The following is a 55,359-nucleotide window of genomic DNA, read 5'->3' as shown; positions in this document are numbered from 1 at the left end:
CGAAGGACGGCCCGGAGGCGTACATCCAGACCGGCGCGTTGGAGCCGAGCACCAGGTCGGCCAACGACCACCACAACGCCCGTGGCGCGTTCGTGCCGCCGAGCTCCTCCGGCAGGTCCAGCCGCCAGAACTCGGCCTGCATGAAGGCCTCGAACGAACGGCGGAACTCGGGCGGCAAGGTCACCGAGTGGGTGGCCGGGTCGAAGACCGGCGGATTGCGGTCGCCCGGCACGAAGCTGGGTGCGAGCTCCTCGCGGGCCAGCCGCTCGACCTCGCTGAGGATGCTCCGGGCGGTGTCGACGTCCAGGTCGGCGTAGGGCGCCTGGCCGAAGGCGCGGTCGGCGCCGAAAACCTCGAACAGGTTGAACTCGAGGTCCCGAAGGTTGCTCTTGTAGTGGGTCATCGCGTGGTGGCCCCGCTCTCAAACAGCTGTTACTGGTCAGTAACCACCACTGTATTACTCCCGGGTAGCCAACGACAAGCGCGCCGTCTGGCAAACCGAGGACAGCAACGGGGCAACTGACGGCCCACCAGTCGTCACCTGTCCGGTATACGGTCGTTTTGCCCGGTGCAAGAGGCAAAAATTGGGCAAAGCCCAAGAAGCGCCGCAGTTGCCATCGGAGGCACAGATGTCCGTCACCCGCCTGCTCAACGCACTGGTCGAACCGATCGCCAGCCGTCGCTACGTCGGCCGGCACCGGGCCCTCGGCGGCACCAACTTCCTGTTCGCGAACGCCCAGCCGGTCTGACCCGCCCGGGGCCTCGGCACCACCTGCCGTGGGCGCTCCGCCCCGGAGGGCGATCCGGCCGGTCAGCCGCCGGGCGCGCCGACTTCCCAACTCGGCACGGCCGGAGCGGGCACCACCCCGGAGCCCGAGTACTCCATCAGGACCAGGGCGATGTCGTCGTCGAGCCGCCCGTACACCCACTCGACCAACGCCGTCTCCAGCGACGCCAGGCCGTCACCGACGGTACCGTGGCCCAGCAGCCGCCAGGCCCGGTCCGCGGTGGGGAAAAAGGCACCGTCCCGACGTGCCTCGCCCAGTCCGTCGGTGAACAGCAGCAACCGGTCACCCGGCTCGAGACGTTCGACCCGGGGGCGTACCACCGGCATGAACCCGAGCGGCGGCGCCGGAGCCGGCGGTTCCAGCGGGATCACTTCGCCCCGGCGCAGCAGCAGCGGCGCCGGGTGCCCGCAGTTGACGATGGTCAGCGTTCCACCGCGCTCCTCCACCAGAGCGGCGGTGACGAAATCCTCGTCGCCCACGCTGCGCGCCACCGCCCGGTCCAGGTCGGCCACGATGGCCCGCAGATCGGCCCGCTCATAGGCGACGTGCCGGTACGAACCCAGGACGATGCTGGCCAGTCGGACCGCGTCCAGGCCTTTGCCCCGCACATCTCCGATGATCATGCGTACGCCGTACGGCGTGTCGAGCGCCTCATACAGGTCACCGCCGATGTCAGCGGCGGCGGTGGCGGAGATGTAGCGTCCCGCCACGGCGAGCGTGCCGACCTGTGGTCCGAGCGGACGCAACACCGCCTGCTGGGCTACCGACGCCAGCCGCGAAAGCTCGGCGATCTGCTGTGCCTGCCGTTCCCGGATGACCGCCACCGCCGCCGCCAGCCCGGTGGCCAGCGCGATACCGACCACGTTCACCGCGGTCGCCAGCGAGAGCATCTGACCGGTCAGTGCGAAGATGCCACCGACCAGGGTCGCCAGCACCCCGGTGGAGAGCACTACCCGCCACGTCGCGAAGGCCGCCGCGAGGAACGGGGCAGCGGCGACCAGACCGACGTAGTTGACACCGGACCCGTCCGCGATCTCCACCACGGAGACGAGCGCGAGCAGCACCAGGGCCGCGCCGAGGCCGACGCGGGAACCAGCGCTGAGTGGGCGGCGGCCGCCCATCGGGATGATGTGCATGGGTACGCGAAACAGCATGACTCATCGGTGGCGGTGGCCCAACGAAGTTGGCCTGTCGTCTGATCCGGATATAGCCACCCGGAGTATTGGACAACCACGGCACCCTGGCTATCCCCCGGGCGGGCGGTGAGCGGTTGCTCAACCTGTGGGCAAACCTGAATATGGCACATCACGCCGTTGACCAGCAGCTCGACACTGAGCGGCAACTCAGGATCGCGGTAAGTCGCCGAGAATCTCGTAGCGGACCTGGAGGTGGCCCAGGTCAAGAGCCGCAATCTTCGCGAAAGCGGCACGGGCCAGGTCGAGGCACCGCCCGTCGACGAACGGTCCACGACCGTTGATCCGAACCACCACGCTGGCACCGGTCTGCGGGTTGGTCACCGCACCTGAGTGTCGAACGGCAGGGTACGGTGCGCGGCGGTCCCCGACGGGTCGAACGACTCGCCGTTCGCGGTGGGCCTGGGCCTCGTTCTGGGTCGGGGACGGCCCGCCGGTCGGGGACGGTTTCGGCGTCGAGGCGGCTCGGTCGGCCCCACGTGCCGCCCGGGTCGACGCGGTCGAGCGGTCTGGCACAGGGGAGCCGGCCGCCGCACGGTAGCCGTAGCAGGCCGTGCCGTGTCAAGTGTGCCCGGCAGATTCACCGGCCGAGGAGCCCCGGCATACTCGGCCGGTGACCGACGCCGCAGCCGGCGACGCGCCGGACCCGATCGACCTTCGGCAGCTGCTGATCGACACCTTCGTCTGGCACGACCCCGGCCCGGCCAGCAGCCATCTGGTGAGCGACCTGTCCGGGTGGTGGCGACACCCCCGGATCCTCGCCGGGATCGGCCCGGCCCTAGCCGAGCTGGCCAGCGCCGGCCTGGCCGACGCGGACCGGCCGAGCACGGTGATGACCCCGCAGGTCACCGGGCTGCTTGTCGGCCCGCTGGTGGCGACAGCGCTCGGCGTCGGCGTCGTACCCGCGTACAAGGAGGATCCGCAGCGGACAATCGCAGACGCGACCACCTGGACCACGACGGCGCCCGACTACCGGGGCCGCACGCTGCGGCTCGGTGTCCGTGACCGGCACCTCGGCCCAGGCGACCGGGTCCTGCTGGTCGACGACTGGGTCACCAGCGGCGCGCAGCTGCGGGCCATGGCGCAGCTCGCCGCGGCTCGCGGGGCGGTCGTCGTCGGCAGCGCGGTGATCGTCGCCGACTGCCCGCCCGCCGTCGTCGACGAACTCCGGATCCGCAGCCTGATCCACAGCAAGGACCTGTGAACCGCCGGGTCGGATCGGCTACGGCGTCGCCTCGTGTCCCGGTCGGCCGACGGTACGCCGGGCCTGCTTCATCTCTGCCTCGTGGATGTGCCGGCGGCCGCCCACCAGCGCCTCCCGGGCCGCCCGCTCGACCGCCTGGAAGGTAGCGTAGTAACCGTCGTCGAACTCCTCGACGATCTGAAACGTCCAGCGGCCCGGCAGGACGTTGCGACCGATCAGCTCCGTCTCGACCCGGTCAGCCATGTGCCGGTGACCGGCCCCGCGCAGCAGCTGGACGACCCGGTCCAGGGTCGCGTCCGCGCCGCCGATCAGTTGGTGCATCGAGTAGAGGTGGCCACGGGCCCGGTGCACCGTCTCCAGGGCCTTGCTCAACTCGCCGAGCGCCGCGACCGTGGCGTCGTCCACCCCTCGAGGTCGGGCGTGTTCGGCATCCACAGCCGGCAGATCCTTCGGTTCCGACATGGAACATTCGTACCAGAGACCGGGGCGCCACAACACTGGGTCAACGATCAACGACCCATAGTAGAGTTGGAGCGATGCGCCCGCCCCCGCAGACCATCTCGGTGGTCACTCCTGTCCATCCCGCGAGCATCCCGTACCTCGCCGACGCGTACGCCTCGCTGCGGGCGCAGCGGATGCCGCCTGGCTGGCAGTGGCGCTGGCTGGTGCAGGAGGACGGGCAGACCGGTGCGGTCGCCGCCGCGCTGCCTCAGGACCGACGGATCAGCGTCGGCCACAACCGCCCTGGTGGCCCCGGCGTCACCCGCACCATGGCGCTGTCCCGCGTCGACGGGCCGCTGGTCAAGGTGCTCGACGCCGACGACCGGCTGACCTCCGACGCGCTGGCCCATGACATCGCGATCCTCACCGCCGACCCGACGGTCGGCTGGACGACGGCGGCGGCGCTCGATCTGCTGAGCGACCACAGCACGATACGGATGGCCACCGATCCACCGGGCGGCCGGTTGCCCGCCGGTACGGTCCACCGGTGCTGGCAGGAGGACGCCTACCGGCTGCCGGTGCACCCGGCGACGCTGTGCATCCGTACGGACCTGCTGCTGGCCCTGGGCGGCTGGCTGGCGCTGCCCGCCTCGGAGGACACCGGGCTACTCCTCGCCGCGAGCACGGTCAGCGACGGTCACTTCATCGACGAGCCGGGGTTGCTCTACCGGAAGTGGCCCGGGCAGGTGACCAACCAGCAGGCTCACTGGTCCCCGACGGAACGGGCCGACCGGATCCAGGTGATCGAAAGCCGGGTCGCCGCGCTGGCGCTGCTGGGTATCGGCCCGACGTCGTCCACACCGCAAGGTCGGTGATGACGCGCGGCGGTCGTTGCACGCAGTGTGCCCCCTCGGGCCGGTGGTCACCTGTTCAGCTTGATGCCGCAGGTGCATCAGGATGCACCTGCGGCATCACGTCCGCCGAGGCGGCGTGGTTCCGAGGCGGCCTCCCGTAACCTGGGCTGGCCTTGATCATCCTGGCCTACTGACACGCCAATGGCACGACCGGACAGCGCGCAGGGAACTCTCACCGCAACCACAGATCGAGTTGCCTGGCCGAGCCCTTGCCTGCGGCCGAGTACACGTGTCATCCTAGCCAGGACAGGTTTCGTCGGACAAAATGCGATGCGTGGCCAGGTACAGGTACTCGTGGGCGCAGTCCGCCGGCAAGCACAACATAGCGCAACAACGATCACGGTACGTCATCGAACACTGCGGTCAGCCGTACGCCCTCCCACCAGAACCCCCGGACCGGCCAGAACGGCTGCTGTTCCTCGGCGACGACAGGGACGGCGTCGCTCTCGAAGTCGTCGCCATCGAGTTGTTGGACGGGACGCTACGCGTGATCCACTCCATGGACATGCGACCTAAGTACAACCGGCTCTACAAGGAGGCGAAGCCATGGCGGGTGTAACGCGAACGACGAAGGACCGAACGACCTCCACGACCTCTAACAAGGCAAAGGCACCGCGCCGAGCAACCACCACCGGAGCCCGGGCGACTCGGGCAGCCAGCCGACAGACCAAGAACGGTACAGCGCTCACGTCGCAGCTGGAGAGCGAGCTGGTCGCAGAGGCAGAGGCTGGATACGACCCCGACAGTCTCGCCCCCCGCCGGGTCGGCAGACCGCCGCTCTCCAGCAGCGGCGGCGCCTCGCACAAGATCAGCATCCGAGTTGATGACCAAACCTACGAAATGATCAAAAAGGTGGCAGAGCTGACGAACCGCAGCCCCAGCGAGTTGATCCGCGAAGTACTGCAGGCCGCGTACCCACGGAAGTAGGAACCTCGCGACGATCCCGCGTACGTACAGCGCAAGCCCTGGTTGGGATGATGGCCCCGACCAGGGCTTCGTGTGTTGGAGCGGGTGACGGGAATCGAACCCGCACTGTCAGCTTGGGAAGCTGATGTTCTGCCATTGAACTACACCCGCGAGCGGACCCACTCTACCCGGTCAGCCCGGTCACTGCGCAACAGGCCCGGCCGCCAACCGAGCACAGCATGGGGTACGGCTCGACACCCGTCGACCGGGCGTCAACGGGTAGGGCGTCGACGCGTCGGCCGGTGCCACGCGGCGGGTCAGCAGGCGACCGGGGTCGGCACCGGGTGGGAGACGCTGCCGCTGGTCGGGTCGAGCCAGACCTGGACGGCTGGTTGCCGTGGCGCCGCCGCCGCGTAGTGGCCGGTGCTGCCACCGCGTTGCGCCACCATCGCCACGTCGACGGAGAACTCGAACAGTCGCCAGTCGACGTGCGGCACGGCCCCGAGATCGCTGGCGAGCCGACCCACCTTGGCCCGATCGGTGACCGGATGCGCCCGACCTGCCAGGTACGCCTCGTCGTCACTCTCCTCCGGCGGGAACGAGTGCAGCGCGTACCGGCCATCCCGCTCCAGGTCACGCCGCTTCGGCGAGTCGATGATGAAGCAGAACAGCCCGTTGTCGGTGATCACCGGGGAGACCGGGTGCACCCGGGGACCACCGTCGGCTCGGACGGTGGCGAGGTAGCCGAGGCCGGGACCGTACTGCTGCATGAGGAGTCGGATCGCCGTGGCCAGGCGGGGCTCGTCGGCTGCGAACTCGGACCAGGTTGCCATGCGATGATTCTATCGAACATGTGTACGAGGAGATAGGGGGATCGCCCGTCCAGGCCAATCCGGGTACGTACCGGCCGGACAGCCGGCCGCGCGGTCGCACCGGCCGGACGGTCGCTATCGTGTGACGATGCTTCTCTCCGACCGGGACATCGTCGCGGAGACCAAGACCGGCGGACTCTCCCTCGAGCCGTTCGAACCTTCGCTCGTCCAGCCGTCGAGCATCGATGTCCGGCTCGACCGGTATTTCCGGGTCTTCAACAACCACCTGTACACCCACATCGACCCGGCGACTCGGCAGGACGATCTGACGTCCCAGGTCGAGGTGCCCAGCGGCGACCCGTTCGTACTGCACCCCGGTGAGTTCGTCCTCGCCTCCACGCTCGAGGTCGTCTCGCTCGGCGACGGCCTGGCCGCCCGGCTGGAGGGCAAGTCGAGCCTGGGTCGGCTGGGCCTGCTGACCCACTCCACCGCCGGCTTCATCGACCCCGGCTTCTCCGGCCACGTGACGTTGGAGTTGTCCAACGTGGCCAACCTGCCGATCAAGCTCTGGCCCGGGATGAGAATCGGCCAGCTGTGCATCTTCCGGCTCTCGTCGACGTCCGAGCATCCGTACGGGTCGGCGGTCTACGGATCCCGGTACCAGGGACAGCGTGGACCCACTCCGAGCCGGTCCTGGCAGCGGTGGCGCACCTGGCCGACCAGCTAAACCGGCTGGGCTGTCGCAGCGCCGGCGCGCCCGCGGTGGGGAGGCGAAAGGCGCCCTCCCAAGCCGGGGGGAGACATGGGAGGGCGCCTTTCCGGTGGCCGGTGCTGCCGCTTGACGGGGGGGATCAGCGGCACGCGCCAGGCCATGGGGAGGAGTGAGGTCTAGCCGGGCCTGCCGTAACTGTGCACACTCGAACCGATCTTGCGCATCTGCACAGGTTCGCCCGCCTGGGGGGCGTGCACGATCCAGCCGTTACCCACGTACATGCCGACGTGGGAGAGCCCGCTGTAGTAGAAGATGAGGTCGCCGGGGCGCAACTCGTCCCGGCTGACGTTGGCGGTCACCTGGCGCTGCCGGGCGGCGTTGTGCGGCAGCGCGACGCCGGCCTGCGCCCAAGCGGCCAGGGTGAGACCCGAACAGTCGTAGCTGCCCGGTCCCGCTGAACCCCAGACGTACGGCTTGCCGATCTGCGCACAGGCGAAGGTGACCGCCTTGCCGGCCGCACCGCCGGGGTAAGTCGCCGGGCAGGGCGCGGGACGCAGCGAGCCGAGGGTGTTGGTCGAGCCGTACGCCTCCAGGCGCAGGTCCTGCAACCGGTCAACCTCGGCGTCGATCTCCTTGGCCTTCGCCGCCAGCTGAGCCTCGGTGCTGGTCAGCTCGACGATCAAATCGTCGAGCGGGGCCTTCTTCGCGGCGTACTCGTTCCTGAGGTCGACGACGGCCTGCACGTCGCGGGCCTGCCGCCGGGCGAACTGGTCCAGCAGCTCGAGCTGGTCGGCGAGGTGGGTCGGCTTGCCATTGGTCAGGATCGCGTTGAAGACCGACGGACTACCACCCTTGTACGACCGGGCGGCGAACTCGCTGACCCGGTCCATCGCCAGGTCGATCTGGATCTGCAGTGGCTTGATCTTCTTCTGTAGTTCGTCCGCCTTCTTCTTCTTGGCGGCAAGGTCCTGCCGTACGGCATTGTGCCGTTCGATCGTTGGTTCGAGCTCGGCCCAGACCTCGTCGATCTGCGACTCGATCTCGGCGACGGTGGGCTGCGCCTGCGCCGGCGCTGCTACCAGCAGCAGACCGACGCCGGTGGTGGCGGCGACCAACGCGGAGAGTACTCGGCTAGGGTCGTGCGGCGATTTTCGCCGATGGTCGCGGCTGGACCACCGGAGGTATCGCCGAGGGGCGCTCGTAGCCACCGGACTCCTTCTCCCCAGACCGCCTACCGGGTTAGCTGCCGGGTTCGGGCGGAAAGGAGACGCCCTACCGCAGGTGGCCTGCGGATTCACCCCGGAAGTGCCGTGGGTCCCCGGCTCGCCGTCAGACGGCGATTAGGCGGTGTCAGGCCGAGGTCAACCCGGTTGGTTGACGTCCTCCCGACTCGACGATCCCCAAGAGTAGAGAGCGGCGTTCTCGCTACGCAAGCGAGAACATGGACTATCTCATTGAGTACACAGACGATTGCGTATCGTACATAGGCTGCCATCGCTCAAGCGTTCGAATTTTCCCGGGCGGACCGGCCCGTTCATACCGGTCCGCCCGTACGTTCGGCCAGCCAACGCGCGCCACTCAGATTGCCTCAGCAGGCTGGCTGACCTGCCACGATCAGCCGACCCGCTTGAATCCGGCGAGCGGCATGTTGTCGATGTTCTCCATCTGCACGGGTTGACCCGCGCGGGGAGCGTGCACCATCAGGCCATTACCGATGTAGATCCCCACGTGATGCAGATCACTGAAGAAGAATACGAGATCCCCGGGTTTGGCGTTGGCACGGCTGACCGAACTGCCCTGATTCCACTGAGTTCCGGTGTAATGCGTGAGGCTGACACCGGCACTTGCCCAGGCGTACTGGGTCAGGCCGGAACAGTCGAAGGCGTTCGGCCCGGTGGCACCCCAGACGTACGGCTTACCGAGCTGTGCGCAGGCGGTGCGGACCGCGGTTCCGGCGGCTCCGCCGACCGACACCGCCGGGCACGGGCCGGAGGCACCGGATCCGCCGGTGTAGCCGGTGGACTGGTACGCGGCGTTGCGCGCCCGTTCCAGGCGTTTGATCTCGGCGTTGATGGTTTTGCGCTGCTCGGCGAGCGTCTTGTCCTGTGCCTGCTGCTTCGTGATCAACTCGTCCAGCGTCTGCCGTTCGGCGAGATAGCGGTCCCGGGTCTCCAAAACAGCGGTGATCTTTTCCTGCCGACGCTTGGAGATTCGGTCCAGCACCACGAGCTGATCCGCCAGGCTGGTCGGCGATCCGGTCCGGAGCAGGGCGTTCAGTTCGCTCGACGGCCCGGTCCGGTAGTAGCGGTTGGCAACCTCGCCGATCTCGTCCGCCGCCAAGTTGGCCTGCAGGGACAGGGGGCGGATCTTCTCGTCGAGCGCGGCCGCTTTCTTCTCGTTGGCCTTGAGCTCGCTGTGCACCTTGTTGTACTGCTCGATGACCGGTTCCAGTTTCAGCCACTGGGCGTCCAACTCGGCTTCGATCTCAGCCAGCGTCGGCTCGGCGTGGGCCGGTCCAGCCGGGAAGACCAGCGCAGTTGCGGCAAGCAACAGCGCAATTGCGATACGTTGAGGAACCCGTACACACCAATGCTCTCCGCGTCGATACCGGGACCCACTGTGACGATGGATGTGCGAATTCGCGAGCGCACGTGCCATTGGCAGCGACTCCTTCAATGGTTCGATCGCTGGGGCCTCACGGGCGGGGGTACGGAGGCCGACATCCGCAGCGGTCGGTGCATCACCTTATTGGAAAGCGCGGTGTTCGTTCAAGACCGCCTGCCGCCTCCGCTTCCCCCGCAGCTACCGCTTCTCCTGCAGTCACCGGTCTGGGCGGTTAGCGTGATGACATGGAGTCGCTCAGCCTCGCGGAGGAGCTCGTCCTGCTCAGCTATGACGGTTCCGGGGCCGCGTCCGTCGCATCCCCGGAGCTCGACTATGCCGTCGCCGGGGCGGTGTTGTGCGACCTCGCCGTCGGCGGGCAGATCTCGATTGACGCAGACGGCCGGGTGCTGGCCGGCGACGATCCCGCCGGCAGGTACGCGCCCGGCGAAGCCCCGGGTCGAGGCCACGGCCGGGAGTTCCTCGACCAGGTACGGATCAGGATCCAGGCCGAGCCTGGCCGCGCAACCCGCGACTGGGTGGTCGAGCTGTCCCACGGTGTGGTCGAGGAGGTACTCGACGGGCTGGTCGCCTCGGGGGTGCTCCGCCGGGAACGGGACCGGGTGCTCTGGGTCCTGCCCCGGACCAGGTTCGCTCCGCCGGACGGCGTCGAACCGCCCGCTGAGACGGAGACCCGGCGACGGTTGGCCGCCGCCGAGCGCGGCGCCGGACCGGTCGGACCGCGTACCGCCGCGTTGGCCTGCCTGCTGAACGCACTCGACGTGCCGGACGTCGGTGCTGCACGGCTTTCGGACGCGCGGCGCCGGCCGCCTGCGGTGCTCGGGCCGGCGGCCTGGCCGATCGCTGCGACCACCGACGTCGTCGACGGGTACCGGGCGACGGTCGCCCGCAGCGTCTTCACCGCCACCGACGTCGCGACTGGCAGCTAGCTGACCCCGGTAGGCGACGGCGCGAACCGCCGCCACAGCAACCGGACCACACTGCCGCCGACCGCCCCGATCAGCGCCCCGGTCGCGTTGTTGACCCAGTCGTAGCCGACACACTCGCGGCCGACGCCGAGCACCGCCTGGCCTACTTCGACGACGACCGGGGCCAGCACGAGCAGCCCGGTGGCCAGCACTGGCCGGTGGACCGCCAGCACCGTACAGAACGCCAGCGGTACGAACATCGCCACGTTGCCGACCCGTTCACCGAGCGAGTCGACGGTGACCAGCCCGGACCACAGCACCGCCGGATCGGTGAGCGACCGGAGGCACGCGGCGAAGACCTGGCCGTCCGGGCCGGAAACGGAGACCCCGGGGGCGAGCGGTACGCCGGACCCGGTCGGCGCCGGTGGCAGGGTGAGCGCGGCGATCGCGGCAGCGCTGACAAGCATCCCGAGCGTCGGCCAGCGCGCCCAACCGAGCCGTACGGCGAGCGGCCGGTGCACCAGCAGGCTCACGCCGGCCAGCACCGCGAGGGTGAGGAACGGCCAGGGCTGGGCGAGGAACTCGCGGGCCCAACCCAGCACCCGCTTCTCCCTACTCCTCGGCCGACGATGACGCCGACGATGCTACCGCCGGCTTGACCGACCTGAGCAGCACCGTCGCCACATCGACGACCTCGACGTTCTCGTCCGCCGCGCCACTGGACTGCTTGCCGGTGACCCCGTCGCCGAGCATGGTGTAGCAGAACGGGCAACCGACCGCGATGGTCTGGGCCCCGGTGGAGAGCGCCTCCTCGACCCGGTCGACGTTGACCCGCTTGCCGATCCGCTCTTCCATCCACATCCTCGCCCCGCCGGCACCGCAGCAGAACGAGCGTTCCGAGTTGCGCGGCATCTCCCGCAGCTGAGCCGCGTCGCCGCCCGCCTCGGCACCTGCGGTCAACGCGGCACCGAGCACCTCCCGGGGCGGGCTGAACACCCGGTTGTGCCGGCCCAGGTAGCACGGGTCGTGGTAGGTCAACCCACCGTCGACCGGGGTGACCGGGGTGAGCTTGCCGGCGGCGACCAGGTGGGCCAGCAGCTGGGTGTGGTGTACGACGTCGAAGTGGCCGCCGAGCTGGCCGTACTCGTTGCCGAGGGTGTTGAAGCAGTGCGGGCAGGTCGCGACGATCTTGCGTCTCGCCGGCTCCCGGTCGCCGAACGCCTCGTTGAGGGTCTCGACGTTCTGCTGGGCCAGCATCTGAAAGACGAACTCGTTGCCGATCCGGCGGGCCGGGTCGCCGGTGCAGGTCTCGCCCTCGCCGAGGATGGCGAAGTCGACGCCGGCTTCGTGCAGCAGGGTCGCCACCGCGCGGGTTGTCTTCTTGGCCCGGTCCTCGAACGCGCCGGCGCAGCCGACCCAGAACAGGTACTCGAAGTCGTCCACCTCGCCGACTCGGGGGACCGCGAAGTCGAGCCCCTTGGTCCAGTCCTCCCGGGTGTTCGGCGGAGCACCCCACGGGTTGCCCTTGTTCTCCAGGTTACGCAGCATCACGCCGGCCTCGCTGGGGAAGCTCGACTCGATCAGCACCTGGTAGCGGCGCATGTCGACGATGTGGTCGACGTGTTCGATGTCCACCGGGCACTGCTCCACGCAGGCCCCGCAGGTGGTGCACGACCAGAGCACGTCCGGGTCGATGACGCCGCCGTCGTCGGCGCCGCCGATCAGCGGGCGGTCGGCCTCGGCCAGCGCCAGGGCATCGACCTTGGCGAGTTGTTCGGCCGTACCCTTCTCCTCGCCGGTGAGGTCCTTGCCGCCGCCGGCGAGCAGGTAGGGCGCCTTGGCGTAGGCGTGGTCGCGCAGCGACAGCACGAGCAGTTTCGGTGACAGCGGCTTACCGGTGTTCCAGGCCGGGCACTGCGACTGGCAGCGGCCACACTCCGTACAGGTGGTGAAGTCGAGCAGGCCCTTCCAGCTGAACTGTTCGACCTGGGCGACCCCGAACTGATCGGATTCCGGGTCGGCCTCTTCGAAGTCGAGCGGCTTGCCGTCGCTCATCATCGGCCGCAGCGCGCCGAGGCCGGAGTTGGGCCGGCCGGGGTCCCGCTTGAAGTAGATGTTGAAGAAGGCGGCGAACCGGTGCCAGGCCACCCCCATGGTCAGCGTCAACGCGATGACGATCAGCCAGGTCATCGAGATGAGGATCTTGACCAGGGCGGTGATGCTGATCGCCGCTTCGGAGGCGGGCAGGACGGCACCGAGCGCGTGGCTCACCGGGGTGGCCCAGACCGGGAAGTCGAAGTGGTCGGTGGCCACCCGGAAGCCACGGATCAAGAAGCCGCAGATCAGTACGGCGAGCACGACGGCTTCGACGAAGTAGCCCTGCCACATCGTCGAGCCGGTGAACCGTGACCGGCCGCCGGTCCGGGTCGGCCGGTTCGCCAGCCGGATCCCGATGAGCACGCCGATACCCGCCATGCCGAGGATCGAGATGAGCTCGGTGACCAGCCCGTACAGCAGCCAACCGCCGATCACCGGAATGCCACCGCCGGCGTTGACCACCTCGAAGTACGCCTCCAGCACGAGGATGGAGAGCACGATGAAGGCGACCATGACGAACCAGTGGGCCGCCCCGACGACGCTCCACTTGAGCATCCGGGTGTGGCCGAGGGTCTCGCTCAGCATCACCTTCGCCCGGGTGGCCGGGTCACCGGTGCGGTGCGGGTCGGCCTTGCCGAGTCGGATGATCGAGACGAACTGCCAGACCGCCCGGCCGGCGAGCACCACCGCGACGGCGGTGACGATGGCGGCGACCACCGTGGTGACGATCTGGACCGTACCCATTCGTTGGCCTCCCGGTGTGCTGCGGACGAGCGGCATAGTGACCGGAAGGCCGGCCACGGAGCTTCAGCCTACCGCCAAGTTACCCATGGGTAATGTGACGAGCGTCGCACCGTACCGGCGACCGGTACTCGCCACCCTATGGCAGCGTCGCCGCCACGCCGGCGCCCGGCCCCCGACAAAACAGCAGGTCGGCCGGCATCCTCGTGGACACCGACCGACCTTGGGCGGCACTGGCGGGCCGACTGCGGACCGACTGTGAACCGGGTCAGCGCCAGCGGGAGAGCAGGATCAGCGAACTCACCATGGCACCGAACCCGATCGCCAGGTTCCAGTAGCCCCAGGAGGCGACCGGGTAGGCGGTCTCCGACAGGTAGTAGACGACCAGCCAGCCGATGCCGAAGACGATCAACGAGACGGCGCTGATCGGCAGCCAGATCGGACTCGGCTTGCGGGTGGCAGCCGTCTGGGTCGGGCGGACGTCGGTCGGCGGGGTGTAGACCTTCTTCTTGCGAACCTGCGACTTGGGCACGACGCTCTCCTGGTGGCTATCATCCGGCCCGGCAACCGGACGCAGCGGCGACGGTCCATGGCCAATAATGTTCAAGAGCTAGCGTAGTCAAGTTGCCGCGATCCGGCCACGGGCCGCAGCACGGTAGCAGCGACATTTGGGCACAACCAGGTCCACCAGGTGCGACAGACCGCTCAGGTGGTCCATTATGCGGACACTTGTCGATGGCTGGCAGGCGGAGAGGGGGCCGAGGTGGAGTACACCTCCGGCAGCGCGTCCTGGCGGGACGTGGTCCGGCGCGCCGTTCGCGGGCTGCTGCGTCGCCGGCGCGGCGCGGAGCAGCCCGGCTGGTCCGCCGGCGTACCGCTGATCGCGCTGCTCGCCGGCCTGCTGTTCACCACGACCGCCACCACCGCCAGCGGCACCAGCCTGCGGGAGGACCGTCGACCACAGCTCGCGCAGCTGATCGACGACCGCCGTACCCAGCTCGCCGCCGCCGAGGAACGAGCCGCCCAACTGCGCGACCAGGTCGACCAGCAGACGGAGCTGGTCGCCGGGTCGGACGAGCCGATCGCCCGGCAGCAGGCCCGGATCGACGCGAACCGGTCGGCGGCCGGCTTCACCGCGCTGGCCGGCCCGGGCGTCATCATCGAGCTCGACGACGCGCCGCGGCTGACCGACCTGCCGGACGGTGCCAGCAACGACGACCTGGTGGTGCACCAGAGCGACGTACAGGCAGTGGTCAACGCACTGTGGGCCGGCGGCGCCGAAGCGATGTCAATCATGAACGTACGGGTGTTGGCGACCAGCGCGGTACGCTGTGTCGGGAACACGCTGTTGTTGCACGGCGGGGTCTACTCGCCCCCATTTCGGATCGCCGCGATCGGTGACCCCAGCGCCCTGCAGCAGGCGCTGGCCGACTCCGAAGGGGTGCAGTTGTTCAGAGACGCCGTGACCCACTTCCAGCTGGGCTACCAGGAGACCATCGAAGCCGAGCTGACCGTGCCGGCGTTCGACGGCTCGGCAGCGCTGCGACACACCACCGTTCCGGAGTCGGCGCGATGACCCGGCCCGGGGTGCCCGACCGTCCAGGGGCGCCCGGCCATCCCGACCAACCGCACGACTCGGGCCGGCACCGCGCGTATCACACCGACGACTCGGCCACGGTGCTTCCCCGCTTCACCGGGCCGAACCCGGCACCGGCCCCGGGCCCGACACCCCCGGCGCATCAGCACCAGCCCGGCTACTCGCCCCAGCAACTGGCCCTGTACCGGCGCCCCCGACAGCCCGAGCGCGACGATGCTGCCCGCACGGCCGTCATCCCCCCCTACCCCGCCGAGCCTGCCACGTCCACCACAGTGCTGCCGGTAGTCATCAGCAGCTACCAGCCGCCGCCCAACGGAGAATCAGCGTCCGGGGCCGAGCCGGGGCCCGACCCGGGCGGCTCTGGCGCGCGCGACGGTGCCGCCCCCCGTCGCGGTGAGCGGGTGGTGAAGTTGCGACCGGAGCGCACCGACAGCGGTTACAAGAGCGTGTACTCCGAATTGACCCGACCCACCATCTGGACCGCGCTGCGCGCCACCGCTCGGGCAACCGGGGAGCTGTTGATCACCTTCGGCATCGTGGTGCTGCTCTTCGCCGGCTACGAGATCTGGGGCAAGTCGGTCATCGTCAACGCCCACCAGAACGAGCTCAGCGACCAGCTCGCCCAGCAATGGGCCGAAGTGCCCGAGCCGGTCGTCAGCGACGGGCCCACGCCCGAGCCCGAGGCGTCCCCCACCATCCAGGTGCAGGGCACCCCGGTCGCCGGGCTCTACATCCCGAAGCTGGACAAGAACTGGATCGTCGTCGAGGGCGTCGGCCAGGACGACATCCGGTACGCACCGGGTCACTACCCGGACAGCGCCGGCCCCGGGGAGATCGGCAACTTCTCGGTGGCCGGGCACCGCAACCGGGCCACCTTCTGGCGGCTGGACGAGCTGGGCGACGGCGACACGATTGTCGTCGAGGACCGGGACACCTGGCACGTGTACGCGGTCACCCGCAACCACATCGTGCTGCCGAACCAGACCGAAGTGGTCGCCGCCGTCCCCGGCGACCGCCGGGCGCAGCCGACCGAGGCGATGCTGACCCTGACCACCTGCCACCCGAAGTTCGACAACTACCAGCGGCTGATCGTGCACGCGGCGCTGGTTCGCAGCCAGCCCAAGGCCGATGGCCGACCGGCGGAACTCGGCGGCTGAGCCATGTACGCCTGGATCTGGCGCAAGCTCCCGTTCGGCACGCCCGGCAAGCTGATCGGTTCGGCGCTGCTCGCCGGGCTGACGGTCGTCCTGCTCTGGTACGTGGTCTTCCCGTGGGCGGAGCCGCTGCTGCCGTTCGACGACGTCCAGGTGACCGAGGACGGCGGCGGCACCGGTACCGACCCCGGCGACGGCGGTCCGGCCGACGGCGACGGCGACGGCGGCGACCCGGACAGTGGCGGCGCCGGCGACTACGAGCTGCCGTACGACACCGAGACGAACAACCCCGTACCCGATGTGAACGGCGACTAGAGTCAGGTGTCCGCGTGCGCGTACTGGTGATCGACAACTACGACTCGTTCGTGTTCAACCTGGTGCAGTACCTCGGCCAGCTGGGTGCCGAATGCGACGTTCGGCGCAACGCCGAGATCTCCGTCGACGAGGTCGGCCGGCTCGGCGCGGCCGGTGTGCTGCTCTCCCCCGGGCCGGGTGCGCCGGGCAGCGCCGGCATCTGCCTGGAGGTCATCGAGCGGTACGCCGGACAGCTGCCGATCCTCGGCGTCTGCCTCGGTCACCAGGCGATCGGTGCCGCGTTCGGCGGGGTCGTCGAACGTGCTCCCGAGCTGCTGCACGGCAAGACCTCGCTGGTCGAGCATCGGGGCGTCGGGGTGCTGGCCGGGCTGCCGGACCCGTTCACCGCCACCCGCTACCACTCCCTCGCCGTACGCGAGGACAGCCTGCCGGCCGAGATCGAGGTCACCGGCCGGACCGCGTCCGGGGTGGTGATGGCGATGCGGCACCGGAGCCTGCCGGTCGAGGGTGTGCAGTTCCACCCCGAGTCGGTGCTCACCGAGGGCGGCCACCTGATGCTGGCGAACTGGCTGGCCGGGTGCGGTCTGCCGCAGGCCCGGCAGCGGGCACCGCGGCTCGCCGCCGAGGTGGAGACCCGGCGGCGGGCCGCGTTCGTATCGGCCTGAGTCCAGGCCGGGCCCGGCCTGGCCTTTGGGAGCGCAGCCCGCGACTCAGTCGAACAGCCGGGAGACGGGCGCGGTGGGCAGCAGACCGCTCACTCCGCTGCCTGGGGTGCTGGAGCCGCCACCACCGCCCTCGCCGTCACCGTCGCCCGGTGGCGGGCTGGTCGTCGGGGGGGATCCGGTCGGCGACGGGCTGCCGGTCGGGTCCGGCGACGGCTCCTCCTCCTGCCGGGGCTGGGAGACAACGATTTCCACCCGGGAGTTGACCCGGTGCTCGCCGTTGTTCGGGCTCTGGCTGGTGACGATGCCGGCATCGGCCGGGTCGACTTCCTCCCCGTCGATCACCCGCGGGTCGAAGCCGCGGTTTTCAAGCGTCGCGACGGCCTGGGCTTCGGTGTAGCCGACGACGTTCGGCATGTCCCGCAGATTGTTGAGCGAGACGTGCACCTCGACCTCGCTGCCCACCTCGACCAACTCGCCGGCGCCGGGCACCTCGACCACCTGGTCCTTCGGTGCCGAGCTGTCCACCTCCTCAAAAACGGCGATCAGCTTCCGGTCGGTGAGCTGCTGCTCGGCCGCGCTGCGGGTAAAGCCCTTCATGTCGGGCACCTGGACCTTGCCTGGACCGGAGCAGACGACGAGGGCCACCTCGGAGCCCCGCTCGACGGCGCCCGGCTCCGGCGACTGCTCGACGACGGTGTTGACCGTACAGTTCGGGTCGTCGCGAGGGGTGACGTCCGCTGTCAGCTGCAGGTCGGTGAGGGTCAGCTGGGCCTGTTCGATCTGCGCGCCGATCAGGCGGGGCAGAACGACGGTGACCGGCTCGTCGGGTTGGTTCATCCAGATCAGCCCGGTGGCCAGGGCGATCACCGCGAAGACGCCCAGCGCGCTGAGCCCGGCGATGACCGCCGGCGAGGTCCGCCTCGGCGGCGGGCCGCCGACGCCGCCGGGGATCCGCTGGGTCGAGCCGGTACGCCCGGTGGCGCCCATCGCCGCGGTTTCGTCGTCGTCGCGCAGCACCGGGGTGGCCAGCACCGGCCGGCCGGAGGCGGCGCGCAGCAGGTCGGCGCGCATCTCGCCGGCGCTCTGGTAACGGTTGACCGGGTTCTTGGCCAGCGCCTTCAACACGATCGCGTCGATCGCCGGGGTGACGTCCCGGTTGATCTCGCTCGGCGCCCGCGGGTCCTCCCGGACGTGCTGGTAGGCGACGCTGACCGGGCTGTCCCCGACGAACGGCGGATGGCCGCAGAGCAGCTCGAACAGCACACAGCCGGCCGCGTAGACGTCGGATCGGGCGTCCACCGACTCGCCCCGGGCCTGCTCCGGGGAGAGGTACTGCGCGGTGCCGATCACCGCCGAGGTCTGGGTCATCGTGGTCGCGCCGCTGGCCAGCGCGCGGGCGATGCCGAAGTCCATCACCTTGACCTGGTCGGTCTGGGTGAGCATGACGTTGCCGGGCTTGATGTCCCGGTGGATGATGCCGTGCCGGTGGCTGAACTCCAGGGCGGCGCAGACGTCGGCGCAGTATTCCAGGGCCCGACGCGGGTGCAGCCGGCCCTCGGCGGCGAGCACTTCCTTGAGGGTGCGGCCGTTGACGAACTCCATGACGATGAACGGCAGCGGCTCGCCGGTGGCGGCGTACTCCTCGCCGGTGTCGTAGACCGCGACGATCGCCGGGTGGTTGAGCGAGGCGGAGTTCTGCGCCTCGCGCCGGAACCGTTCCTGGAAGGTCCGGTCCCGGGCCAGGTCGGTGCGCAGCATCTTGATCGCGACATCACGGCCGAGCCGCAGGTCACGGCCGCGGTGAACCTCGGCCATACCGCCATAGCCGAGCAACTCGCCGACTTGGTACCTGCCACCTAGCAGGCGGGCCTGCGCGGTCATCGTCCTTGTCGTCCTTCGCTCGTCTGGTCGTCATCGGATCGGACCAAGTCGGGTGCTTCCATCGACGGTACGGGTCCCACGCTGGTTTCGACGTGTCCGGCTGCCATCTGGTTCTCAGCCGTAACCAATCGCACCACGGGTTGCCCCAGAGCGGCCGAATTGCCGGCGCTGTCGATGATCTTGTAAGCGACCAGCCCGGTGCAGAGCAACACGATCAACGCTCCGAGGATGATCGCCAGGACGGTGAACACTTGCCGGTGCAGGCCACCGGACCGCTGGGGCGGGGCTGGTGGCCGGTTGTAGCCGTACGGGTTGGGTGGACGACCCGACGCGGGAAGGGGCTGCCGCGCCGGGGTGGCAGGGTGATGGTAGCCGGCCGGATACCCGGCCGGCATCATCGGCGCGGTGGCCGGCCGGTAGCCGGGTGGTCCGGGCATCGGCTGCCCCAGCGGCGGCCGCTGACCGGGCGGCACCGAATTGGGCGGCACCGAGCCGGGGTGCATCGGCCCCGGCGACATCGGCCCCGGCGACATCGGCCCGGGAGACATGGGTGCAGGGCCGGACGCCATCGGCGAGACCGGCGCCGCCGGGGTGGGCCGGGGCGCGGCCGGGTGCTGGCCGGGATGCTGCTGGCCCGGGTGCTGCTGGCCCGGGTGCTGCTGGGCGTGTGGTGGCCGGGGCGGGCCGGCGAGCGTGGTGGCGGCCTGCCGGGAGACGGCGGCCATCGTGGCGGCGCTCTGCCAGCGTGCCGAGGGATCCTTGGCGAGCGCGCGCTCGACGAAGCTGCGGACCACGGGTGGGATGTCCGACGGTAGCGCACGTGGCACTTCACGCACGTGCTTCATGGCGATTTCCAGCGGATTGTCGCCCTCGAACGGCCGCCGACCGGACAGACACTGGTAGGCGACCACGCCGAGCGCGTACACGTCGGAAGCCGGCGTCGCGACCGCGCCGGACGCCTGTTCCGGGGAGATGTAGGAGGCGGTGCCGAGCACTGAGCCGGCGGCGGTCAGCTGGCCGACGATCTCCGAGCGGGCGATGCCGAAGTCGGTCAGCACCAGCGTGCCGTTGGGTCGTACCAGCAGGTTGCCCGGCTTGACGTCGCGGTGCACGATGCCCTTCTCGTGGGCCGCGTGCAACGCGTCGGCGGCCTGGGCGACCAGCGCCATGGTGCGGGCCGGGGTGAGCCGCCCGACCCGGGACAGGGTGCGCGACAGCGCGTCGCCCTCGACGTACTCCATCACCAGGAAGGCGATGTGCTTGTCGCTGCCGTAGTCGTAGACGTCGACCACGCCGGGATGGTTGATGGTGGCCATGGTGCGGGCCTCGCCGCGGAACCGTTCGGCGAAGCCCGGCTCCTCCAGCAGCGCGGGGAGCAGGCTCTTGACCGCGACGGTACGGCCGAGCACCTCGTCGGTGCCGCGCCACACGTCGCCCATCCCGCCGCTGGCGATGCGCTCGTCGAGCCGGTAACGGCCGCCGAGCAGGACTCCGGAACTCAGCATCTCATCGCCCCTCACGCTCGGCGACAAGTGCCCGCATGATCTGGCCGGAGATCCGGGCCGCTTCCGCGCTGCCGCCGCTGCCGGCACCTTCCAGCAGTACGCAGACCGCCGAGATCGGCTCACCGTCCTCGGACGTGACGAAGCCGATGAACCACCCGTGGTCGTCGTCGCCCTCGCCGGCCTGCGCGGTGCCGGTCTTGCCGCCGACGGTGTAGCCGTCGATCCGGGCGTTGCGGCCGGTGCCGTTGCGCACCACGCTGACCATCATCTCCTGCAGGTCGGCGGCGACCGACCCGCTCACCGACTGGCGCAGCTCCCGCGGGTCCGCGGTGTAGTAGCTGCTGGTCCGGTCGGCGTGCAGCAGTTGCTGGATCACGTACGGGCGCATCTGGCTGCCGCCGTTGGCCACCGCCGCCGCGATCATCGCGCCTTCCAGCGGGGTCATCCGGACGTTGTTCTGGCCGATCGACGACTGGGCCAGCGCCGCGCCGTCCTCGCTGCCGTCCGGGTTGGTGATGTCGCCGGTCCGGCTGGCCGCGACCGGCAGGCCGTCGTCGCCGCTGGTCCGGCCGACGACCAGCTCCTCGTCCTCGAAGCCGAAGTCGCGGGCCTTGGCCTTGACCGTCTCGGCGCCGAGCTCCACACCCAGCTTGGCGAAGCCGGTGTTACACGAGTCGGTCAGGGCGGTGATCAGGGTGACCTCGTCCTGTGGGCAGATGGAGTCGACGGCGTTGCGGATGTCGGTGCCGGAGTCAGGGTGCCGGTAGACCGGGCCGGCGGAGATCGGCGTCTCGACGGTGGTGCCGTTCTCCAGGGCCGCCGCCGCGACGACGACCTTGAAGGTGGAGCCGGGCGGCAGCACCTCGCCGAGGGCCCGGTTGTTCAGCGGACGGTTCGGGTCGCTGTCCAGCTCGTTGAAGGCTTCCTGGGCCGCCCCGGTGTCGTGGCTGGCCAGCGGGTTCGGGTCGAAGCTGGGGAGCGAGACCAGGGCCTGCAGCGCGCCGGTACGCGGATCGAGCGCCACCGCCGCGCCCACGTCGACACCGACCCGGTTGTCCAGCAGCTGCCGGTACGCGGTCTCCTGCGCCCGCCGGTTGATGGTGAGCAGCACGTTCCCGCCGCCGGTCTCCTCGCCGGTGAACAGGTCCCGGACCCGGTCGGCGAAGAGCTGGTCGCTGGTGCCGGCGAGGAACTCGTTCTCAGCCTTCTCCACGCCGGTGGCGGCCAGGTTGACCGGCTTGTAGCCGATCACGTGCGCGTAGAGCTCGTTGTCCGGGTAGGTGCGCAGATACTGCAGCTCGCCGTCGGTCGGGGTGCTGGTGGCCAGGGCACGGGCGCCGGCTTCGATGTTGCCGCGTTGCCGGTCGTACTCGGCGACCTGCACCCGGCCGTTGTAGTCGCTGGTGCGGTACTCCTCGGCCTTGTAGCCCTGGACCCAGTTGAGGTTCACAAAGAGCAGGCCGAACAGCACCATGATGACCACGCCGACTCGGCGCAGCGGGGCGTTCATCGGCGGATCACCTCCGTCGGCGCGCCGTGCAACTGGGCAGGTGGTCCGGCCGGCGCGCCGGGCGGTCGGGGCTCAGCGCCCGCCACCGGCCGACGGCCAGCGTCGGAGATCCGCAGCAGCATCGCCACCAGCAGCCAGTTCGCCATCAGCGACGAGCCGCCGGCGGACAGGAACGGGGTGGTCTGACCGGTCAGCGGGATCAGCCCGCTGATCCCGCCGACGATCACGAAGACCTGCAGGGAGAGGGTGAACGCCAGGCCACCGGCGAGCAGCTTGCCGAACGAGTCGCGTACCGCCAGGCCGGCCCGCAGCCCGCGTTGCGCGACCAGCAGGTAGACGATGAGCAGCGCGGAGAGACCGAACAGGCCGATCTCCTCGCCGAGGCCGGCGAAGATGAAGTCGTTGTGCACCTCCGGCACCTTCAACGGCTGGCCGCCGCCGGGTCCGGCGCCGAACAGCCCGCCGGTGCCGAGCCCGAGCAGGCCCTGGACCAGTTGATAACCGTCGTCGTACGGGTCGGAGAACGGGTCGAGCCAGATGTTCGCCCGCTGGTAGAAGTTGGCGAACGGGCCACCGACGATGTTGCCCAGGTGGTACGCCAGGAAGGCGCCGCCGAAGAACAGCAGCAGACCGATGATCAGCCAGCTGACCCGTTCGGTGGCGACGTACAGCGTCACGACGAACATGCCGAAGTAGAGCAGCGACGTCCCGAGGTCCTTCTGGAAGACCAGGACCAGGACGCTGAGCAGCCAGACCACCAGCACCGGGCCGAGGTCCCGGCCCCGAGGAAAGTCGATCCCGAGCACCCGCCGACTGGCCAGCGACAACACTTCACGCTTGCGGACCAGGTAGTACGCGAAGAAGGACAGCAGGGCCAGCTTGGCGAACTCACCGGGCTGGATCGAGAAGCCGCCGATCAGGATCCACAGCTTGGCACCGTTGACTTCGGAGTACCGCGCCGGCAGCACCGCCGGGATCATCACCAGCACGATCCCGGCCAGCCCGAGGGTGTACGCGTACCGGGCGACGACCTGGTGATCGCGGACCAGGACTAGCAGTCCGGCGGCGAGCATCACGGCGGCCAGGGTCCAGGCCAGTTGCCGCCCCCCGGTGCCGGCGAAGATCGGATAGTCGATCCGTTCGGCGGCGGCCACCTGGGCCAGGTCGTAGCGGCGCAGGAAACCGACGCCGATGCCGTTGAGCAGGGCCACCGCCGGCAGCAGGGCCGGGTCGGCGTGCGGGGCGAAGAACCGGATGACCAGGTGCAGGCCGACGAAGACCGCGCCGACCACGGCGGTCGGCACCCAGAAGCCGGGCCGGATAGTGCCGAGCACGGCCGCTTCGGCCGCGGCCGAGTAGAGCGCGACCACGGCGAGCGCGAGGGCCAGCAGGCCGAGTTCGGCGTTTCGCCGCGTCCTGATGGGGCGGATCCGCGGCATCTCACCGGTAATGGCCGGCGGGGCGGGTCCGACTGAAGCGGTCACTGGGTTTCCTTCACCTCGCTCGCCGGCCTCAGCCGACCGTCCGGCAACCGGCCGGGTTGGTCACCGGCGGGACCGGCTCGACCGGTGGGGCGTCCGGGGAGCTCTCCGGGGCACCTGACGGGCTCGGGGTGGCGCCCGGTGACGGGCTGTTCGCCGGGCCGGTCGGTGATCCGGAGGCAAGGCCCTCGGGCGTCGCACCCGGCGAACCGGTCACGTCGGCCTCCGGTGACGGGGACAGCGTGGGTGACGGGGTCGGGGTGGGCGTCGGTGGGCAGATCGGCTTCAGGTTGGGGTTGCCCGCGTCGTCCCGGGTGAGTTCCAGCAGGTGCCGCTGCGCCTCGGCTTCGCTGCCGGCGTGGATGCCGCGCTTGACCCGGTCCTGAGCGACGGAGGTCAGGTCGTCCAGGGCGAGGTCGCTGGTCTGGTGCACGGTGGAGAGGCTGACGCCGGCCACCTCGCCCGGCATGCCCTGGAAAATCGCCAGCTGGCCCTCGCCGGTGGCGCCGACGTAGTACTGCCGCTGGGTGTAGGCCCAGCCGGCCCAGACTCCACCGCCGAGGATGCCGACCAGCACGACCAGAACGATCGCCGCGCGCAGCGGCCGGCGGCGGGGGCGCTGCGGCTCGTCGTCCGGGGCGGCAGCGGCGGCGGCCGGCTCCGGCACGGCGGCCCGGGGCGCGGACAGCGCGGAAGCCCGGGCGGCCGGGGTGGAGTCGTCGGCGGCGGTGGCCATGCCCCGGTCGCGGGCGGCGGCACCGCCGACGATCGGTGCCTGCTCGTGGATGCTCTGGTCGGTGGCGTCGGCGACGACGACGGTGATGTTGTCCGGGCCGCCGCCGCGCAGCGCCAACTGGACCAGGCGTTCGACGCACTTGCCCGGGTCGGTGTACTCGCGCAGCGTCTCGGCGATGGTGTCCGGGCTGACCACGCCGGACAGCCCGTCGCTGCAGATTAGGTAGCGGTCGCCCGCGACGACCTGGCGTACCGAGTACTCCGGGTCGATGTCCCGGCCGTCCAGCGCCCGGGTCAGCAGCGACCGTTGGGGGTGGCTGCTGGCCTCCTCGGCGCTGATCCGGCCCTCGTCGACCAGCATCTGGACGTAGGTGTCGTCCTTGGTGATCTGCGCGAACTCCCCGTTGCGCAGCAGGTACGCCCGGGAGTCGCCGATGTGCACCATGCCGATCTTGCTGCCGGAGAAGAGCGTCGCGGTCAGCGTGGTGCCCATCCCCTCCAGATGGGGGTTGGCGTCGACGGTGTCCCGGAGGTGCTGGTTGGCCAGGCCGACGGCGCCGCGTAGGGCGTCGACCATGGCGTCGCCGGGGACGTCCTCGTCGAGCGGGGCGAGTGCCCCGATGACGAGGTTGCTGGCGACGTCACCGGCGGCCATCCCGCCCATGCCGTCGGCCACGGCGAGCAGCCGCGGCCCGGCGTAGACGGAGTCCTGGTTTCCGTCACGGATCAGTCCGCGGTCACTGTGGGCGGCATAGCGCAGGGTCAGAGTCATGGCCGTAACTCAAGAGATGTGCGGCCGATTCGGATCGGCACGGCGAGGGGTACGGGGGTAGGTCCGGTGACCTTAGCGCGGTCCAGGTAGGTCCCGTTAGTGGAACCCGTGTCTTCGATGAACCACTGGCCGTCCCGGGGCATCAGCCGGGCGTGTCGCGCCGACGCGTAGTCATCGGTGATGACCAGGGTGGAGTCCTCTGCCCGACCTATCGTAATCGGAGACTCACCCAAAGTAATTTTAGTCCCGGCCAGTTGGCCAGCGGTCACTACGAGCTGATGAGCGGCCCGCCCCCGTTTGACCTTGGCCGGCCGGGCCGGTGCCGTACTGCTGCTGACCCCGCGCGGAGCCGCGACCAGGCGGCTGGACCGGGCACCGGCGAACAGATCCCGACGGATCACCCCCACCACCGTGAAGACGAAGATCCACAGCAGGACGATGAAGCCGACCCGGGCGACGGCAACGACGAATTCGGGCAAGGTTAGCCATCCACTCGGAACGTGAGCGTGGTCGTCCCGAGCTGGATCATGTCACCGGGGTTCAGGGCCACTGCGGAGACCCGCTGCCCGTTGACCATGGTCCCGTTGGTCGACCCCAGATCGGTCAGCACCACTTGAGCACCGTCGAAGTCGAGCCGGGCGTGTCGGCGGGAGATCCCCACGTCCGGCAGGCGCAGATTGGCCTGGTCACCCCGGCCGATCACGGTCGAACCCATCTGCAGCGGATAGGTCCGCCCGTCACCCGAGACCAGCCGTACGTTGCGGGTGCCGGCCGGCGAGTGCGGCGGTTGACCGTACCCCCCGCCCTGCTGGTCGTACGGCGGATAGCCGCCCTGACCACCCCCGGGCATGTCGTACCCGGGCTGCTGCACCGGCGCGACGTCGCCGCCGGTGAACACCTCGGCCGTCACCCGGAACATCCCGGTGTCGAGCCCGTCGCCCCGCTCAATCTCGACGATCACGTCGCCGTAGACCGTCCAGGCCTGCTCACCGATGAACTCCGCCTGCGACTGGGCGAGCTCCTGGGCCAGGGCCGCCGCGTACGGAGCCAGCCGACTGTGGTCGTACGGCGAGAGATCGATTACGTAGCGGTTCGGCACCAGCGTGCGCCCACCAGCCAGGATCGCCTTGTGGGCCTCAGCCTCCCGCTGCATCGCGTTGAGGATCTCCACCGGGTGCACGACACCCTTGAACACCTTGGCGAAGGCCCCTTCGACTAGGCCTTCCAGACGCTTCTCGAAGCGTTGCAGCACGCTCACCGGCTCCTCCTCGGGTTCCGAGGACATGATGGTATCCGGCCGTCGCCCGTGCCACCCGCACGCCGATCGACCACCGCTCCCGGCCTGTCCCGAACGACCGACCCGCCCCGTGCTACTCTTCGCCAGGCGTCGCGGGCGATATCAAGCTCGGGGCGACCAGGGACAGCGTAGTATGTCCCGGCACCTGCCAGCGGGTGGCCCCGACCGACACCCCCACCGGGATCGGGAAGGACCGGCCGGGTTAGTCTTCTACCGACTGTCCCGGACAGCATCCGGGGAAGTGGCGGAATGGCAGACGCGCACGGTTCAGGTCCGTGTGCCCGAAAGGGCGTGGGGGTTCAACTCCCCCCTTCCCCACCAGCAGGTCGGGCGGCACCAGCCACCCGGACCAGCTTGCAACGATCAAGAAGGCTCCGCCGGACGGCGGGGCCTTCTTCACATATCGCCCGGATATCCTGTTGACCGTTTACTCCACCCCCCAGCTCAGGAGTGTCGTGTGAGCGTCGCGTTGGTTACCGGTTCCGGCGGTCTGATCGGATCGGAGGCGGCCCGGCACTTCGCCGGCCTCGGCCTGGACGTGGTGGGCATCGACAACGACATGCGCCGCGAGTTCTTCGGCCCCGAGGCGTCCACCGCCTGGAACGTCGAGACCCTGCGGCGCGACCTCGGTGCGGCGTACGCCCATCAGGCGGTGGACATCCGCGACCGCGACGCCCTGGCGGGCCTGTTCCGGCGGTACGGCCGGGACATCGCCGTGGTGATCCACACCGCCGCGCAGCCGTCGCACGACTGGGCGGTGCGCGACCCGTTCACCGACTTCGACGTCAACGGCGGCGGCACCCTCAACGTGCTGCAGAACGTCCGGGAACACTGCCCCGAGGCACCGGTGATCCACTGCTCCACCAACAAGGTGTACGGCGACCGGCCGAACAGCCTGCCGCTGATCGAGCAGGAGACCCGGTGGGAGATCACCCCGGACCACCCGTACGCCGGCGGGATCACCGAGGACATGTCGATCGACGCCTGCCTGCACTCGGTATTCGGCGCGTCGAAGGTCGCCGCCGACATCATGGTGCAGGAGTACGGCCGCTACTTCGGCATCCGTACCGCCTGCTTCCGGGGCGGCACGCTGACCGGCCCGGCGCACTCGGCGACCGAGCTGCACGGCTTCCTCGGCTACCTGATGCGCTGCAACATGGAGCGACGCACCTACAAGATCTTCGGGTACGGCGGCAAAATGGTCCGCGACGCGATCCACAGCCACGACGTGGTCTCCGCGTTCGAGGCGTTCTTCCGCGACCCACGCCCGGCGGCGGTCTACAACCTGGGCGGCGGCCGGCACTCCAACTGCTCGCACCTGGAGGCGTTCGCCATCGCCGAGCAGATCACCGGCGAAAAGATGATCACCGAGTACCAGGAGGCGAACCGGGTCGGCGACCACCAGTGGTGGATCGGCTCGAACGCCGCTTTCCAGCGTGACTACCCTGGCTGGAAGCAGGTCTACGACGTACCGATGATCCTGCAGGAGATCTACCAGGCCAACGTCGACAAGTGGGTGCCCGGGAAATGATCGACCAGGGCAAACGCAACCTGCTCGGGGTGCTGGTCGACGCCGTCGACTACGAGACCGCCACCGAGCGGGTGGTCGACGCCGCCCGGGAGCGCCGGCCGCTGGCGTTGACCGCACTCGCCGTACACGGGGTGATGACCGGGGTCCTGGACCCGGCGCACAACGCCCGGCTCAACTCGTTCGACCTGGTCACCCCGGACGGCCAACCGGTGCGTTGGGGACTCAACCTGCTGCACGGAGCAGGGCTGAAAGACCGTGTCTATGGCCCTACCCTCACCCTGCGGGTGCTGCAGCGCTGCGCCGACGAAGGGCTGCCGGTCTACCTGTACGGATCCACCGAGGAAACGCTGGACCGGCTGGTGCCGAAGCTGGAGCAGATGTTCCCGGCGTTGAAGTTCGCCGGGGTCGAGCCGTCCAAGTTCCGCGCCGTCGGCCCCGGTGAGGACGCCGAGATCGCCGACCGGATCCGGGACTCAGGGGCCCGGCTGGTGCTGGTCGGGCTGGGCTGCCCCCGCCAGGAGGTCTTCGCGTACGCCATGCGGCCGCTGCTGGACATGCCGCTGATGGCGGTCGGCGCGGCCTTCGACTACCACGCCGGCCTGCTGCGCAAGCCGCCGTCCTGGATGCAGCGGTACGGCTTGGAGTGGCTGTGGCGGCTCGGGCTGGAACCGAAGCGGCTGTGGCGCCGGTACGTGATTCTCAACCCGGCGTACCTGGGCCGGCTGGGCGCACAGAAGCTGGGCGTCTGGCAAGCCACCCCGCCGCCGGCAGCCACCGACCGCCCCGCCTCCTTCGCCGTCTGACCGTCTGACCGCCTGGCCTGGCTGTCCCGGCTCCGGGAACCCCTGTCGCGCCCGCCGAGCTGCGTTCACGGCCCGGCGTACGGAACTGCGACCGGCGAGAGCTTGGTGCTGGTCGGCGCTGATTGGAAGAACTATGCCGCTGGCCGCGATTCTTCGGCCTGCCACCAGGCCACAGCTCTGGCGACGAAGTCGGCGACATCTACGTCGGTAGGGTCGCGTCCGAAGTGGCCCTCGATCCTGTCCTGCAAGAAGCGCGAGACGTCGTCTGCGTCTGCCCCGGCGGCCAACCTCGTCAGTAGCGGTCCGAGTAGACAGTCGTACTCGTCATCGCCCGCGTATAGCTCCCCAACGCCGAGGAGGTCCCAGTCGTTAAGCATCTGGCGCAGCGCCTTGTCCGGACCCGGAGCCGTGACCTCCCGGCATGCTCCAACAGGCTGCTCCCCATCCGCCAACCGCGATCGGGCCGCTGATCGCGCTACATGTCGATGATCGCCCACGTTTCGACGGCACGACCGGTGCCGAGGCAGCCGAGGCGGTGGCTGGCTCGCCACCCAGCCCCAATCCTGGGCCGATGCGGCAAGCGTTACAACCACTGCTCATCGATGTTGCCGGCGTACAGGTAGGCAGTGCGGTAGGCCGGCCGCGCGAACAGTTCCGCCTCGCCCGTGTACACGGCGGCCAGCAGGCCCGGTCGGTACCACCAGCCGTTCGCGATGCCGCCGACCTGTGCGACCGGTTGCATGGCGGTCAGGTCGAGCCGGTCGACGGCCGAACCGGTCAGCCGGGTGACCGTGTCCGCGATGTCCATCGCCGCATACGCCAGAGCCAGGGCTTCGACCCAGCCTTCGATGCTGCCGTGCAACGGGACCCACCGATCATCATCGCCACCGGCGATACCGAACGTCCCGTCCGGACCGATCAGGAACGAGTACGGCACAGCGGTGCGTTGCGGCCCAGCCTCGAAGAACCATCCTTGGGAAGCAGACGTGTCTTCCCACTCCGGTGCGCCCACGCTGAGCATCCGAGGGCCGGCGGCGTCCTCGGGCATGCCCGGCGCGGACGGCAGGACGAGGCCACCCAACCGGGTCTGATACCTCTCGGCGCGATCGATGACCTCGTCAGGAATCCGCGCCTCCAGCCACGCATCACGAAATTGACTCACCGGCGGCACGTCGAGCCACACCCCGTGAGCGGCAACGAACGATCGTGCCCGTCTGCTCAAATCGGACGGTGGACGACGCACACCCCACATATGCGCATGCTAACGGCACACGAAGGCAGTCGATAGGTCGGCTGGGCAACGGCAGACCGTCCTCCGGAACTGGGCTTTCACAGGTCGTCGGGCAGGATCCGGAAAGCCGCATGACTGCTCAACGGGCGGATGGCCCTAAAGTCCCGCCGGTCCAGCGTCAACACCGCGTCCGTCTCGTACTGCTCGGCAAGCACAACATTCACCGCGTCGGCGAGATCCAACCTCAGCGCCGCGTACTGCGACTGGACTGTGCGGGCCCTGCGCAGCGCGGTCGCGGTCACCTCCGGGACCAGGACCCGGAGATTCCGTTCCTGGCCCAGCAGCCAGTCCTGCACGGCGTGCGCCGCCTTGCGGTCCACGTTCCGGGTGATGATGTGCTCGATCTCCGCGAACACCAACGGTGAGATCACCGTCGCGGACGCCCCGGCGAAAGCCCTGCGCGCAGCAGCATGCTCGGGATCGTCGATGTTGAACGCGGCTACCAAGCCAGAGGTGTCACCGACAACGATCATGCAGCGCGGCCGGCCGATCCGTACTTGCGATCCGTAGCCTCCGCGACCGCTGCCCGCACGTCGTCGTCGCTCACCGGCCCTCCGAAACCGATCTCCGGTATGTCCCAGTCACCCGACCAACGACGCGCCCGCAGCGCCGCGATACGGAACGCCTCCCGGAAGTACTCCGACTCCGGACGGCCTTCCCTCGCCGCAGCCTCCTTGATGACCCTCAGGTCATCTTCGTCGACCATCACCGTCGTCTTCTTCAGCGCCATATGGTTATGGTACCTCAACCAGCAGATACGAGAGCTCCACGCGATCCGGGCCTGCTCGGCTACATGTACTGCGCGGCGGTCTGCTCGACCTCGCGGATGAAATCCTCCAGCGCGGCCTCGGTCCACTGTTCGTCCTGCAGCAGCGTCCCGAGGATCACGATTTGCGCAGAGAAGGCTACGTCCGGAGCGATATCGTCGAGTAGGTCTGCTTCGCCGAGTGCTCCTCGGATCATGCCCTCCATCGCCAGGGCGGGCAGTTCGTGACCGTCCGCGTACCGCTGACGGGTCGTGGCGACGAAGTTGGCGATCTGCTGCAGGTCGAGTGTCTCGCCGAAGCGTCGTTGCACCGCGACGAAGAAGGCAGCGGTGATGGTCTGCGGCCCTTCTCGGAGCCCTTTGTCGCCGATCTCGGCGAGGAGCCGATCGGCCGTGCCCCAGTCTCCCCGGGCCATGGCACGGATCAGGTCACTGCGGTTCTGGTCGGCGCTCACGTTTCAGGTACCTCGCTATCTGCTCGCGTGCGACGTTCACCGCACGGTTGACCGTGATGCCGGCGATCAGCCCGAGGATGAGGATATGGCCACCGGCCTCCGGCGGGTCGATCCGGACAGGATGGGTTGGAACGGCGGCGCTCGGCGTACCGGTGTGGGTCTGTGCGCCGCTCGGGCCGCGTCTACGGCGCCTGCCACCTGACGGACAGTTTCTTTAGGTTGCATAGCCAGTCGGCGATCGCGACGAACAACCAGCGTCGGCTAGGACCGCGTCATCGCGACGACCAAGAGGCCAGACAGCAGGTAGCGCGCCCCGCGCGGGTCGAGGGGATACGGCACGGCGGCCAACGCGCGCAGCAACCTCGCTTGCCCCCAACGACCGGCGCGGAGGTGCCGGTGCATCCGGTGATAACAGAAAATGCGGGAATCGGGCGTGATGTCAGCGGGCGGCGGGGCCACGAGCGTCCTGAAGCGGATAAAAATCCATGACTATCAACGTGACTTCACCCGCTGCACCCGCCTCCACAGAAGAGGCTACTCGCCACGGACCTTCCCAGCTAATGACACCCGTCGTTCGACAACGCAATCGCCCTGCTAGAGCCTCCACCCGCTGATGCGTGCAAGCGGACCAGTGTGTCGGTGAGGGTGATCCTTCCACATCTTATTGATCAGATGCAGGGCCAGTTCGGCGCCCCGGCCGGCAAGCAGATGATTACTGTGTCGGACAGCAGCGGCCTCCCGGCCGACTGCGGTCATGGCTACTCGTCCGGCTCTGCTGCCTGCAGCCAGGGTTGAGCCGGGCTGATCTCCCACTGCCGCCGCGCGATCGTCGCCAGCGACGCCGTTCCTTCAGGCGGGGATTGCGCGTCCGCCTCCAGACTTAACGCTAGGCGCACGCCCATGGACCTGCACAGGCGCTGGACGAACTCCACTGAGTAGTCCGCCGAGCCCGCCTCGAACTCGACGATGGCGTGCTCAGGCATACCCGACCGTCGGGCTAGCTCGGCCGTGCTCAGCGCCAACTGCCGACGCAGATCAGTCAGTTGGGAGATCAGGTTGGCGCGCACTCGCGCGTCCTGAAATCCCCACCGGACCTCCGAATCAACGTCCTTCGCCAGCAGCGGCCAGAGCTCCTGCCCCGGTGCGTCGCTCATCGTAGCCTCCCTTCGCCTCACTTCGGCTGGTCGTCCGGATGGTCGGTGAGGCGGGTGTGCTCCGGGTGACGCTCCGGAAGGATGACCGGCAGTAACTCGAACAGCGCCTCCACGTCGTCCGAGGTGAACGCTAGCGCCACCACCCCGGAGCCGGGCTTGACCACTTCGACGAAGCGGGCGCCGTCCTCGGCGTCGGCGAACCGGAGCAGCACTTGGTGGGTCACCGGATAGCCGGGCAGAGTGGGCAGGGAGGGGAAGGCGAACCCCGCATCCCGCGGGGCGATAACGCGTTCCTCCGCTGAGTCGCGGACGGCGGCGTGCAGCCCGTTCGACTCAAGGTCGAGCAGATAGTTGCGCAGGCGCCGCACGGCCGTCTGGTGAACCGCGTCCCGCCTGGAGCGGTTGATGCCGACGGCGAGCAGCACCGCGCTTCGGTGGTCGGGAGTGAAGTAGACGAAGCTGACCGGGTAACGTCCGGCCACCCGGAGTTCGCAGAGCCCGCCGGAGTATGCCCGGCTCTCCCCGGACAGGATGCCGCCGGTCTTCACGCGATCCAAAAGCTCCAAAAGCGCGCCACGGTCGTACGACGGCATCGCCTTGGCATCCCTTTCGACCGAATCGCCAGTACTGTCGCGGTAGACCGTCCAGGACCGGGTCATCGCTCACCCCTCACTTCATCGATACGGGTAGCGTGTCCTTGCCTCTCGACATGGACCCCGGTATACATGTCCGAATGGGAGTGGTGGTCTGGTCGCCTGACGCCGTCGAGGACCTGCACATGATCGCCCACACTTTGGCGCAGGATCTCGTGCGGCTCGCTGAAGAAGAACTCCGGGTGCCTACCACCGACACAGAGATCGAGGGCCACCTCAAGGAGCACCCGGGTGTTTGGTGGAGACGGGCGGTCCGACATTGCGATCTCCCCGATTTCCTCTCCTTCGGATCCGACCCGGCGGTTCTCCCGCCGGGTCGGTCCGAGGACTTCGTCTTGGTCTATCGCTACCTCACCCCCACCGAGCGGATCAAGCTGCGCCGACGGCACAGGGCGTTCGTTGTGCTCCGGGTTATCGGCAATGACAAGCTCGCACGGCGGCTGGCGGGACCGGGCTAGTCGATTCTTCTCTGCGGATAGTCGGGTAAGGTGAGGCCGAGTTCTTCGGCAACCTCGCTCGTTGTACGCGCGGTGTCCAGCGGGCGGTGCCCGATGAGCTGCTCCCGGCTGCCGGTCGACTCGAGGATCTGGTCGAGGAGGGCCGCCTCGATGTCGCGGTCGGCCAAAGGGGTGATCAGGGCTACGAACCTGCCGTGGCGGGTGATCACGGCGGGCCGGCCGTCCTCGTTGATCTGCCGGAGCACCTCGGCGGTCCGCTGATTGAGCTCGCGCATCGTGTAGACGCGGTCATTCGCGACGACAGGCTCCCTTGGATTGGTCATCTGAGCCTCCTCGTACCTGATTGTAGTACATTTGGCGAGCGACTTGTAGTACAAGCGACACGAGGGGGAAGAAGTGGTCGACGACCCGTACGCGGCAAGTGCGCCGGCCGCCGTGACGAATCTCCGTGAGTCCGCCAAGTGGTTGATCGCCGCCGCAGCCGCAGTCGGCGCCATCCTGGTCGGTAGCTTCCAGATCAAGGACCTCGGCGTCCTAGCCGATGCCGACACGCTGCACCAGGTCGTGGCCGTAGCCGGCGGCGGCCTCTCGCTCGGCACCGTGGTGGTACTAATCACCGCCGCTGCCCGGGTTATGGTCACGCCCCGCCCGAGCATCCGCGATCTGTCTGAGCGTGAGCTCCGGGGCCGGCGCCCCGGAGTGGGCGGCCTGGCCATCGTCGACTCCAACCAGGACGATCTCGTCCGGTCGCTGCTCGCCCTGCGGTCTTATCTGTTCGACGGCAAGAACTCGCTCCACGAGGTCTACACGGAGTACCGGGAGTCCCAGGCATCGCTGGCCCGGATGCGAGCCGGTGGCGAGTCTTCTACCGAAGACAGGCGTACGGTCGAGGCCCGCGCCGCGAACGCGCTGCAGGCGGCTAACCGCATCGAGGTCGTCGCCCACCAGATCGCCACCGGCGAACGGTTCCGAGCGCTCACCAACCGTTTGGTACTGGGCACCGCCATCTTCGCCGCCTCGCTGGTCGCGTTCACCTGGGCCACCCTCGACAGGCCCAATGCGGTGGTCGACAAGCCGACTGCAGTCACCGTGGTGGTCACCGACCGGGCTGCCGCCGGGCTCCCGCCGACCTGCTCGCTGAGCAGCCTCGACGGCGTCGCGGTGGGCGGCGATTTTGTGAAGCCGACGGTGGTCACCAGCCCGATTGCGGGTTGCGGCAGCACGGTGATCTCCGACAGCCGAGGAATCATCGCCATCCCCTCGACCACCGAGAAATGATCACGCAGACCTGCGGCCAGAGAAGCCATTCCGCAGACAACTACGCGACTGCGGCGCCGGCCACCAAGCCACCCTCCGCCAATTGTCCAGTTCGTCGGCATCCTCTACCGCTGCCTCAAGACCGCCACCAACTACGACAAGACCACCGCATGGGCAGGGGAGGACGTTGTGACTCCCCTCCGCGTATCGGGTGTGCCGGTACCCGTCGGTGAAGCCGACGTTGGAGCGCCCCGTCCGGTGCGAGCGCCTGGGCCAACTGTCGCGGAGCGTAGTCGACAGGGCGTTGTGCGATGCTTTGGGCTGTAGGTTTCGTGGGGGGCATGAGCCTTGCGCCACCAACTCGGCAGCGAGGGTTTACATCTCCGTAGCCTGCTCAGCGACGTACGTGCCCTTGCCCTGGTGGCCTTCGACCAGACCACGGTCGCGCAGCAGCCGCAGGGCGGCTTGGGCTGTGGAGACACTGACCTTGTACGTGTCGGAGAGCTGGGCGTAGGTCGGCAGCTTGTCGCCCGGCGACAGCTCACCGGACCGGATCTGTTCGGTGATGTCATCGACGACACGTAGGTAGTCGGCAGGTCGACTGGGCATTTCAAGGTACTCCTCGCTCGGCACCTCGATTTGACCATGGAACTTGGCTACCTACAAGACTGATGTTGACTTAGGTATCTAACCTACCTAACATTGCTCCTCGGAACGCCTCGCTCGGCAGCTTGGCTTTCCACCCTCCGGGTGCACCCGGCCCGGCAGCCGGGGCGGGCTGCGTCACTGAATGGAGTCAGCCCACTCCTCCCGTGAAGCAATCCGCCTCGGCTGTACTCAGCGGCCCTGTGCGCGTACTGCCGATTGAGGTTGCGCGCGCAGGGCGGGCGGCCCGACCTCCGCACCCCGTTCGGGGTCGGGCCGCCCTTCCACCCGCTCCACCGAAGACCATGCCCGATCAGCGAGCTTGAAAGGCGGTCCTGCCGTGCGCAGACTCCTCGACTTCCTCCGCGTGAAGATGCCGGCGGCTGATCGGTAGCGTGCCGGCCGACCGGTCGCCGGCGGACCCCCGGCCCGGCGACGAGTTGATCATCGACGGCAGGGCGAGTGTGCAGTTCGCGGCCGGGCGAGGCTTCCGGTTCCGGGTGACAACAGTGGACAAGCGGTGGACGTATCAGGACTGGGTCTGGTTGTCCGGGTACGTGTTGGCACCTGACGGTGAAGCCCGCGAACGGCGGGAGATCTTCGTCCAGCGTGACGGTCTCCGCTGGGCACCGCGCCCCCGCCGACACCGCTGACCAGGGCGGCGGCACAACTGCGACGTCAGCCGCGCCCTCTCGACCCGTACCCCTGAAGGTTCCCGACTCTTGGAAGGTGGTTCCTCCTGTGCGTAGGTTCTTTGACCTGTTCCGTCGACCGCCGGTGCGGAGCCGTCGCAACCGGCGGTTGCTCGCCGAAATCGCCCGTCACAACCAGCGGCCGACCGACTCTGCCGCCGGCCAGCGCCGGCCGGTGCGGCGAGCCCCGAACACCGTCGGCCACCTGTACGGCAGGCCGGTGCGGCCGTCGATCAATCCCGGTCTGGTCCGCGACCGCCGGTTCGGCGACCGAACCCGGCGCGGCTGCGACCCCACCGAGGTACGCACGTTCCTGCACCTGGTCGCCGACGAGCTGACCGCCCTGCGCGCCGAACTGGCCGCCACCCGCGACGAGAACGTGCGGATCAAGCAGGCGTTGCGGGACTGGCAGTCACAGCAGTTCCAGCAGTTCCAGGCAGGGACGGGGGTGACGGGGTGACCGGGGTCAACGGGGTGCCGGCCGGCCAGGTCCGCGTCGTCGGGTTCGGGTCCGAGCGGCGGCGGGCGCAACTCGTGGTCACCGTCGCCAACCTCGACACCGGGGCGGTCGCCTCGACCAGCCTCGTGCCGGGTTCGTTCACGCCGCTACCGACACCAAACGGCACCTGGTGGCTGCCGTATGCCCCGATCGTCACCGACCTCGCCGCCCGCGCGGGCGTGGCCGCCGCGACGCTGCGCGACCCGGACTTCCCCGACGAACCCGGCCGGCTCCCGTCCTCCGGGCTGACCCTGCCGGTCCAGTGGCAGCCCGGCATCCCGCAGCGGGACCGCCACAAGTGGGAAGCGGCGGCGCTCGCCAACCGGATCACCGCGCCGTGGCTGGTCCTGGTCGGCCGCAGCAGCGAACCGCCGCCACCGGGCGACCCGGCCCGGCTGCTCGGCCGGCTGTGCGCGCTCGCCAACCAACTCCACGTCGACCTGGTCCTCGAAGCCCGACCAGCGTCGACCCCGAGCGGGCTGAGCTGGGACATCCGGTACGAACTCGCCGGCGGGAAAGTGCCCGACTACGCGCACCGCTGGGTAGCCGACCTGCCGGCGGCGGTCACCTCGATCAGCCCGGAACGGGCCGCGTCCGGGCTGGCCGTGGCCGACTGGAACCTCCCCGCCCACTACCTCACCGAGTCCGCCCTCACGCCGCACCCGGTGCCGGTCGGGCTCGACGGACACCCCGGCGGCCACGACCTCGACCAACTCGAACGACGCATGATCGCCGACGCCGAGCAGCACGGCGGCGCGCAGGGGATCTGGCGGAACCGGCACTGGTGGCACACCAGCCTGCGACCCGACGACACCGAGCCGGGCGGGGTCGGCGGCAGATTCGTACGCGGCTGGGAGCCGCCGGCTCCGAGATACTGGGGCGAGCCGATCCCTACCCACCCCTGCCGACGATGCACCAACGCGGCAGATCCGCCGTACTGCACCGACTGCTACGGCACCCGCCGGGTCCGCCACGGCGCCGTCGTCACCGTCACCGACCTGCGCGGCCGGACCGTGCACCGCAACTGGCGACCCGACGACGGCACCCCACCCGCCCTCGCCCACACCGACCAGGCGTCCGGCACCAGCGTGTGGCAGCTCCCCGAGCACTACCGGATCGGCCCACTCGCCGCCGAGTTCGGCGTACAGCCGACCGACCTGACCGACATCGACGGCGAACACGTCATCGACCAGCACCTGCGCAACGGCATCAGCCAGATCCCCCACACCGGCGGGGACCCGGTCGCCGCGTACCTTGCCGAAGCCGCCGCCGCCCACGACGGCGCCCGCATCATCGCCCGCGCCACCGACTGGCCCGGCCCCACCCTCGACCAGTTGGCCCGACTCGTCACCGGTCTCGGCCTCGCCCTCGACATCACCGCCGTCGACCACCGCGACAGCATCGGCCGGCCGGAGCTGATGCAGGGCCACACCTGGTCGGTCCAGGTCGCCGACCCGGCCACCCCGCCGACCGTCGACCCGGTCCCCACCAGCGCCGCCCTGCCCGAAGCCGTCGCCCTCTGCCACCGCTACCTCTACGGCGCGCTGCGCGCGACCATCCCCACCGACCCCGAACAGCCGATGCCCGTCCCACAACAGCCTGCGACGGCCGGTCCAGCACCCGACACCACCAGCTTCATCACCGAGGTACGCCAGCAAGCCGCCACCCACCCCGGCCAGCCCGCCACCATCCGCATCGGGTCTTCCGCCTAGGCAAGCGCTTTCCTATGCTGATCCGATGATTCGGATCGACGACGCGCTGACCCCGGCCAGCCTGCAACCCGGGATCGACCGCCTCTGGGAAGCCTCCGCCCACAAGATCGACTCGATCGAGAAGACCTGCCCACCAGGGTCGGCGTCGCCGGTCTTCACCGTCGACGGCCGGTACGCCGCGCGTGGCTGGACCGAATGGACCCAGGGCTTCCAGTACGGCTCCGCCCTGCTGCAGTTCGACGCCACCGGCGAACAGCGGTTCCTGGACTCCGCCCGCGAGTTGACCGTCGCCGTGATGGCCAGCCACGTCAGCCACATCGGCGTGCACGACCACGGCTTCAACAACGTCAGCACGTACGGCAACCTGTGGCGGCTGATGGCCGAGGGCCGGCTCCCGCACGACCGGGCCGAGCGCGACTTCTACGAGCTGGCGTTGAAGCTGACCGGGGCGGTGCAGGCGGCCCGCTGGCGGGACACCGCCGACGGCACCGGCTACATCTACTCGTTCAACGGGCCGCAGTCGCTGTTCGTCGACACCATCCGCTCCTGCCGGGCGCTGGCCGTGTCCCACCTGCTCGGCCACATGCTCATGGGCGAGCAGGACGAGCGGATCTCGCTGCTCGGCCGGCTGATCGAGCATGCCACCAACACCGCCCGGTACAACGTCTTCTACGGCGAAGGCCGGGACAGCTACGACCTGCGCGGCCGCACCGCCCACGAGTCGATCTTCAACGTCAACGACGGCCAGTTCCGCTGCCCGAGCACCCAGCAGGGCTACTCCCCGTTCACCACCTGGACGCGCGGCCTGGCCTGGGCGATGCTCGGCTTCCCGGAGCAGCTCGAATACCTGGCCGTGCTGCCGGACAGCGACCTCGAACCGTACGGCGGGCGGGCCGAGGTGACCGCGATGATGCTGAAGGCCGCAACCGCCACCTGCGACTTCTACCTCGAACACACCCCGACCGACGGCATCCCGTACTGGGACACCGGCGCACCCGGCCTGGCCTCCCTCGGCGACTACCTGGACCGGCCGGCGGACCCGTACAACGATCATGAGCCGGTCGATTCGTCGGCCGCCTGCATCGGTGCACAGGGTCTGCTGCGACTCGGCCGCTACCTGACCGACGCCGGGCAGCCCGACGCCGGTCGCCGCTACTGGCAGGCCGGGCTGACCGTGGCCGGCACCCTGCTCGACGAGCCGTACCTGAGCACCGACACCCGCCACCAGGGACTGATCCTGCACTCGATCTACCACCGGCCGAACGGCTGGGACCATGTGCCGGCCGGCAGCCGGGTGCCGCACGGCGAGTCGAGCATGTGGGGCGACTACCACGCTCGCGAACTGGCGCTCTACCTGCAGCGGGTGGCCCGTGATGAGCCGTACTACACGTTCTTCGGCCCGGCCGACGCCGACGCCACCGACGGCACGGGCAGCGCCGACAGCGCGGGCACCGTCGGGGGCGGACGGTGACCGCCTCCGCGCGGGTCGCCATCGTCACCGGCGGTTCCCGGGGGATCGGGCGCGGGATCGTGCTGTCGCTCGCCGCCGCCGGCTACGACGTCGTGGTCAACTACGCCCGCAACGCCGACGCAGCCCGCCAGGTCGGCGAACAGGTCGAGGCGGTGGGCCGCCGGGCGCTGCTGGTCGGCGCGGATGTGTCGATCGCCGCAGACCGGCAACGGCTGGTCGATCAGACCGTCGCGACCTTCGGCCGGATCGACCTGCTGGTCAACAACGCCGGTGTGGCCCCAGACGTACGGGCAGACCTGCTCGACGCGACGGAGGAGTCCTTCGATCGGCTGATCGACATCAATTTGAAGGGTCCCTTTTTTCTGACCCAGCAGGTCAGCCGAGCCATGATCGACATGGTGGCGGCCGGCACCGTCACCGCGCCGAAGATCGTCATCGTCTCGTCGATCAGCGCCTACACGGCGAGCGTCAACCGGGGCGACTACTGCGTGGCCAAGGCCGGCCTGGCGATGACCACCCAGTTGTACGCCGCCCGCCTCGCTGAGCACGGCATCAACGTCTACGAGATCCGGCCCGGCATCATCGCCACCGACATGACCGGTCCGGTCCAGGCGAAGTACGACGATCTGATTCTCAACCAGGGTCTGACGCCTATCCGCCGCTGGGGCCAGCCGGACGACGTCGGGCGGGCGGTGGTGGCGGTCGCCACCGACCTGCTGCCGTTCAGCACCGGCCAGGTGATCGACGTCGACGGTGGCTTCCACGTACGGACGCTGTAGCCAGCGGACGCTTCAGCCCGCCGGAACCCCTACGGGCGGCCGATGGGTGGTTGACCAGGGCTGCGCCCGGAGGTGCCGACATCGACCGGCCGGCAGGATTCTGAGCATGGACATCGCTCTGGTCGGCTGGTTGGCGTTGACCGGTGGCTGGCTCGCCGCCGCCGTGATCGCCGAATCGCTGCCGTCAGCGGGCAGCCCGGCCGCGCTGCGGCGCCGGGTCGGCTGGCTCACCGCGTTCGTACTGGCCGGCCTGGGCGGGATCGCCGGGTTGATCGGTAGCGGGGCGGCCAGCGCGCAGGTGCTGTTGCTCGCCGTGCCGGCGGTGGCGGTCGCGGTGGTCACCCTGCCGCGCCTGCGGCGGCTGTATGGCGGATCGGCGGCGTTCGTCACCGCGCCCGCCGCGCCGAGTCCGCCAGGGCTGCTGGCCCGCGCGGCGCACCCGTTGGTGGCGTTGCCGGTGCAGGTGACGGCGCTGGCGCTGGTGCCGGTGGCGGCGCGGTACTTCGGTGGCGTGCCGGGAGTAGGGGTGGTGGCCGACGGACTGATGCTGACCGTGGCGGTGATCCTGCTGGTCGCCATCGGGGTGCGGCATGCGCTGCGGCACAGCGCGCTGGCTGAGCATGCTGGGCACGGTTGAGCCCCGGGACGCACCCGGGGCTCAACCATGGGTCAGTCCAGGTCGAATTCGCCGTCTCGGGCACCGCCGAGGAAGGCGTCCCACTCGTCGGAGGTGAAGATCAGGACCGGCCCGGTCGGGTTCTTCGAGTCGCGAACCGCGATGGCCTGGTCAACGAACGCGATCTCCACGCAGTTGTCGCAGTTCGGCCCGCTGCGCGAGCTTTTTCGCCAGGCCGCACGGGTCAGGTCTACCCGAAGCCCCTTGACCTCGATGTCCACAATGGCTCCTTCGCGCGTTCAGCGATCATCGCGACGGACTCCTCGGGAGTGAGCGCCGCCGCGCGTATGTGATCGAAGATAAATAGGTACTTGCGTAGTTCATCGGTCTTCTCCAGGAAGAGCCCACCGGTGGCATTCTCCGCGTAGACGACGTCCGCGTCGCTGGGCTCCGGAAAGTCGAGGATGGTGAACGTCCCGTCCATCCCGGCGTGTGCCCCCACCTCGAACGGAAGGACCTGCAGGGTCACGTTCGGCAGATCCGCCGTCTCGACGAGGCGGTGTAGTTGGGCGCGCATCACCGCGTCGCCGCCGACCGGCCGACTCAACACCGCCTCATCGAGCACCGCCCATACATCGATCTGATCTTCCTGAGTCAGTAACGACTGACGCTTCAGTCGGATATGGACGCGGTGGGCAACTTCTTCGTCGGTGATGTCGGGCCGAGCCGAGCGGATCATCGCCTGGGCGTAGTCGGCGGTCTGCAGCAGACCGGGAACCACCTGCTGCTCGTACGCCCGGACCGACCGAGCCGCTGCCTCGAAGCCGACGTACGCGCCGGTGAGCACCGTGGAGTACGGATGCCACCAGCCCTTCTGCCGAGCCTCCCGGGCAATCTGCACCAGCTCCTCGGCCTCGACACCGGTCACGCCGTAGATTTCCAGCATGTCGCGAACGTCCCGCGGAGTCGCGGCGGTGTGTCCCGTCTCGATCCGGGAGACCTTGGAGGCGGAGCACTCCAGCTGTTCGGCCACCGCATCGATCGTGACTTTCGCGCCTTCCCGCCGCCGGCGCAGTTCGGCGCCGAGACGGCGGCGACGGACGGTTGGGCTTCGACGCTCGGTCACCGGTCACCTCCGGTTAGGGGTAGGGGCAGTCGGCCGCCTCCGCGCACGCGGTTGAGGGGCGACGGGGTTACGTCGCGAGCGGTCGTGCGTGGACGGGGAGGAAGGCCGACGCGGAAAGAAAGCTTGTTCAGTCTGCCGCCCGTACATGTAGGACTTCAAGCAGCAATCAATCGAGTGATTTTCGCATTACGCCAAAACCACTTTGCAACTTGCATCGAGGGCGACGGTGGTGCACTCTTTGCGTAGGCCACAGGTCACTCAGCGTTCAACCAAGATCGTATCCGCCGCGGTTGCGCCGTACCGCGACGGTGCCTGCTGTCCGGACACCAGCAACGCCGTGCCCGTCTGACCACCGGCAACCCGGTGGAACATCCGACCGTGCCCGGTGCGGATCCGCATGCCCGGCAGCAATCGGACAACGGCAGCTCGGAACAGGAGTAGCGGTGCTACTACCCCGCTCAGGAGACGTCCTCCACGTGACCCGTGCGGCAAGCGTGCAGTTCCTCGAGCCGCTCCTCTTCCGGGTGATCCGGGTGCACGACTGGCCGACCTACCATGGTTGGGTCTGGCTGGACGGCTACGAACTCAACGCCAGCGGCGAAGCCGTCGACCGGCGCTCCATCTTCGTCCAGATCGACGGCCTACGCCAGCTCCGGGTGGTGGCCGACCGGCCGGGTCGGGCAGCTGCCCGGCGGCCGGCTTCGACGGTGATGTCGGCGCGGGCCAGCTGACCCCGCTCAGTCCTCGTCTCCGTCGCCCGGCTCCCCGGTCGGCTCGGCCACCCCCGTCGGTTCGGCCGGACCCGTCGGCTCGGTGTTGGTCGCGGCGATCACCAACAGGATCTCGGTGCCGGGCGGCACCTCCGTCCCGGCCGGCGGGTCGGTCTCGAGCACCGTGCCGGCCGGCTGGTCCGAGCCGCGCTGTTCCAGCCGGTACACCAGGTCGCGCTCGTCGAGTTCGGCACGGGCGTCCGCCAACGGCAGCCCGGTCAGCGTCGGTACGACCACCAGCGGCGCCTCGCTGGTCTGCTCCTCGGTCGGCTCCGGCTGCTCCTCGGTCGGCTCGGGCTGCTCCGTCTCCGGCTGCGCGGTCGGCACCGTCGCGGTCGGAGCCGCCGTCCGCGTCGGCTCAACCGGATCCGTGGAGTCGTCGAGCGTGCTGACCCACCAGATCACCAGGCCGACCAACGCGATCAGCAGCAGCACCAGAACACCGATCAGGATCGGCAGCCACCACGGCCGGCCGCCGCCTTCCGTACCGCCCGGTCCCGGCCAGTCGCCGGTGCCGCCGCCACCCGCCCCCGGGCGCACCGGCACCCCGGCCCGGCCGGACCACGCCGGCTCCCGAGCGCCACCGGCGGCGGAACCCGCCGGAAGGTCGGGTGCGGTCGAGCCGAGGGGCCCGCCCCGGTCGGCGACCGTCGCTCCCGGGTCGCCACCCGGTGTGCCGGGCCAACCGGGCGGCTGGTCGGACCCACCGGTCGACTCGCCGGCCTGGTCAGCTGGCCCACCAGCCCTGGTCCCCCAGGGGTCGACCGGCCGGGGCAGCTGGCTGGTGTAGTCCCCGGCGTCACGCCCCGCCGAGCCGTCCTCCGCAGGATCCCTCGGTCTGTCGGCCATGACTCGTCCTCTCCGTACCACCGGGCGTGACTTTCGGTAGAGCTCAAGATATCGACCCGGCCACCGGACAGCGCGCCCCACGCCCACGAGTCGCCGGAGTTCGCCACTACCGCTACAGTGCCCGGCATGGCCGTACGAGGCTGGGGAAGATCGGTCGCGACGGCGACCGGCATCGCTGCGGGCGCAGGCGCCGCGCAGCTCGGTCTGGGCTACGGCCTCGGCATAGTTGCCTGGTTACCGTCAGTCGACGGCGGAGGAGAGGCTTCCTGGGTCGCCAGCCTCGCCTGGGCTACGTGGATCACGGCGACCTCGGTGGTGATCGGTGCCGTCGTCGCAGACCGGCTCGCGCCGTCACCTCCCAACTCGGAACTGTCGGCCGGCGCCGATCCGGATCGAACGCCGGACAGCCTGCTGACCGCAAGCCTGTGGCGACTCGCCCTGGCCGCAGCGGCCGCGATCGGCGGGATGCTCACGGTCGCCCTGATCGCCGTACCCGCGCGCAGCGCGACCCGGGCCGACACCTTCTCCCCACAGACCATCGCCGCCGGGTACGCCATGGTGGGCGCGGTCGTCGGACTGCTGATGGCGATCTGGGCGGTCGCCTCCCGGGCGGCGGCGACGAACGCCATCGCCACCGTCGGCTGGCTCTGGCTGCTGGCGGTGGTCGCCGTGATCGACTCGGTGATCTCCGGCACCGGGCTGACCAGCGCCCAACTCGGCGTCTGGCAGATCACCGCGGACAGCGAACAGTACTGGTTCCGCAACATCTACCTGCCCGGGGCGGCGCTGTCGCTGGGTTCGGCGTTCATCATCGGCGCGGTCTCGGCCTGGCCGGCCGCCCGCGACGCGCGTCGCCGGGTGGGTGCCGCGATCTCCGGCGGTGTCGGCCCGGTACTGATCGCCGCAGCGTACTTCCTGGCCGCCCCCCGGCTGGTGGGACCACGGGCGGAGCAGCTCTCGGCGCATCTGCTCGCTCCGTACGCGGTGATCGCCGGCCTGGCCGGGTCGGTGCTGGTCACCGCGATCGCGCAGCGGCTGGAGATGTCCCGCCGGCAGCCCGCCACCACCACCGCCCGCGACCACGACGGCGCTTCGGCCACCGACGCGTCTGCCGATGGCCGGGACGATGCCTCCGGCTCCGGCTCCGCTGAAGGCCGCGACGCGCCGGTGCCGGAGCAGCCGACCAGTGGCCAGGTGGCCGGCCCGCCGACCCGAGGCACGGCTTCGGTCACCGGCGGTGGCCGGCCGGCGCCGACCACCCCCGACCGCAGCTGAACAGCGCGAATCAGTCGACCGGCCAGGTGTGCACCGGTTCGTTGCTGCGTTGCAGTTCGGCGTAGCGGTACAGCATCTGGTGCAGCGCGTCGGGTCGGGCCAGGCCCTGCTCCCGCTCGGCCCGCCAGACCGACTCGGTCTGCCAGACCGCGCCGTTGCGCCTCAACCGACAGCGTTGTTCGATGATGCCGAGCAGCCGGTCGCGCTGCTGTGGCGAGACCCCGAACCGGTCCAGCCCGGCGTACGCCTTGGGGAGTAGGACGTCCAGCACCAGATCGGTGACCGGGATCTCGCCGAGCTGCGGCCAGTGCACATGTGCGGCGATCCCGCGCCGCGCCGCCTGGTGGAAGTTCTCCTCGGCCGCGCCGAAGCTCAGCTGGCTCCACACCGGGCGGTCCGCCTCGGCGAGCTCCCTGGCCAGGCCGAAGTAGAAGGCGGCGTTGGCGAGCATGTCGACGACGGTCGGCCCGGCGGGCAGCACCCGGTTCTCCACCCGCAGGTGCGGTCGACCGTGCATGATGTCGTACACCGGCCGGTTCCACCGGTAGACGGTGCCGTTGTGCAGCCGTAGCTCGCTGAGCTCGGGCACGCCGCCGGCCTGCAGCACCTCGACCGGATCCTCGTCGGCGCAGATCGGCAGCAACGGCGGGAAGTATCGGACGTTCTCCTCGAAAAGGTCGAAGATCGAGGTGATCCACCGTTCACCGAACCACACCCGAGGCCGTACGCCCTGCGCCTTCAGCTCGTCCGGCCGGGTGTCGGTGGCCTGCTCGAACAGCACGATGCGGGTCTCCGCCCAGAGCTGTTTGCTGTAGAAGTACGGTGCGTTGGCGCCGAGCGCCACCTGGACCGCCGCGATGGCCTGGGACGCGTTCCAATAGTTGGCGAAGTTGTCCGGGGAGACCTGCAGGTGAAACTGCACACTGGTGCAGCCGGCCTCCGGGGCGATCGAGTCGGTGTACGCCTGCAGCCGCTCCACGCCCCGGATGTCCAGCCGGATGTCCTCCCCGCGGGCGGCGACGATCTGCTCGTTGAGCACCCGGTAACGCCCGTTGGTGGAGATGTTGTTCAGCACCAGGTGTTGTGGGGTGAGGGTGGGCAGTATGCCGATCAGGATGATGGCCGCCTCGGCCTTCGCCGCCCGGCCACCGGCGCGGGCCAGGCTGGCCTGCAGGTCGGCTTCGTAGTCGGCGAATCCGTCGGCCTCGATCAGCCGCGGGCGCGCGTTGAGTTCGAGGTTGAACTGCCCCAGTTCGGTCTGGAAGGTGGGGTCCGCGAGGTTGGCCAGGATCTCGGCGTTGCGCATCGCTGGCTCCGCGTACGGATCCACCAGGTTCAGCTCGATCTCCAGCCCGGTCGTCGGCCGGTCGGCGTCGAACTTGAAGTCGTCGAGCATCAGCGCGAAAACGTCGAGGCAGCGGCGAACTTTTTGCCGGTAACGTACGCGATCCTCCCGACTGAACGACGCGCGTGAACCGACATCCCTGCCCATAATGCCCTCCCCGGCGCGCCCTGAACGACCGCCGCCACGCTCGCTGGCCGAGCGGCGTGGCAGAACCGTTCCGACTGTGTGGTGGTGCAACCCTGCTCGACCGCGGCTGTCGTCGGCTCCCCCAGCCGGGACAGGCGTTGATCGCCCCAAAGTGAGCGGACCGAAGCGCTCGGTTTCACCTTTTCACATCCGACGGGCGTCTTCTACTGGGGTTACTACAGACAGCGGCACCCCGGTCACCGAAGAGGTGGCCGGGGGTGCCGCTGTGTCACGCCGGGTACGGGCGCCGGGGTTCATCCCTGACGGATGGCCTCGCCCTCGATCTCGATCTTGATCTTCTTGCCGACCAGCACGCCGCCGGTCTCCAGGGCGACGTTCCAGGTCAGGCCGAACTCCTCACGGTCGATCTCGGTGCTGGCGGTGAAGCCGAAGATGTCCTGGCCGAACGGGCTGCGGCCGGCGCCCTCGAACTCGACGGCGAGCTCCACCGGCCGGGTCACGTCCTTGACCGTCAGGTCACCGGCGAGCACGAACTCGTTGCCGCTGTGCGAGACGATCCCGGTGCTGCGGAACTCGATGGTGGTGAACTTCTCGACGTCGAGGAAGTCGCCGCCTCGCAGGTGGGCGTCCCGGTCGGCCTGCCCGGTGTTGATGCTGGCCGCCTGCAGCACCGCGGTGACCGACGACTGCAGCGGGTCCTCGGCGACGGTGATGGTGGCGGTGGCGTCGGTGAACTCACCGCGGACCTTGCTGACCATCATGTGGCGGGCGACGAATCCGACCCGCCGGTGAGCCTGGTCGAGCTCGTAGCTGCCGGCGGTGGGGATGGTGATGCCGCTCCACTCGCGGGTGGTCTGGTCGGTACTCATGGCTGCTGCCTCTCGCGGGACATCCGGTTGAAGGGGAAACATGTGCGACAGCAACAATAGACTAGGCAATATTCCTCATGTCAAGTACTGCTACGATGACCTGGTGACCGAGAACCTCGCCGACGATCCCCGGATCACCGCGATCGGCCTCCTCTTCGAAGTCCACACCGGGCTCGCGGCCCGCTTCGCGGCGCAGTTCGAGGAGCACGGCCTGTCGACGGTTGAGTTCGAGGTGCTGATGCGGCTGCGCCGTTCCGCAGGTCATCAACTGCGGATGACCGACCTGGCCGCTCAGGCTGCGCTGTCCACCAGTGGCGCGACCCGGGTGGTCGACCGGATGGTGCGCGACGGGCTGGTCTGCCGGCGCGCCTGCCCGTCCGACCGGCGCAGCTCGTACGCGGTGCTCACCCGGGCCGGTCAGCAACGCCTCGACGACACCCTCCCCGGTCACCTACAGCTGATCGGGCAGTGGTTCACCGGTCAGTTCGAGCCTGCGGAGTTGACGACGCTACTCGACACCCTCCGGCGCCTTCGTGACGCGGTGCATCCGCAGGCAACCGCCGGCAGTGACGAAGCGAACGCGCCGGTCCGTTGACCGACGCCGGCACCGGCAGAAGGACCGGCAGAAAGCACCCTCGATCAACGACATAATGCTCTGAAAGCCGCAAACAGCTCGGATGGGCTGGATAGCGTACTGGCGACCGGGAGCGTAACGGGGGGTGCGGCGCGAAGGCCAGGACAGTGGTCCAGGCCGGGGGGCGATTCCGCGCCAACCCGGGGGGCGTGTCGACGTCCGGCGGGTGGCCAGTGATGGCCCCGCCGGACGTCCGCGTCTTGACCTGATTCATCCCTGACCCACCGCGTCCCGTTCCCGGGGCAGCAGCGTGATCCCGGCACTGTGGCAGGCCGCCGCCAACCGGTCGCGGGCCGCGGCCCGCGACACCGCCGTCTCGGCGTGCACCACCAGCCCCACCATCGCCTCCACCGCGTCCCGCGGCTCCGGGCCGTTGCCCAGCGAACGGGCAGCCACGGCGTACCACTCCAACGCCAGCTCCCGTTCCCCGCGCCGCGCCGCGAGGGTCGCCTCGATCAACGCGCACCGGGGATCGTCGCCCGGCCCGGCCTGGTCGGCAGGGGGACCCGGCCGGTCCACCACCTCCACCGGCACCACCTGGCCACGGAGCTCGGTAAGGGCGTCGGCCGCATCCGCGAGGCGGCCGTCCTGGGCCAGCGCCAGCCCGACGATGCCCAACACCTGCCGCCGGTGACTCGGATCACCGACGGCGGTCAACGCCGCCAACACCCGGCGTCCCAGGTCGGCTGCCCGCGCGTACCGGCCCTCAAGCCTGGCCACCTCGGCCAGGTTGGCCCGGGCCAGCAGCCGCAACCGGTCCTCGCCGGACCTGGCCGCGAGCCGGTCGACCGCCGCCAGCCGGCGCCGGGCGGCCCGCAGGTCACCCGAACGGATCTCGTGCCGGGCCAACGCGTGCTGGGCGAGCGTCATCTCCCGGATCCGGCCGATCCGGCCGGCCAGGGCAAGCACCGCCTCGGAGTGCGCCCGCGCCTCGTCGAACCGACCGGCGGCCAGACAGGCAGAACTGAGCACGGTACGCGCGGCCAGCTCACCCGACGTCTCCCCGAGCTCGATGAACATGGCCAGCGCCGACCGGACCGCCGGAAGTTCCTGCGGACCGGCGTCGTGCTCCAGGGCGAGCTGAGCCATGCCGATCTGGGCCCAGGCCCGGATCGCCGGGTCCGCGTCGGCCGACCGCGGGTCGTCGAGCAGCCGGCGCAGCCAGCGCCGCCCGGCCACGTCGCGTCCCCGGAACCGCCACCACCGGGGCAGGGCGGCGGCCAGGCGCAGTGCGGTGTGCGGGTCGTCGTTGGCGGAGTGGGCGAGCGCGGCCCACAGGTCACTGGCCACCTCGTCGAGCCGACTGACGACGGTGACCAGCTTCGGCCCGGCCAGGTCGACCGCCGCCCGCTCGGCGAGCCGCGCGAACAGCACGGCGTGCCGACGCCGGATTGCCGACAGTTCGCCGTGGGCGGCGGCCCGCTCGGTGGCCAGATCCCGCACCACGTCGATCAGCCGGAACCGGTACGGACCCGCGCCCCGGGCACCGAGCAGCCCCAACGACATGAGCCGGTCGAGGAACGGCACCGGGTCGACCCGACCGCCCTGATCCGACTGGCCGATGTCGGGTTGGCCGATGTCGAGTTGGCCAACAACCGGCTGGATCGGATTTCCGGCGAGCATCCCCTCGGCCAGCTCGACCGACCACCGGTTGCGGAACGCCGAGAGCCGACGTACGCCGCGCCGCTCGGCGGGAGTAAGCAGCGCGTAGCTGGCCGCGACCGCGTCGCGCAGGGTCACCGCCACCACTTCCCTGCTGGGTGGTGGCACCGCCAGATCGAGCAGCCGGTCGCCGTACCGGTTGAAGATCTCGTTCAGGTCGAGCGCCCGCCCCCGGGCGGCGGCCAGCTCGATGGCCAGTGGCAGCCCGCCTAGCCGCCGGACGAGCCCGACCAGCGCGCCGACTTCGCCCGGGTGCACCGGTTCCCGGCGTACCTGCCGGAGCCGGGCCAGGAAAAGCCGCGCCGCCGGGTAGCCGGCGACCGTGGCCAGGTCGGTCTCGGTGTCGGCCGGCGGCACCTCCAGCGGCGTGACCGGCCAGACCCGTTCACCGGGGAGCCCGACCGGGTGCCGGCCGGTCGCCACCACCTGCAGCGACGGCGCGGTACGGGTCAGCCAGTGCAGCGCGTCGGCTATCGCCACCGGCGCCCGTTCCACCGCGTCGACCAGCAGCAGTGTCGGGCCGTCGGCGAGCCGGGCCGCCAGATCGTTGACCCGCCCGACACCGAAGACGGTGGCGGAGGCGGTCAGTACGTCACTGACGGTGGAGCCTTCGGTGACGACGATGCCACCGGTGCCGCCCGGATACCGGTCGGTCACCTCGGCGGCGACCGCGAGCGCCAGGCTGGTCTTGCCGACTCCGGCCAGTCCGACCAGGCTGACCAGCCCTGCCCCGGCACCGGGGCCCGCAGTCAGCAGGCCGGCCAGGTCGGCCACGTCACAGTCGCGGCCGATCAGTTCGCCGGGCAGTGGGACACCACGGCTACGGCCGGGCCCGACCAACGTCTCGATGTCGCCGGCAGCCTCGCTGGGCGGCCCGGCCGAAAACGCTGCGGTGGCGAGTGCCGGAGTCAGCTGGCGCGGGATCGTCGGACGCGGCTCGGCCGGGCGGCCCCGCGCCGCCGCGTGAAACTCCGTCCGGTCCTCGCCGGTCAGGCCGAGCGCGGCGACGAGCAGATCGACCGTGGTCCGCTGCGGCCGGGCCGTGCGGGCCCGCTCCAGGTCCCGGACGGTCCGCACGCCGACCCCGGCCACCGCGGCGAGCTCCGCCTGGGTCAGGCCGACGGCCAGCCGACGGCTGCGGAGTAGTTCGTCGAACCCGACCCTGCTCTGGTCAGGAGCATGATCCGGACTCATGGCAGGAGAGGGTACGCATTGCGGGGTGCCCGGGTCAGCTTTGCGTCAGGCTGACGACCCGAAAGGAACGGATTTCCGACACAACCGGTGAGGTGCGGTGCCCTCCGGAGCGCCCTTACAAGATCATCAAGCGGCGGCCAGCCCAAGATCACGAGCGATGATCATTCGCTGGATCTCCGAGGTGCCCTCGCCGATCTCGAGAATCTTCGCGTCACGCCAGAAACGCGCGACCGGGAACTCGTTCATGAAGCCGTAACCACCGTGGAGCTGGGTCGCCTCCCGGGCGTTCTGCACGGCGCACTCGCTGGCGTGCAACTTCGCCACCGCGGCCTGACGTTTGAACTGGTCACCGGCGAGCATCCGGGCGGCCGCGTCGTAGTAGGCCAGCCGGGCGGTGTGCGCACGTACCTCCATGTCGGCGATCTTGAATTGAATCGCCTGATACCCGCCGATGAGCTGGCCGAATGCGCGGCGCTGACCCGCGTACCGGACGGACTCGTCGACACACCCCTGCGCGAGGCCGACCGCGAGGGCGGCGATCGCGATCCGCCCCTCGTCGAGAATCCGGAGGAATTGCGCGAACCCCCGACCCCGCTCACCCAGTAGATTATCGGCCGGAACCCGACAATCGTCGAACGTCAACTCGTGGGTGTCCGAGGCACACCAGCCGACCTTCGAGTAGCCGGGCGCAACGGTGAACCCCGGCGTCCCGGCCGGCACGATGATGGTGGACAGTTCCTTCGAACCATCCGGCCCGGTCCCGGTCACCGCGGTGACCGTCACCAGCGAGGTGATGTCGGTACCCGAGTTGGTGATGAACGCCTTCGAACCGTTGATCACCCAATGGTCGCCGTCGCGCACCGCCCGGGTGGCGGTCCCCCCGGCGTCGGACCCGAATCCCGGCTCGGTCAGCCCGAAACCGGCCAATGCCGCCCCGCTGACCAACTCCGGCAGCCACCGCTCACGCTGCTCCGGGGTGCCGAACCGGTAGATCGGCATCGCGCCGAGCGAGACCGCCGCCTCCAGGGTGATGGCCACACTGGAATCGATCCGGGCCAGCTCCTCCAGCACCAGACAGAGCGCGAAGTAGTCGCCGCCCATCCCGCCGTACTCCTCCGGGAACGGCAGCCCGAACAGCCCCATCCTGCCCATCTGACGGACGATGTCGTACGGGAAGGCGTGCCGCTGGTAGTAGTCACCGATCACCGGCGCGATCACCTCGCGGGCGAACTCGCGGACGCTCTCCCGCAGCGCCTGCTGCTCGTCGGTCAGCCTGAAGTCCATGCTCAGATCCTTTCTGGAGGACTCGAAGCCCAATCGGCTGCCACTGGCACCGGCCGCCGCACCTGCGGTGCCGCTAGACCGGAGTGACGCCGTGCCGGCGGTGGGAGAAGTGCCGGTCCCGGCCGGCGGCCGCCGCGTACCGCCGGACCAGTTCGGCACGCAACTGTTCGGGCCGGACGATGTCGTCGACGACGAGTTCGCTGGCGAGCCGGGTCAGATCGATGTCGCGCTCGTACTCGGCGCGGCGGGCGGCGACGAAGCCGGCCCGCTCGTCGGGATCGTCGATCGCCGCGATCTTGTTGGCGTAGACCGCGTTGACCGCGGCCTCCGCGCCCATCACCGCGATCTTCGCGGTGGGCAGGGCCAGGGTGGCGTCCGGCTCGAATCCGGGGCCGGCCATCGCGTACAGCCCGGCACCGTACGCCTTGCGGACCACGACGCAGATCTTGGGTACGGTGGCCTCCGAGATCGCGCTGATCATCTTCGCGCCGTGCCGGATGATGCCCTGTTTCTCCACGGCGCTGCCGACCATGAAGCCGGGCACGTCGGCCAGGAACAGCAGCGGTACGTTGAACGCGTCGCAGAGCTGCACGAACCGGGTCGCCTTGTCGGCGGAGTCGACGAAGAGCACCCCGCCCTTGAACATCGAGTTGTTGGCGACCACGCCGACCACCTGGCCGGCCAGCCGGCCGAAGCCGACGGTCAGCTCGCGGGCCCACAGCGCCTGGATCTCCAGGAAGCTGCCCTCGTCGAGCAGTCCTTTGGCGAACCGGCGCATGTCGAACGCCTGCCGTTCACTCGCCGGCACCAGGGCGGCCAGGTCGACCCCGGCCGGCGGGTCGCCGGCCGTCGTCGCCGGTGGTGGCTGTCGCCAGTTGGCCGGCAGGTAGGACAGGTAGCGGCGGACCACGTCGAGCGCGTCGTCCTCGGACTTGCAGAGGAAGTGCCCGACGCCGGACTCGGCGCAGTGCACCCGGGCACCGCCCATCGCCTCCAGGGTGGTCTTCTCGCCGGTGACCATCTCGACCATCCGGTCCGAGCCGAGGTACATGCTGGCGTTGCCCTCGACCATCGCCACCACGTCGCAGAACGCCGGAATGTAGGCACCGCCGGCGGCCGACGGCCCGAACAGGGCACAGACCTGCGGGATCACCCCGGAGGCCCGCACCTGGTTCCAGAAGATCTTGCCCGCGCCGCGCCGGCCGGGGAACAGGTCGACCTGATCGGTGATCCGGGCCCCGGCGGAGTCGACCAGGTAGACCATCGGCAGGCCGGCGTCGTACGCCCGCTCGATGATCCGGATGATCTTCTCGACGGTACGGGCGCCCCACGAGCCGGCCTTGACCGTGGAGTCGTTGGCCATCAGGCAGACCTGTCGACCGTCGATGGTGGCGGTGCCGGTGACCACACCGTCGGCGGGCAGCCCGTCGGCGAGGGCGTTGGCGTACCGGCCGTCCTCCACGAAGGAGCCCGCGTCGACCAGCCGGTCGACCCGTTCCCGGGCGAACAGTTTGCCCCGGGCGGCGTTGGCCGCATGGTACTTCTCCGCACCGCCGGCCCGGATCCGCTTGTCGAGCCGGTCCAGCGCCTCACCGTCCAGTGTCACGCCGCCCCCTCGCGCCAGCCCGTACTAAACGATCGTTAGGCTACCGTACGACGGTCGCCCTCGCGACCCCCCGCCAGCGGGTCAGCTGGTCGGGGTGAGCCGGGTACGCGGGCCGGCACGCAGCACCCCGGAGGGAAGCTCCCTGCCGACCAGCTCCTCGGCCAGCTCGGCGGCGGCCAGCAGCGCATCCAGGTCGATCCCGGTCTCGACGCCCATGTCGTGCAACATGTGCACCACCTCCTCGGTAGCCACGTTGCCGCTGGCCCCGGGCGCGTACGGGCAGCCACCCAGGCCGCCGACGCTGGCGTCGAACTCGGTGACCCCCAGCTCCAGCGCGGCCAGCAGGTTCGCCAACGCCGTACCCCGGGTGTCGTGGAAATGCAGCAGCACCGGCACGGCCGCCTGCCGGTCACGCACCGCCGTGACCAGCTCGCGGACCCGGCGCGGGGTGGCCATCCCGGTGGTGTCGCCGAACGCCACCCGGTCCGCCCCGTCGGCCACCACCCGGTCGACGATCCCGGCCACCCGCTGCGGGTCGACATCCCCTTCGTACGGGCAGCCGAAGCTGGTCGCCACGATCACCTCGACGTGCGCCCCGGCGGCGTGCAGCAGCGCAATCAGCTCGGCGATGTCGTCCAGCGACTCGGCGGTGGGCCGGTTGACGTTGCGCCGGTTGTGCGTGTCGCTGGCCGACACCACCACTTCAATCTCGGAGAAGCCGGCGTCGAGCGCTCGATGGGCACCCCGCAGGTTCGGCACCAGCGCCGAGTAGCGCACCCCGGGCGCCCGCCGGGCCCGCTGCCACACCTCGTCGGCGTCGGCCATCTGCGGGATCGCTTTCGGGTGGACGAACGAGACCGCCTCGATCCGGCGTACGCCGGTGCCGGACAGCGCGTCCAGCAGGCGGACCTTGCCCTCGGTCGGGATCGGCTGCTCGTTCTGCAGGCCGTCACGCGGCCCGACCTCGCGGATCGACACGGACTCGGGAAGGGGCGTCGCTGCCATCCGTCCAGCATCCCGCGCCCGTGCCGTCCACTCAATGGGATCCGGTGAAGGTCACCGCGCCCGCATCCGGCCGACGATGCCGGTGTCGTAGTCGCCGGAGACGAACTCCGGGTGCTCCAGCAGCTCGGCGAAGAACGGCAGGTTGCACTTCGGCCCGGCCACCTCGAACCCGGCGACCGCGGCCCGGGCCCGGGTGATCGCCTCGGCCCGGTCGGCGCCGGAGACGATCAGCTTGGCCATCAGCGAGTCGTAGAACGGCGTGACGGTGGTGCCGGCGGCGTACCCGGAATCGACCCGGACCCCGTCGCCGGTCGGCTCCGACCAGGCGGTGATCGCGCCCGGTCCGGGCAGAAAGCGTTTCGGGTCCTCGGCGTTGATCCGCAGCTCGATCGCGTGCCCGCGCGGCGCGAGGGAGGCCGGGTCGAACGTCGGTTCCAGCCCGGCGGCCACCCGCAACTGCTCCTCGACCAGGTCGACGCCGTAGACCAGCTCGGTGACCGGGTGCTCGACCTGCAGCCGGGTGTTCATCTCCAGGAAAAAGAACTCGCCGGTGGTCGGATC

The 55,359-nt window shown here is 69.8% G+C and carries 56 protein-coding genes, 2 tRNA genes, 2 pseudogenes and 1 riboswitch (2 of these 61 cut by a window edge); of the genes and pseudogenes, 24 read left to right on the top strand and 36 right to left on the bottom strand.

The genetic code is table 11. The features are described from left to right. The 3 genes and pseudogenes from ACFHW1_RS04470 to ACFHW1_RS04460 all read right to left on the bottom strand — a co-directional run. Positions 1–403 carry the start of an acyl-CoA dehydrogenase gene (locus ACFHW1_RS04470; protein ID WP_416550992.1) on the bottom strand. It extends 1,457 nt beyond the left edge of the window, so the window shows 403 of its 1,860 coding nt (coding positions 1–403); it begins with the start codon at positions 401–403; the stop codon falls past the left edge of the window. 408 nt (positions 404–811) lie between these two features. Further along, the gene (locus tag ACFHW1_RS04465; protein ID WP_416550991.1) at positions 812–1,942 is read right to left on the bottom strand and encodes a PP2C family protein-serine/threonine phosphatase; all 1,131 of its coding nucleotides are present in this window, start codon (positions 1,940–1,942) and stop codon (positions 812–814) included. Between the two features lie 189 nt (positions 1,943–2,131). Beyond that, positions 2,132–2,389: pseudogene (locus ACFHW1_RS04460) on the bottom strand (septal ring lytic transglycosylase RlpA family protein); the annotation flags it as partial. Positions 2,390–2,594: 205 nt separating this feature from the next. Here ACFHW1_RS04460 and ACFHW1_RS04455 point away from each other — a divergent pair. After that, positions 2,595–3,185, top strand: a complete 591-nt coding sequence (locus ACFHW1_RS04455; protein WP_416550990.1) for a phosphoribosyltransferase family protein — start codon at positions 2,595–2,597, stop codon at positions 3,183–3,185. Between the two features lie 18 nt (positions 3,186–3,203). Here the strand turns inward: ACFHW1_RS04455 and ACFHW1_RS04450 are convergent, their stop codons facing one another. Continuing rightward, the gene (locus ACFHW1_RS04450) at positions 3,204–3,647 is read right to left on the bottom strand and encodes a hypothetical protein (protein WP_416550989.1); all 444 of its coding nucleotides are present in this window, start codon (positions 3,645–3,647) and stop codon (positions 3,204–3,206) included. Between the two features lie 74 nt (positions 3,648–3,721). On the opposite strand from ACFHW1_RS04450, the gene ACFHW1_RS04445 reads away from it, so the two are divergent. The 3 genes from ACFHW1_RS04445 (at position 3,722) to ACFHW1_RS04435 (ending at position 5,467) form a co-directional block, all read left to right on the top strand. Continuing rightward, positions 3,722–4,501, top strand: a complete 780-nt coding sequence (locus ACFHW1_RS04445) for a glycosyltransferase family 2 protein (RefSeq protein ID WP_416550988.1) — start codon at positions 3,722–3,724, stop codon at positions 4,499–4,501. 313 nt (positions 4,502–4,814) lie between these two features. Then, the gene (locus tag ACFHW1_RS04440) at positions 4,815–5,099 is read left to right on the top strand and encodes a hypothetical protein (RefSeq protein ID WP_416550987.1); all 285 of its coding nucleotides are present in this window, start codon (positions 4,815–4,817) and stop codon (positions 5,097–5,099) included. Beyond that, entirely contained in the window at positions 5,087–5,467 is a 381-nt protein-coding gene (locus tag ACFHW1_RS04435) for a ribbon-helix-helix protein, CopG family (RefSeq protein ID WP_416550986.1), read from the top strand. Before ACFHW1_RS04440 ends, ACFHW1_RS04435 begins: the two co-directional genes overlap by 13 nt. Positions 5,468–5,543: 76 nt before the next feature. Here ACFHW1_RS04435 and ACFHW1_RS04430 read toward each other — a convergent pair. Together ACFHW1_RS04430 and ACFHW1_RS04425 are read right to left on the bottom strand one after the other, a co-directional pair. Further along, a tRNA-Gly gene (locus tag ACFHW1_RS04430) sits at positions 5,544–5,617 on the bottom strand. 146 nt (positions 5,618–5,763) lie between these two features. Further along, complete coding sequence (locus tag ACFHW1_RS04425) at positions 5,764–6,279, bottom strand: pyridoxamine 5'-phosphate oxidase family protein (protein WP_416550985.1); 516 nt, start codon at positions 6,277–6,279, stop codon at positions 5,764–5,766. 127 nt (positions 6,280–6,406) lie between these two features. Here ACFHW1_RS04425 and dcd point away from each other — a divergent pair, with 127 nt between their 5' ends. Beyond that, positions 6,407–6,985 (top strand): dCTP deaminase, encoded by a 579-nt coding sequence (gene dcd, locus ACFHW1_RS04420; RefSeq protein ID WP_416550984.1) that lies wholly within the window; start codon positions 6,407–6,409, stop codon positions 6,983–6,985. A 161-nt stretch (positions 6,986–7,146) separates the two neighbouring features. Here the strand turns inward: dcd and ACFHW1_RS04415 are convergent, their stop codons facing one another. Together ACFHW1_RS04415 and ACFHW1_RS04410 are read right to left on the bottom strand one after the other, a co-directional pair. Then, on the bottom strand, positions 7,147–8,085 hold the full coding sequence (locus tag ACFHW1_RS04415; protein WP_416550983.1) for an NlpC/P60 family protein: 939 nt from the start codon (positions 8,083–8,085) through the stop codon (positions 7,147–7,149). Between the two features lie 98 nt (positions 8,086–8,183). Further along, positions 8,184–8,327, bottom strand: a riboswitch (cyclic di-AMP (ydaO/yuaA leader). 257 nt (positions 8,328–8,584) lie between these two features. Beyond that, positions 8,585–9,628, bottom strand: a complete 1,044-nt coding sequence (locus ACFHW1_RS04410; protein WP_416550982.1) for an NlpC/P60 family protein — start codon at positions 9,626–9,628, stop codon at positions 8,585–8,587. A 191-nt stretch (positions 9,629–9,819) separates the two neighbouring features. Here ACFHW1_RS04410 and ACFHW1_RS04405 point away from each other — a divergent pair, with 191 nt between their 5' ends. Continuing rightward, complete coding sequence (locus ACFHW1_RS04405; protein WP_416568772.1) at positions 9,820–10,521, top strand: GOLPH3/VPS74 family protein; 702 nt, start codon at positions 9,820–9,822, stop codon at positions 10,519–10,521. Here ACFHW1_RS04405 and ACFHW1_RS04400 read toward each other — a convergent pair. The 3 genes from ACFHW1_RS04400 to ACFHW1_RS04390 form a co-directional block, all read right to left on the bottom strand. Next, entirely contained in the window at positions 10,518–11,102 is a 585-nt protein-coding gene (locus tag ACFHW1_RS04400) for a VanZ family protein (RefSeq protein ID WP_416568773.1), read from the bottom strand. The genes ACFHW1_RS04405 and ACFHW1_RS04400 overlap by 4 nt on opposite strands. A 10-nt stretch (positions 11,103–11,112) precedes the next feature. Further along, positions 11,113–13,341, bottom strand: coding sequence for a heterodisulfide reductase-related iron-sulfur binding cluster (locus ACFHW1_RS04395; protein ID WP_416550979.1), 2,229 nt, complete (start codon positions 13,339–13,341; stop codon positions 11,113–11,115). A 265-nt stretch (positions 13,342–13,606) separates the two neighbouring features. After that, positions 13,607–13,870 carry a cell division protein CrgA gene (locus ACFHW1_RS04390; protein WP_416550978.1) on the bottom strand — a complete coding sequence of 88 codons (264 nt, stop codon included), beginning with the start codon at positions 13,868–13,870 and terminating at the stop codon, positions 13,607–13,609. 231 nt (positions 13,871–14,101) lie between these two features. Here ACFHW1_RS04390 and ACFHW1_RS04385 point away from each other — a divergent pair, with 231 nt between their 5' ends. The 4 genes and pseudogenes from ACFHW1_RS04385 to ACFHW1_RS04370 all read left to right on the top strand — a co-directional run bounded on the left by ACFHW1_RS04385 (position 14,102) and on the right by ACFHW1_RS04370 (position 17,069). After that, the gene (locus tag ACFHW1_RS04385) at positions 14,102–14,914 is read left to right on the top strand and encodes a DUF881 domain-containing protein (RefSeq protein ID WP_416550977.1); all 813 of its coding nucleotides are present in this window, start codon (positions 14,102–14,104) and stop codon (positions 14,912–14,914) included. Between the two features lie 404 nt (positions 14,915–15,318). Next, positions 15,319–16,092, top strand: a pseudogene (locus ACFHW1_RS04380) (class E sortase); the annotation flags it as partial. A gap of 3 nt (positions 16,093–16,095) precedes the next feature. Beyond that, complete coding sequence (locus tag ACFHW1_RS04375; protein WP_416550976.1) at positions 16,096–16,404, top strand: hypothetical protein; 309 nt, start codon at positions 16,096–16,098, stop codon at positions 16,402–16,404. A gap of 14 nt (positions 16,405–16,418) precedes the next feature. After that, entirely contained in the window at positions 16,419–17,069 is a 651-nt protein-coding gene (locus ACFHW1_RS04370) for an aminodeoxychorismate/anthranilate synthase component II (RefSeq protein WP_416550975.1), read from the top strand. A gap of 45 nt (positions 17,070–17,114) precedes the next feature. Here the strand turns inward: ACFHW1_RS04370 and pknB are convergent, their stop codons facing one another. The 7 genes from pknB to ACFHW1_RS04335 all read right to left on the bottom strand — a co-directional run bounded on the left by pknB (position 17,115) and on the right by ACFHW1_RS04335 (position 26,238). After that, positions 17,115–18,950, bottom strand: coding sequence for a Stk1 family PASTA domain-containing Ser/Thr kinase (gene pknB, locus ACFHW1_RS04365; protein ID WP_416550974.1), 1,836 nt, complete (start codon positions 18,948–18,950; stop codon positions 17,115–17,117). After that, the gene (locus ACFHW1_RS04360; RefSeq protein ID WP_416550973.1) at positions 18,947–20,455 is read right to left on the bottom strand and encodes a protein kinase domain-containing protein; all 1,509 of its coding nucleotides are present in this window, start codon (positions 20,453–20,455) and stop codon (positions 18,947–18,949) included. The genes pknB and ACFHW1_RS04360 overlap by 4 nt, the downstream gene beginning before the upstream one ends. A gap of 1 nt (position 20,456) precedes the next feature. Beyond that, complete coding sequence (locus ACFHW1_RS04355) at positions 20,457–21,965, bottom strand: peptidoglycan D,D-transpeptidase FtsI family protein (RefSeq protein ID WP_416550972.1); 1,509 nt, start codon at positions 21,963–21,965, stop codon at positions 20,457–20,459. Then, a complete protein-coding gene (locus ACFHW1_RS04350; protein ID WP_416551103.1) occupies positions 21,962–23,404 on the bottom strand; it encodes an FtsW/RodA/SpoVE family cell cycle protein in 1,443 nt (480 codons plus the stop codon). Before ACFHW1_RS04350 ends, ACFHW1_RS04355 begins: the two co-directional genes overlap by 4 nt. A gap of 73 nt (positions 23,405–23,477) precedes the next feature. After that, on the bottom strand, positions 23,478–24,953 hold the full coding sequence (locus ACFHW1_RS04345; RefSeq protein ID WP_416550971.1) for a PP2C family protein-serine/threonine phosphatase: 1,476 nt from the start codon (positions 24,951–24,953) through the stop codon (positions 23,478–23,480). Next, positions 24,950–25,432, bottom strand: coding sequence for an FHA domain-containing protein FhaB/FipA (locus ACFHW1_RS04340; RefSeq protein ID WP_278172744.1), 483 nt, complete (start codon positions 25,430–25,432; stop codon positions 24,950–24,952). Before ACFHW1_RS04340 ends, ACFHW1_RS04345 begins: the two co-directional genes overlap by 4 nt. A gap of 2 nt (positions 25,433–25,434) precedes the next feature. Beyond that, a complete protein-coding gene (locus tag ACFHW1_RS04335; protein ID WP_416550970.1) occupies positions 25,435–26,238 on the bottom strand; it encodes an FhaA domain-containing protein in 804 nt (267 codons plus the stop codon). Between the two features lie 247 nt (positions 26,239–26,485). Here ACFHW1_RS04335 and ACFHW1_RS04330 point away from each other — a divergent pair. The 3 genes from ACFHW1_RS04330 to ACFHW1_RS04320 all read left to right on the top strand — a co-directional run bounded on the left by ACFHW1_RS04330 (position 26,486) and on the right by ACFHW1_RS04320 (position 28,584). Beyond that, positions 26,486–26,571 (top strand) — tRNA-Leu (locus tag ACFHW1_RS04330). A 136-nt stretch (positions 26,572–26,707) separates the two neighbouring features. After that, positions 26,708–27,781, top strand: coding sequence for an NAD-dependent epimerase/dehydratase family protein (locus tag ACFHW1_RS04325; protein ID WP_416550969.1), 1,074 nt, complete (start codon positions 26,708–26,710; stop codon positions 27,779–27,781). Next, entirely contained in the window at positions 27,778–28,584 is an 807-nt protein-coding gene (locus ACFHW1_RS04320; protein WP_416614869.1) for a WecB/TagA/CpsF family glycosyltransferase, read from the top strand. The genes ACFHW1_RS04325 and ACFHW1_RS04320 overlap by 4 nt, the downstream gene beginning before the upstream one ends. Positions 28,585–29,167: 583 nt before the next feature. On the opposite strand, the gene ACFHW1_RS04315 is transcribed toward ACFHW1_RS04320, so the two are convergent. From ACFHW1_RS04315 to ACFHW1_RS04290, 6 genes are all read right to left on the bottom strand, one after another. Then, complete coding sequence (locus tag ACFHW1_RS04315) at positions 29,168–29,767, bottom strand: hypothetical protein (RefSeq protein WP_416614862.1); 600 nt, start codon at positions 29,765–29,767, stop codon at positions 29,168–29,170. A 146-nt stretch (positions 29,768–29,913) separates the two neighbouring features. Next, positions 29,914–30,321 (bottom strand): PIN domain-containing protein, encoded by a 408-nt coding sequence (locus ACFHW1_RS04310; protein WP_416614861.1) that lies wholly within the window; start codon positions 30,319–30,321, stop codon positions 29,914–29,916. A 23-nt stretch (positions 30,322–30,344) separates the two neighbouring features. Next, complete coding sequence (locus tag ACFHW1_RS04305; RefSeq protein WP_416614859.1) at positions 30,345–30,605, bottom strand: ribbon-helix-helix protein, CopG family; 261 nt, start codon at positions 30,603–30,605, stop codon at positions 30,345–30,347. 59 nt (positions 30,606–30,664) lie between these two features. Continuing rightward, positions 30,665–31,096, bottom strand: a complete 432-nt coding sequence (locus tag ACFHW1_RS04300; protein WP_416614857.1) for a hypothetical protein — start codon at positions 31,094–31,096, stop codon at positions 30,665–30,667. A 758-nt stretch (positions 31,097–31,854) separates the two neighbouring features. Next, positions 31,855–32,250 carry a helix-turn-helix domain-containing protein gene (locus ACFHW1_RS04295; RefSeq protein WP_416614856.1) on the bottom strand — a complete coding sequence of 132 codons (396 nt, stop codon included), beginning with the start codon at positions 32,248–32,250 and terminating at the stop codon, positions 31,855–31,857. A gap of 17 nt (positions 32,251–32,267) precedes the next feature. Then, positions 32,268–32,909 carry a hypothetical protein gene (locus ACFHW1_RS04290; RefSeq protein ID WP_416614855.1) on the bottom strand — a complete coding sequence of 214 codons (642 nt, stop codon included), beginning with the start codon at positions 32,907–32,909 and terminating at the stop codon, positions 32,268–32,270. 74 nt (positions 32,910–32,983) lie between these two features. Here ACFHW1_RS04290 and ACFHW1_RS04285 point away from each other — a divergent pair, with 74 nt between their 5' ends. Further along, positions 32,984–33,361 carry a hypothetical protein gene (locus ACFHW1_RS04285; RefSeq protein WP_416614854.1) on the top strand — a complete coding sequence of 126 codons (378 nt, stop codon included), beginning with the start codon at positions 32,984–32,986 and terminating at the stop codon, positions 33,359–33,361. Here ACFHW1_RS04285 and ACFHW1_RS04280 read toward each other — a convergent pair. Then, positions 33,358–33,684 carry a type II toxin-antitoxin system Phd/YefM family antitoxin gene (locus ACFHW1_RS04280; protein WP_416614853.1) on the bottom strand — a complete coding sequence of 109 codons (327 nt, stop codon included), beginning with the start codon at positions 33,682–33,684 and terminating at the stop codon, positions 33,358–33,360. The genes ACFHW1_RS04285 and ACFHW1_RS04280 overlap by 4 nt on opposite strands. 73 nt (positions 33,685–33,757) lie before the next feature. Between ACFHW1_RS04280 and ACFHW1_RS04275 the strand changes: the two genes are divergently transcribed. Continuing rightward, the gene (locus ACFHW1_RS04275; RefSeq protein ID WP_416614851.1) at positions 33,758–34,639 is read left to right on the top strand and encodes a hypothetical protein; all 882 of its coding nucleotides are present in this window, start codon (positions 33,758–33,760) and stop codon (positions 34,637–34,639) included. A gap of 354 nt (positions 34,640–34,993) precedes the next feature. Here the strand turns inward: ACFHW1_RS04275 and ACFHW1_RS04270 are convergent, their stop codons facing one another. Next, positions 34,994–35,227, bottom strand: coding sequence for a winged helix-turn-helix domain-containing protein (locus ACFHW1_RS04270; RefSeq protein WP_416614850.1), 234 nt, complete (start codon positions 35,225–35,227; stop codon positions 34,994–34,996). Between the two features lie 431 nt (positions 35,228–35,658). Between ACFHW1_RS04270 and ACFHW1_RS04265 the strand changes: the two genes are divergently transcribed. From ACFHW1_RS04265 to ACFHW1_RS04240, 6 genes are all read left to right on the top strand, one after another. Beyond that, entirely contained in the window at positions 35,659–35,916 is a 258-nt protein-coding gene (locus ACFHW1_RS04265; protein WP_416593502.1) for a hypothetical protein, read from the top strand. A gap of 88 nt (positions 35,917–36,004) precedes the next feature. After that, positions 36,005–36,415 (top strand): DivIVA domain-containing protein, encoded by a 411-nt coding sequence (locus tag ACFHW1_RS04260; protein WP_416614849.1) that lies wholly within the window; start codon positions 36,005–36,007, stop codon positions 36,413–36,415. Beyond that, the gene (locus tag ACFHW1_RS04255; protein ID WP_416614848.1) at positions 36,412–38,166 is read left to right on the top strand and encodes a hypothetical protein; all 1,755 of its coding nucleotides are present in this window, start codon (positions 36,412–36,414) and stop codon (positions 38,164–38,166) included. The genes ACFHW1_RS04260 and ACFHW1_RS04255 overlap by 4 nt, the downstream gene beginning before the upstream one ends. A 25-nt stretch (positions 38,167–38,191) precedes the next feature. Further along, positions 38,192–39,637: a hypothetical protein gene (locus ACFHW1_RS04250; protein WP_416614846.1), complete on the top strand. Its 1,446-nt coding sequence runs from the start codon at positions 38,192–38,194 to the stop codon at positions 39,635–39,637. Then, complete coding sequence (locus tag ACFHW1_RS04245) at positions 39,634–40,416, top strand: 3-ketoacyl-ACP reductase (protein ID WP_416550959.1); 783 nt, start codon at positions 39,634–39,636, stop codon at positions 40,414–40,416. The genes ACFHW1_RS04250 and ACFHW1_RS04245 overlap by 4 nt, the downstream gene beginning before the upstream one ends. A gap of 106 nt (positions 40,417–40,522) precedes the next feature. Next, a complete protein-coding gene (locus tag ACFHW1_RS04240) occupies positions 40,523–41,053 on the top strand; it encodes a hypothetical protein (protein ID WP_416550958.1) in 531 nt (176 codons plus the stop codon). 32 nt (positions 41,054–41,085) lie between these two features. On the opposite strand, the gene ACFHW1_RS04235 is transcribed toward ACFHW1_RS04240, so the two are convergent. Together ACFHW1_RS04235 and ACFHW1_RS04230 are read right to left on the bottom strand one after the other, a co-directional pair. Then, a complete protein-coding gene (locus tag ACFHW1_RS04235; RefSeq protein WP_370461626.1) occupies positions 41,086–41,307 on the bottom strand; it encodes a DUF397 domain-containing protein in 222 nt (73 codons plus the stop codon). Continuing rightward, complete coding sequence (locus tag ACFHW1_RS04230; protein ID WP_416569134.1) at positions 41,283–42,158, bottom strand: helix-turn-helix domain-containing protein; 876 nt, start codon at positions 42,156–42,158, stop codon at positions 41,283–41,285. Before ACFHW1_RS04230 ends, ACFHW1_RS04235 begins: the two co-directional genes overlap by 25 nt. Before the next feature lie 443 nt (positions 42,159–42,601). Between ACFHW1_RS04230 and ACFHW1_RS04225 the strand changes: the two genes are divergently transcribed. Beyond that, positions 42,602–42,889, top strand: coding sequence for a hypothetical protein (locus tag ACFHW1_RS04225; protein ID WP_416550956.1), 288 nt, complete (start codon positions 42,602–42,604; stop codon positions 42,887–42,889). A 6-nt stretch (positions 42,890–42,895) separates the two neighbouring features. Here ACFHW1_RS04225 and ACFHW1_RS04220 read toward each other — a convergent pair whose 3' ends face one another. Then, a complete protein-coding gene (locus ACFHW1_RS04220) occupies positions 42,896–43,777 on the bottom strand; it encodes a PASTA domain-containing protein (protein WP_416550955.1) in 882 nt (293 codons plus the stop codon). 126 nt (positions 43,778–43,903) lie between these two features. Here ACFHW1_RS04220 and ACFHW1_RS04215 point away from each other — a divergent pair, with 126 nt between their 5' ends. Next, on the top strand, positions 43,904–45,052 hold the full coding sequence (locus tag ACFHW1_RS04215; RefSeq protein ID WP_416550954.1) for a hypothetical protein: 1,149 nt from the start codon (positions 43,904–43,906) through the stop codon (positions 45,050–45,052). A 10-nt stretch (positions 45,053–45,062) separates the two neighbouring features. Here ACFHW1_RS04215 and ACFHW1_RS04210 read toward each other — a convergent pair whose 3' ends face one another. Next, positions 45,063–46,544 carry a glutamate--cysteine ligase gene (locus ACFHW1_RS04210; protein ID WP_416550953.1) on the bottom strand — a complete coding sequence of 494 codons (1,482 nt, stop codon included), beginning with the start codon at positions 46,542–46,544 and terminating at the stop codon, positions 45,063–45,065. A gap of 293 nt (positions 46,545–46,837) precedes the next feature. Continuing rightward, positions 46,838–47,413 (bottom strand): YceI family protein, encoded by a 576-nt coding sequence (locus tag ACFHW1_RS04205; protein WP_416569136.1) that lies wholly within the window; start codon positions 47,411–47,413, stop codon positions 46,838–46,840. A gap of 103 nt (positions 47,414–47,516) precedes the next feature. On the opposite strand from ACFHW1_RS04205, the gene ACFHW1_RS04200 reads away from it, so the two are divergent. Continuing rightward, positions 47,517–48,008, top strand: a complete 492-nt coding sequence (locus tag ACFHW1_RS04200; RefSeq protein ID WP_416550951.1) for a MarR family winged helix-turn-helix transcriptional regulator — start codon at positions 47,517–47,519, stop codon at positions 48,006–48,008. 249 nt (positions 48,009–48,257) lie between these two features. On the opposite strand, the gene ACFHW1_RS04195 is transcribed toward ACFHW1_RS04200, so the two are convergent. The 5 genes from ACFHW1_RS04195 to ACFHW1_RS04175 all read right to left on the bottom strand — a co-directional run. Further along, the gene (locus ACFHW1_RS04195) at positions 48,258–50,903 is read right to left on the bottom strand and encodes an ATP-binding protein (protein ID WP_416614845.1); all 2,646 of its coding nucleotides are present in this window, start codon (positions 50,901–50,903) and stop codon (positions 48,258–48,260) included. Between the two features lie 126 nt (positions 50,904–51,029). Then, entirely contained in the window at positions 51,030–52,187 is a 1,158-nt protein-coding gene (locus ACFHW1_RS04190) for an acyl-CoA dehydrogenase family protein (protein ID WP_416569139.1), read from the bottom strand. Positions 52,188–52,260: 73 nt separating this feature from the next. Then, positions 52,261–53,793 (bottom strand): acyl-CoA carboxylase subunit beta, encoded by a 1,533-nt coding sequence (locus tag ACFHW1_RS04185; RefSeq protein WP_416614843.1) that lies wholly within the window; start codon positions 53,791–53,793, stop codon positions 52,261–52,263. Positions 53,794–53,874: 81 nt separating this feature from the next. Beyond that, entirely contained in the window at positions 53,875–54,798 is a 924-nt protein-coding gene (locus tag ACFHW1_RS04180; protein ID WP_416589793.1) for a hydroxymethylglutaryl-CoA lyase, read from the bottom strand. Between the two features lie 51 nt (positions 54,799–54,849). Then, positions 54,850–55,359, bottom strand: the 3' portion of a protein-coding gene (locus ACFHW1_RS04175) for an acetyl-CoA carboxylase biotin carboxylase subunit (protein WP_416550946.1). 846 nt of this gene lie beyond the right edge of the window; 510 of the gene's 1,356 nt are visible here — the last part of the coding sequence; its start codon lies off the right edge, out of view; it ends in the stop codon at positions 54,850–54,852.

The sequence above is a fragment of the Micromonospora sp. LOL_014 genome (assembly GCF_048060245.1).
In the GTDB taxonomy this organism is placed as follows: domain Bacteria; phylum Actinomycetota; class Actinomycetes; order Mycobacteriales; family Micromonosporaceae; genus Micromonospora_E.
Note: the sequence above shows the minus strand (reverse complement) of the source record. Positions and strands in the feature narration are given on the sequence as shown.

What these genes read in the sequence shown, in the direction of transcription:
- ACFHW1_RS04465 (WP_416550991.1), bottom strand. Translation starts at nt 1,942, where the DNA reads ATGCTGTTTCGCGTACCCATGCACATCATCCCGATGGGCGGCCGCCGC.
- ACFHW1_RS04450 (WP_416550989.1), bottom strand. Translation starts at nt 3,647, where the DNA reads ATGTCGGAACCGAAGGATCTGCCGGCTGTGGATGCCGAACACGCCCGA.
- ACFHW1_RS04445 (WP_416550988.1), top strand. Translation starts at nt 3,722, where the DNA reads ATGCGCCCGCCCCCGCAGACCATCTCGGTGGTCACTCCTGTCCATCCC.
- ACFHW1_RS04435 (WP_416550986.1), top strand. Translation starts at nt 5,087, where the DNA reads ATGGCGGGTGTAACGCGAACGACGAAGGACCGAACGACCTCCACGACC.
- ACFHW1_RS04425 (WP_416550985.1), bottom strand. Translation starts at nt 6,279, where the DNA reads ATGGCAACCTGGTCCGAGTTCGCAGCCGACGAGCCCCGCCTGGCCACG.
- dcd (WP_416550984.1), top strand. Translation starts at nt 6,407, where the DNA reads ATGCTTCTCTCCGACCGGGACATCGTCGCGGAGACCAAGACCGGCGGA.
- ACFHW1_RS04410 (WP_416550982.1), bottom strand. Translation starts at nt 9,628, where the DNA reads ATGGCACGTGCGCTCGCGAATTCGCACATCCATCGTCACAGTGGGTCC.
- ACFHW1_RS04405 (WP_416568772.1), top strand. Translation starts at nt 9,820, where the DNA reads ATGGAGTCGCTCAGCCTCGCGGAGGAGCTCGTCCTGCTCAGCTATGAC.
- ACFHW1_RS04395 (WP_416550979.1), bottom strand. Translation starts at nt 13,341, where the DNA reads ATGGGTACGGTCCAGATCGTCACCACGGTGGTCGCCGCCATCGTCACC.
- ACFHW1_RS04375 (WP_416550976.1), top strand. Translation starts at nt 16,096, where the DNA reads ATGTACGCCTGGATCTGGCGCAAGCTCCCGTTCGGCACGCCCGGCAAG.
- pknB (WP_416550974.1), bottom strand. Translation starts at nt 18,950, where the DNA reads ATGACCGCGCAGGCCCGCCTGCTAGGTGGCAGGTACCAAGTCGGCGAG.
- ACFHW1_RS04360 (WP_416550973.1), bottom strand. Translation starts at nt 20,455, where the DNA reads ATGCTGAGTTCCGGAGTCCTGCTCGGCGGCCGTTACCGGCTCGACGAG.
- ACFHW1_RS04355 (WP_416550972.1), bottom strand. Translation starts at nt 21,965, where the DNA reads ATGAACGCCCCGCTGCGCCGAGTCGGCGTGGTCATCATGGTGCTGTTC.
- ACFHW1_RS04350 (WP_416551103.1), bottom strand. Translation starts at nt 23,404, where the DNA reads ATGCCGCGGATCCGCCCCATCAGGACGCGGCGAAACGCCGAACTCGGC.
- ACFHW1_RS04345 (WP_416550971.1), bottom strand. Translation starts at nt 24,953, where the DNA reads ATGACTCTGACCCTGCGCTATGCCGCCCACAGTGACCGCGGACTGATC.
- ACFHW1_RS04335 (WP_416550970.1), bottom strand. Translation starts at nt 26,238, where the DNA reads ATGTCCTCGGAACCCGAGGAGGAGCCGGTGAGCGTGCTGCAACGCTTC.
- ACFHW1_RS04320 (WP_416614869.1), top strand. Translation starts at nt 27,778, where the DNA reads ATGATCGACCAGGGCAAACGCAACCTGCTCGGGGTGCTGGTCGACGCC.
- ACFHW1_RS04305 (WP_416614859.1), bottom strand. Translation starts at nt 30,605, where the DNA reads ATGGCGCTGAAGAAGACGACGGTGATGGTCGACGAAGATGACCTGAGG.
- ACFHW1_RS04295 (WP_416614856.1), bottom strand. Translation starts at nt 32,250, where the DNA reads ATGAGCGACGCACCGGGGCAGGAGCTCTGGCCGCTGCTGGCGAAGGAC.
- ACFHW1_RS04290 (WP_416614855.1), bottom strand. Translation starts at nt 32,909, where the DNA reads ATGACCCGGTCCTGGACGGTCTACCGCGACAGTACTGGCGATTCGGTC.
- ACFHW1_RS04285 (WP_416614854.1), top strand. Translation starts at nt 32,984, where the DNA reads ATGGGAGTGGTGGTCTGGTCGCCTGACGCCGTCGAGGACCTGCACATG.
- ACFHW1_RS04280 (WP_416614853.1), bottom strand. Translation starts at nt 33,684, where the DNA reads ATGACCAATCCAAGGGAGCCTGTCGTCGCGAATGACCGCGTCTACACG.
- ACFHW1_RS04270 (WP_416614850.1), bottom strand. Translation starts at nt 35,227, where the DNA reads ATGCCCAGTCGACCTGCCGACTACCTACGTGTCGTCGATGACATCACC.
- ACFHW1_RS04250 (WP_416614846.1), top strand. Translation starts at nt 38,192, where the DNA reads ATGATTCGGATCGACGACGCGCTGACCCCGGCCAGCCTGCAACCCGGG.
- ACFHW1_RS04240 (WP_416550958.1), top strand. Translation starts at nt 40,523, where the DNA reads ATGGACATCGCTCTGGTCGGCTGGTTGGCGTTGACCGGTGGCTGGCTC.
- ACFHW1_RS04220 (WP_416550955.1), bottom strand. Translation starts at nt 43,777, where the DNA reads ATGGCCGACAGACCGAGGGATCCTGCGGAGGACGGCTCGGCGGGGCGT.
- ACFHW1_RS04215 (WP_416550954.1), top strand. Translation starts at nt 43,904, where the DNA reads ATGGCCGTACGAGGCTGGGGAAGATCGGTCGCGACGGCGACCGGCATC.
- ACFHW1_RS04210 (WP_416550953.1), bottom strand. Translation starts at nt 46,544, where the DNA reads ATGGGCAGGGATGTCGGTTCACGCGCGTCGTTCAGTCGGGAGGATCGC.
- ACFHW1_RS04205 (WP_416569136.1), bottom strand. Translation starts at nt 47,413, where the DNA reads ATGAGTACCGACCAGACCACCCGCGAGTGGAGCGGCATCACCATCCCC.
- ACFHW1_RS04195 (WP_416614845.1), bottom strand. Translation starts at nt 50,903, where the DNA reads ATGAGTCCGGATCATGCTCCTGACCAGAGCAGGGTCGGGTTCGACGAA.
- ACFHW1_RS04190 (WP_416569139.1), bottom strand. Translation starts at nt 52,187, where the DNA reads ATGGACTTCAGGCTGACCGACGAGCAGCAGGCGCTGCGGGAGAGCGTC.
- ACFHW1_RS04180 (WP_416589793.1), bottom strand. Translation starts at nt 54,798, where the DNA reads ATGGCAGCGACGCCCCTTCCCGAGTCCGTGTCGATCCGCGAGGTCGGG.